Annotated in this window: 28 protein-coding genes (1 of these 28 running past the window's edge); 12 read left to right on the top strand and 16 right to left on the bottom strand. The window is 65.6% G+C overall.

The window, feature by feature from the left end:
* Positions 1–1,540: 1,540 nt before the first annotated feature.
* The 4 genes from QRM89_RS15115 to QRM89_RS15100 all read left to right on the top strand — a co-directional run bounded on the left by QRM89_RS15115 (position 1,541) and on the right by QRM89_RS15100 (position 4,183).
* Positions 1,541–2,059 carry a hypothetical protein gene (locus tag QRM89_RS15115; protein ID WP_274339380.1) on the top strand — a complete coding sequence of 173 codons (519 nt, stop codon included), beginning with the start codon at positions 1,541–1,543 and terminating at the stop codon, positions 2,057–2,059.
* Positions 2,060–2,132: 73 nt separating this feature from the next.
* Entirely contained in the window at positions 2,133–2,537 is a 405-nt protein-coding gene (locus QRM89_RS15110) for a hypothetical protein (RefSeq protein ID WP_285448371.1), read from the top strand.
* Positions 2,538–2,938: 401 nt separating this feature from the next.
* Positions 2,939–3,493 carry an SMI1/KNR4 family protein gene (locus tag QRM89_RS15105; protein WP_285448370.1) on the top strand — a complete coding sequence of 185 codons (555 nt, stop codon included), beginning with the start codon at positions 2,939–2,941 and terminating at the stop codon, positions 3,491–3,493.
* 69 nt (positions 3,494–3,562) lie between these two features.
* Positions 3,563–4,183, top strand: coding sequence for a hypothetical protein (locus QRM89_RS15100; RefSeq protein ID WP_285448369.1), 621 nt, complete (start codon positions 3,563–3,565; stop codon positions 4,181–4,183).
* Positions 4,184–4,426: 243 nt separating this feature from the next.
* Here QRM89_RS15100 and QRM89_RS15095 read toward each other — a convergent pair whose 3' ends face one another.
* From QRM89_RS15095 to ptsP, 4 genes are all read right to left on the bottom strand, one after another.
* Entirely contained in the window at positions 4,427–5,704 is a 1,278-nt protein-coding gene (locus QRM89_RS15095) for a carbohydrate porin (RefSeq protein WP_285448368.1), read from the bottom strand.
* A 171-nt stretch (positions 5,705–5,875) separates the two neighbouring features.
* Positions 5,876–7,615, bottom strand: coding sequence for a fructose-specific PTS transporter subunit EIIC (locus QRM89_RS15090; protein ID WP_285448367.1), 1,740 nt, complete (start codon positions 7,613–7,615; stop codon positions 5,876–5,878).
* Positions 7,616–7,767: 152 nt separating this feature from the next.
* The gene (gene pfkB, locus QRM89_RS15085; RefSeq protein ID WP_285448366.1) at positions 7,768–8,724 is read right to left on the bottom strand and encodes a 1-phosphofructokinase; all 957 of its coding nucleotides are present in this window, start codon (positions 8,722–8,724) and stop codon (positions 7,768–7,770) included.
* Positions 8,721–11,237: a phosphoenolpyruvate--protein phosphotransferase gene (gene ptsP, locus QRM89_RS15080; RefSeq protein WP_285448365.1), complete on the bottom strand. Its 2,517-nt coding sequence runs from the start codon at positions 11,235–11,237 to the stop codon at positions 8,721–8,723. Before ptsP ends, pfkB begins: the two co-directional genes overlap by 4 nt.
* Positions 11,238–11,399: 162 nt before the next feature.
* On the opposite strand from ptsP, the gene QRM89_RS15075 reads away from it, so the two are divergent.
* Entirely contained in the window at positions 11,400–12,395 is a 996-nt protein-coding gene (locus tag QRM89_RS15075; RefSeq protein ID WP_115005109.1) for a LacI family DNA-binding transcriptional regulator, read from the top strand.
* A 552-nt stretch (positions 12,396–12,947) separates the two neighbouring features.
* Here QRM89_RS15075 and QRM89_RS15070 read toward each other — a convergent pair.
* Genes QRM89_RS15070 through QRM89_RS15060 form a run of 3 tightly spaced genes read right to left on the bottom strand, consistent with a single transcriptional unit; the run spans position 12,948 to position 18,115 of the window.
* Positions 12,948–16,118: a multidrug efflux RND transporter permease subunit gene (locus QRM89_RS15070; protein WP_012438086.1), complete on the bottom strand. Its 3,171-nt coding sequence runs from the start codon at positions 16,116–16,118 to the stop codon at positions 12,948–12,950.
* A gap of 12 nt (positions 16,119–16,130) precedes the next feature.
* A complete protein-coding gene (locus tag QRM89_RS15065; protein ID WP_225042356.1) occupies positions 16,131–17,441 on the bottom strand; it encodes an efflux RND transporter periplasmic adaptor subunit in 1,311 nt (436 codons plus the stop codon).
* Between the two features lie 14 nt (positions 17,442–17,455).
* A complete protein-coding gene (locus tag QRM89_RS15060; RefSeq protein WP_285448364.1) occupies positions 17,456–18,115 on the bottom strand; it encodes a TetR/AcrR family transcriptional regulator in 660 nt (219 codons plus the stop codon).
* Between the two features lie 289 nt (positions 18,116–18,404).
* On the opposite strand from QRM89_RS15060, the gene QRM89_RS15055 reads away from it, so the two are divergent.
* Complete coding sequence (locus QRM89_RS15055; protein WP_285448363.1) at positions 18,405–23,414, top strand: NAD-glutamate dehydrogenase domain-containing protein; 5,010 nt, start codon at positions 18,405–18,407, stop codon at positions 23,412–23,414.
* Between the two features lie 309 nt (positions 23,415–23,723).
* Here QRM89_RS15055 and QRM89_RS15050 read toward each other — a convergent pair whose 3' ends face one another.
* Positions 23,724–24,725: a helix-turn-helix domain-containing protein gene (locus tag QRM89_RS15050; protein WP_285448362.1), complete on the bottom strand. Its 1,002-nt coding sequence runs from the start codon at positions 24,723–24,725 to the stop codon at positions 23,724–23,726.
* Between the two features lie 206 nt (positions 24,726–24,931).
* Here QRM89_RS15050 and QRM89_RS15045 point away from each other — a divergent pair, with 206 nt between their 5' ends.
* Complete coding sequence (locus tag QRM89_RS15045; protein ID WP_042597750.1) at positions 24,932–25,420, top strand: isochorismatase family protein; 489 nt, start codon at positions 24,932–24,934, stop codon at positions 25,418–25,420.
* 127 nt (positions 25,421–25,547) lie between these two features.
* Here QRM89_RS15045 and QRM89_RS15040 read toward each other — a convergent pair whose 3' ends face one another.
* The 6 genes from QRM89_RS15040 to QRM89_RS15015 all read right to left on the bottom strand — a co-directional run bounded on the left by QRM89_RS15040 (position 25,548) and on the right by QRM89_RS15015 (position 36,774).
* Positions 25,548–26,978: a DHA2 family efflux MFS transporter permease subunit gene (locus QRM89_RS15040; RefSeq protein ID WP_103702160.1), complete on the bottom strand. Its 1,431-nt coding sequence runs from the start codon at positions 26,976–26,978 to the stop codon at positions 25,548–25,550.
* Positions 26,979–27,307: 329 nt separating this feature from the next.
* Positions 27,308–28,291, bottom strand: coding sequence for an HD domain-containing phosphohydrolase (locus tag QRM89_RS15035; RefSeq protein ID WP_285448361.1), 984 nt, complete (start codon positions 28,289–28,291; stop codon positions 27,308–27,310).
* 33 nt (positions 28,292–28,324) lie between these two features.
* On the bottom strand, positions 28,325–32,419 hold the full coding sequence (locus QRM89_RS15030) for a response regulator (RefSeq protein WP_285448360.1): 4,095 nt from the start codon (positions 32,417–32,419) through the stop codon (positions 28,325–28,327).
* Between the two features lie 155 nt (positions 32,420–32,574).
* Positions 32,575–33,879: a DUF445 family protein gene (locus tag QRM89_RS15025; RefSeq protein ID WP_012438094.1), complete on the bottom strand. Its 1,305-nt coding sequence runs from the start codon at positions 33,877–33,879 to the stop codon at positions 32,575–32,577.
* A gap of 435 nt (positions 33,880–34,314) precedes the next feature.
* Complete coding sequence (locus QRM89_RS15020; RefSeq protein WP_274318582.1) at positions 34,315–35,169, bottom strand: plasmid replication/partition related protein; 855 nt, start codon at positions 35,167–35,169, stop codon at positions 34,315–34,317.
* A 252-nt stretch (positions 35,170–35,421) separates the two neighbouring features.
* Positions 35,422–36,774: an aspartate aminotransferase family protein gene (locus QRM89_RS15015; RefSeq protein ID WP_285448359.1), complete on the bottom strand. Its 1,353-nt coding sequence runs from the start codon at positions 36,772–36,774 to the stop codon at positions 35,422–35,424.
* Positions 36,775–37,132: 358 nt separating this feature from the next.
* Here QRM89_RS15015 and QRM89_RS15010 point away from each other — a divergent pair, with 358 nt between their 5' ends.
* The 5 genes from QRM89_RS15010 (at position 37,133) to QRM89_RS14990 (ending at position 43,959) form a co-directional block, all read left to right on the top strand.
* Entirely contained in the window at positions 37,133–38,812 is a 1,680-nt protein-coding gene (locus QRM89_RS15010; RefSeq protein ID WP_042597737.1) for an OFA family MFS transporter, read from the top strand.
* A 6-nt stretch (positions 38,813–38,818) separates the two neighbouring features.
* Positions 38,819–39,664 (top strand): formate dehydrogenase accessory sulfurtransferase FdhD, encoded by an 846-nt coding sequence (gene fdhD / locus QRM89_RS15005; RefSeq protein ID WP_225042360.1) that lies wholly within the window; start codon positions 38,819–38,821, stop codon positions 39,662–39,664.
* Complete coding sequence (locus QRM89_RS15000; RefSeq protein ID WP_285448358.1) at positions 39,661–42,009, top strand: FdhF/YdeP family oxidoreductase; 2,349 nt, start codon at positions 39,661–39,663, stop codon at positions 42,007–42,009. Before fdhD ends, QRM89_RS15000 begins: the two co-directional genes overlap by 4 nt.
* Positions 41,999–42,268, top strand: a complete 270-nt coding sequence (locus QRM89_RS14995) for a hypothetical protein (protein ID WP_228426116.1) — start codon at positions 41,999–42,001, stop codon at positions 42,266–42,268. The genes QRM89_RS15000 and QRM89_RS14995 overlap by 11 nt, the downstream gene beginning before the upstream one ends.
* A 410-nt stretch (positions 42,269–42,678) precedes the next feature.
* The gene (locus tag QRM89_RS14990; RefSeq protein ID WP_285448357.1) at positions 42,679–43,959 is read left to right on the top strand and encodes an MFS transporter; all 1,281 of its coding nucleotides are present in this window, start codon (positions 42,679–42,681) and stop codon (positions 43,957–43,959) included.
* Between the two features lie 416 nt (positions 43,960–44,375).
* Here the strand turns inward: QRM89_RS14990 and QRM89_RS14985 are convergent, their stop codons facing one another.
* Both QRM89_RS14985 and QRM89_RS14980 read right to left on the bottom strand, forming a co-directional pair.
* Positions 44,376–44,837 carry a bacteriohemerythrin gene (locus tag QRM89_RS14985; RefSeq protein ID WP_285448356.1) on the bottom strand — a complete coding sequence of 154 codons (462 nt, stop codon included), beginning with the start codon at positions 44,835–44,837 and terminating at the stop codon, positions 44,376–44,378.
* A gap of 85 nt (positions 44,838–44,922) precedes the next feature.
* On the bottom strand, positions 44,923–45,461 hold the 3' end of the coding sequence (locus QRM89_RS14980; RefSeq protein ID WP_012438097.1) for a diguanylate cyclase. Its footprint extends 760 nt past the window's final position; only the last 539 of its 1,299 coding nucleotides appear in the window; its start codon lies off the right edge, out of view; its stop codon occupies positions 44,923–44,925.

Here is a 45,461-nt window from a genome sequence, read left to right as displayed (position 1 = left end):
TGCAGTCAATCGGTGCCGATGTCCAGCTTGTCCTGCCATCGGCCTAACAATTCATTCAAGCCGACGCCGCTTAGCGACGCGGCTTAATTCAGGCGTTAGGCCACTCATGAGCCAGTACCGAATACTTTGGGACGGAGCGCTAATCGGATGCTCTGCGCTTGAGTCCGGCGACCCGCCAATGGGCGTAGCTTTCGGTAAGTTCTTGCCGCTTCCAGAGTACGGGGCAGTTCAAGCTCGATGCATCGCATCGCGAGGCATGTCACAAGAGCATCTTCCGCTATCAGCCACTCAGTCGGACGGACAGCTTCTACCTGCGCTTGGCATATCTATTCTTGACTGCTCGATTGAGCTCGGAGCATCCGAAATCGAGGTTGAATTAGTTGGGATAGGGTATCCGCTCTATGAGCAGTTGTTCCCAAACCAATTATCCGCATATGCCAAGCAGTTCGGATGAGCGGCCTAACAATTCATTCAAGCCGAACCCGCTTCGCGGGCCGGCTTAATTCAGGCGTTAGGCCATGGTGGAGCAAATGCGTTGGTGGTCGCCGCTTCGGTGAGTTCGCAGGTGTGCATGCGGTTGGCTCCGGACAGCAGTCATCATCGCTGCTGGTTGCGGTAAGTCCGGTGCTTCGCCTTGGTACGTCGTTCCCGCGCTGCGCTCGTTGCAGTTGGCTTCGGTGGCATCACGCGCCGCTGCATCGCTGAGCAAGCTCCATCCCGCAAGCTGTGGCACACTCGTTCCCGGCGGCAGTGCTGGGGAGCATGGTTGCACCATCCAACCTTTGGGGCCACTCACTGCCTAACAACTCATTCAAGCCGAACTTGCTTTGCAACTCGGCTTAATTCAAGCGTTAGGCCGCAGGGGAAAGCATGCGAGACATTGATGCAGTCATTGACCAGCTTCGTCACGCTTACCCAGATATTTCTTCGGAGCAGTTGGCCGTCCTGCACCCTGACGCTGACGACGATGGCCTGTGGTTCTTTCGTCACCCCACAAGTGACGTGGAGTTCCAGCTAGAGTCCAGTGCCGGCGCTTGTCCATTCCTTGCTGAGAGTTCCGCGCCTGAGCGGCTCACGGCGGATACTGTTGAGCAAGCTGTTGCATTGGTGGTCGCCGGCCTTGGCCTCACGGGTCAGCGGCCTAATAATTCATTCAAGCCGAACCCGCTTCGCGGTTCGGCTTAATTCAGGCGTTAGGCCGTGGTGGAGCAAAATGCGTTGGTGGTTGCAGCTTCGATGAGTTCGCAGGCGTGCCTGCGGTTGGCTCCGGACAGCAGTCATCACCTTTGTGGTTGCGGTAAGTTCGGTGCTTCGCCTTGGTACGTCGTTCCCGCTGCACTCGTTGCAGTTGGCTTCGGTGGCATCACGCGCCGCTGCATCGCTGGGCAAGCTCCATCCCGCAAGCTGTGGCACACTCGGTCCGGGCGGCAGTGCTGGGAGCATGGTTGCACCATCCAACCTTTGGGGCCACTCACTGCCTAACAATTCATTCAAGCCGAAGCCGCTTCGCGGCTCGGCTTAATTCAAGCGTTAGGCACTCATGAAAAGCTCAGCGGAGCCTGAAGTAGAAGAACTTAGCGTCTTCCTCTCCGAGTTCAACCGGGAGAGTGATCGCGGCGCGGCCCTTACTGCTGCTGCAGTTCTCGACGACCGTCTCGCCGCGATTTTGGCTGCCTTCTTTGCAGACAATACTTCGGCAAAAGAGCTCATCGCGGGCTTCAACGCCCCGCTCGGCAGCCTTGCGTCGCGGGCGGCAGCGGCGCACGCACTCGGCCTAATTCAAGACAACGAGCTTAAAGAGATCACTCTCATCCGCAAGATCAGAAACGAGTTCGGTCACTCTTGGCAGGGCGTCTCATTTTCCGGCGGTCGTGTCGCTGACCTTTGCAATCAACTGCCTTGGCTTGGTCCAAAGGAGTACGAGGCAACCGCCACTCCACGGGCACGTCTCAACGCCGCAATGGCGATTCTGCTGTCTGACCTCTTGTGGCGCGCCCGTCTTGTCGGCAAACAGCGTCGTGTTGCATCGGTCTGGCCAAACAAGTCGCGTGGCGGGTAGAGTGCCTAACAATTCATTCAAGCCGAACTCGCTTCGCGGGCCGGCTTAACTCGAGTGTTAGACCTCTTCGCACATGAGCTACGACATCTCTCTTTATGAGCCGAGTTTCCTTCGTTCGGCTGTCGTATCTGGCCTGGGAGATTGGACTGCAGCACCGCCGTTTAGCGTGGAGGTTCGGCACGCAATCATTGACGCTGCGGAAGCGGAAGGTTTCATCGCGTCACCACATCCACCAGGATTCATTGAGTTTCTACAAGCGCAGGGCGTGACGCCAAGCACCGACTATCGGCTCGCCACGTCACAGTACGACTTGCTTCTCCAAGTCTTTGATAGCTCCGCCACCTTGACGGTTCAGGCGAATGGAAATGCAAGTTCCTCTATAGCTTTCGGTTGCCGCTTTGGGCAACGCCTCGCTAAGCAGCTACGGCTGGGCTACTACGATCCGCAGGAAGGCGAGGTTTCGTATGGCGAGGTCTAACCAGTTGCTGCAGCGGACGGCTTCGCCGCCCGCTGAGCGCCAACGTTAGGGCGCTGTCTATGCATGCCACTATTCTGCGGGTAACAACTTGGGACCGGTCGCGAGCTTGGACAGATGATGTCGCGCACACTCGCAATATACTGGTTCGTATGCTCCGCGAGTCCTCGCCACTTGGCCACATTCAAGCGAAGCGCTTGGTCAAAGCGGTTCTCGCCGGCACAGATACAGACCTTCCACTCCAAGACGCAACGCTGGCTCAACCAATGCGCCATACTTGCAGTCAATCGGTGCCGATGTCCAGCTTGTCCTGCCATCGGCCTAACAATTCATTCAAGCCGAGGCCGCTTTGCGGCGCGGCTTAACTCAGGTGCTATGCGGCACAACATATTTCAGGAGTGGTGATGCAAGAGCAATGGAAACGAATTGAAAGTCGCCTTGCCGAGCTCGGATGCCTCCACGCGATTGCGTTGCGACCAGGCGCCGATCCCGCTGAGCTCCAGGCCTTAGAGCAACATCTCGGCTTGGCATTGCCAGAGCCGGTTAAAAGTTTCTTGTTGATACATAACGGCCAAGACGGTCCAGGCCTTTTCTTTGGTCAGCAGTTTTTATCAGTCGCAGGAATCCGCAGGCAGTGGGAGGCTTGGCGCTCCATTGACGAAGTCGAGATGAACGCAGATTGCGCCGAGTTGATGCGGTCAAAGCCGGAAGGCGTCGTCAAGCCAATGTATTGCAACCGAGCATGGATACCTCTAACCAATGATTGGGGCGGCAACCACCAAGGCTTAGATTTTGATCCGGATGTAGGAGGCCGCGCCGGCCAAATCATTGCATTTGGTCGCGACGAGGACACAAAGGTATTGCTAGCATCTGAATTTAATCAGTATGTAGAGACTTTGATGGTGTGGCTGCAATCGGCCCCGTGGAACGGCGAATGGTTGGACAGCACTGCTGTCTAACAATTCATTCAAGCCAAAGCCCTCCGTGGCTCGGCTTAACTCAAATGTTAGGGCTGAGACGGAACCCCCATGGTCTTGCAGGTCCCACAACGGCAAAAACTTTCTGCCATCATCTTCCAAGAGCCCCTCTCCACGGAGACAGAAGCCAAGCGGCGCAATCTTCTTTTTGCTGCGTGTTTCTCGATACTTCTCTCCGTGTACAACCTAAAAGTCACCAAGACGCCGTGGTTGGAATTTGAGGTTCCAGCTGGATCCCCGAACATCCTTAAGGGTGCGCTGGCGGTTGCCTTGTTCTACACGTTCATTATTTTCGCCTTACACGCTTTGGCGGATCTTCGGCGTTGGTTCACGGCAGGAGATCTCATGTACCTCCACGGCTATCACGATATATCGCTTAAGTGCCACAACATTCTGAATGGAATCTCGCAGTGGCTGGATAAGCCACTGCCGGAAGAGGCGGACAAAAAGGCAACCGTCCAAGCCATCTACTCGGGCGCAGGCGAAGTCCTTGACGAAATCAAGAACTCTGTCGCTGCGGCAAAGAACGGCCATCGCAAGCTAACTGCAATTCAGTGGCTACGGCTGGCGCTAATAGATCTTGGTGTACCGATTGCGCTCGGCATCTTCGCAATGCTCAAGGTGGGACATGCCGCGTTGCCATTCCTGGCAGTGGCCTGGAGCGAGCCCTAACAGACCATCCAAGCCGACGCCGCTTCACGGCGTGGTCAACTCAGTGTGGGCCGATAAAACCTCATTGCGTGCGGTCGCGCGCCTGCTCGGGTCATCGAACTCGTCGGCCACATCCGGCAAATGCCCAAGCCAACCGAGTCGACGCAACGCGTTGCACTGCAGTCAGATGCAACGCACCCGCCACTCACTTCAAGCAGTGGTACCCGCCAAGCATGCGCGCAACGCGCGCAGCTTCTCGACGGGTCACAGATTCCAGTCGATCCGCATGCCCGCAATCAATGCATTCTTCAGATCGTTGCTGCGCGTCGGTTCGTTGAACTGGTCCGGGTTGATCACGTAATGCAGGTTCGGCGCGATGCGTAGGCGCTTGGTGACCTGGATGCCGTAGCTCAGCTCCATCATGATCTGGTTGTCGGCTGGGGTGCCGGTGCCGCCGGCCGAGGTGCGCGCCAGACGCAGGTTTTCGATGGCCTCGTCGCTGTATTTCTGCTGGGTGATCACGAAGGCGATGTTGTCCTGCGGGCGGCTTGCGAAGGTGCCTTTCTGCACCAGGCCGAGCTGCACGAAGTGGTCTTCGATGGCCTGGCCGCCGGTGCTCTTGAGAATAGCGGCGAAGACGGTCAGGCCCTGGGTACCGGACGGGTCCGGGTTGGTGACCTGTTGTTCGAAGCGGCCAAACAAGCCGGAGCGGCCCTGCTTGTTTTCATAGCCCAGGCCACTGAGCACGGCCGGGTTGCCGTTGCGGTCGCGTAGCGGGTCGGTGTAGTCGGAGTTGTCCTGCCAGCCGCCGAGTTCGTACATCGCCGCCAGCGTGCCGTCGCCGCCCTTGTTCTTGTAGCCGATGGCGTAGGGCACCACCACGCCGGTGGTGTCGTCGGTGCTCCACTTCAGGCCGTGCTGGCCGTCCTGGGCCTGCACCGGGTTCACTTCGTACGCGCCCACATGCACGTAGACCTTGGGCGTGACCCAGGCGGTGGCGTGCGCGGCCCAGCTGGAGACCGGCCAGTAGGTGAAGTTGCTGGTGCGAAACACGAAGGTGGGGTTGCCGCAGGCCGAGTTGCCCTGGAAGTACTGGCACAGGTCCGAGCCGAGGAAATGGATGTTTGCCACGCTGCGGCCGGCTTCCAGTTCCAGGCGGTCGTCGAACAGTTTCTGCACCAGGGTGAGGTTGGCCAGGCGGGTGCCCTGGCCGCCGTAGATTTCCTGCACCGAGGTGCTGTTGCCGATGCTGCTGTTGGACAGGTTGGTGCCGTGGCGGTTGGTGACGTAGGCCTTGACGGTGGCGCCGTGCCAGCCGAACAGGCTGTTCAGATCGACGTCGGTGCCGACCATCAACTGGCCGGCGTAAGCGTCGCCGCCCTTGCGGCCGCCGTCGATCATCGAGGCGGCTTCGCCGGTGTAGCCGAGCTTGAGTTTGAAGGCGTCGGCGGCGTCCTGCGCGTGGGCGAGCGGGGCCAGCGCAAGGGCCAGTGACAGGCACAGCAGACGGGGATGGGCGCGGCGGGAGGGCAGGGCGGTCATGGCAGGACTCCGAACAAAGAGGGCGTGGCCGAGATGGCGGACGCGACAGCACGTGGGTGGGCAAGCCGTTGGCGGCGCACTTCGGTACGCGGCGCAGCGGTGATCGATCAGGGGTGACGCGCGTCCGGCACGTCGGGTGCGGCGGCACGGGGCCGCCGCAGGGTGCCGGCGTCAGGCGACGACGTCGGCCACCGGCTTCTTGAGCAGGCGCAGAGCCACGGCGGTGACCACCACGCCGGCAAGCAAGGCCAGCACGTACATCGCCAGGTGGGTCACGGCGTTGGGGATCAGCAACACGAAGATGCCGCCATGCGGCGCCTTCAGTTCGGCGCCGACCGACATCGAGATCGCACCGGCCACGGCCGAGCCGATCACCAGGGCGGGAATGGTGCGCAGCGGGTCACGTGCGGCGTACGGAATCGCCCCTTCGGTGACGAACGCCAGCCCGAGCACGCCGGCGGCCGTGGCCGAGCCGCGTTCTTCGAGGGTGAAGCGGTTGCGGAACACCCAGGTGGCCAGCGCAATGCCCAGCGGCGGGGTCATGCCGGCGACCATGGCCGCGGCCATCGGGGTATAGACCTGGCTGGCGATCAGGCCGGTGGAGAACGCGTACGCGGCCTTGTTGACCGGCCCGCCCATGTCGAAGGCCATCATGCCGCCGAGCAACAGACCCAGCAGCAGCGCGCTGCTGCCCTGCATGCCCCGCAGCCAGGCGGTGAGCCAGGCCAGCAGGTCGGCGACTGGCTGGCCGAACACGTACATCATCGCCAGGCCAACCAGCAGCGTGCCCAGCACCGGCAGGATCAGCACCGGCTTGAGCCCTTCCAGGTTGCGCGGCAGCTTGATGTAGCGGTTGAGCGCGGCCACGCCGTAGCCGGCGATGAAGCCGGCGATGATGCCGCCGAGGAAGCCCGCATTGAGGTTGGCGGCGACCAGCCCGCCAATCATGCCGGGCGCAATGCCGGGGCGGTCGGCGATGGAGTAGGCGATGTAGCCGGCCAGTGCAGGCACCATCAGGGTGAAGCCGGCCTTGGCGCCAATCTGGAACAGCGACCAGGCCAGCGTGCCCTGGTGCGCGTCGTCGCCGGCATAGATGCCACCCAGCGCGAACGCCAGTGCGATCAACAGACCGCCGGCAGTGACGAACGGCAGCATGAACGACACGCCGGTCATCAGATGCTTGTAGGCGCCGGTGCGGCCGTTGGCGTTGCCCTCGGGTTTTGCCGCGCCAGCCGCCGGTGCGCTGCCGCCATGCACGCCGGCCTCGGCCAGCGCCTTGGTGATCAGGGCCGGGCCATCGTTGATCGCCGGCTTGGTGCCGCTCTTGAACAGTCGCTTGCCACCGAAACGGGCCAGGTCCACTTCGCGGTCGGCAGCGATGATGACCACGTCGGCGTCGCGGATCTCCTCATCGGTCAGCGCATCCTGCGCGCCCACCGAGCCCTGGGTTTCCACCCGCATCTGGTAGCCGAGTTTCTTGGCGGCCTGCTGCAGGCCTTCGGCGGCCATGAAGGTGTGCGCGATGCCGGTGGGGCAGGAGGTGATCGCCACGATGCGTTTGCTGGCGCTGGAAGACGCACCGCCCGCGTTGGGCGTGGCGCCAGCGCTTGCTGGTGTGGCGAGCTGGTTGACCGCGGCGGCCGGGTCGTCCAGCACCGCGCCCAGGCTCAGGCGCAGCAGCGGCGCGTCACCGAAGCGGGCGGTGTCGGCGTCAGCATCGCCGATCACCAGCACCTGGGCCGCGCCACGGGTCAGCTCGGCGGGCAGGGCACCCAGCACGCCCTGGTCGCTGCGGATTTCGATCGTCACGCTGCGGCCGGCGGCGGTGGCCGCACGTCGCAGCGCTTCGGCGGCCAGGACGGCCTCGGTACTGCGTTCGCCGGCGGCGATGACCACGATGGAAGAGGACATGGCAAAACTCCTGCTGTATTGCGGTCGCCGGCGCAGCCGGCGGGGGGATTCGAAGGGCTAGGCGCGCGGCTGCCAGATAGCAGCGCAGCAAGACGGTGCGGCCGGCGATGGCGCGCACAGCGCAGCGCGCTGTGGCCGGTGTACGGCTGCGCTCACGGCACCGCCTCGATGACGACGGCGGCGGCGGCGCGGCGCACGCCTTCGGGCGTAATCCGGCGTGCATCGCCGCTTTCCAGCCGGCACATCGAAAACGCCGTGGCCAGCCGCGCGCACTGTTCCAGCGCGGTGGCGTCGGCCAGCAACGCGGCCGCCAGGCCGGCCACCATGGCATCGCCGGCGCCCACGCTGCTGCCTTGCGCCAGCCGTGGCGGGCGTGCGATGAGCTGTTGGTCGCGCTGTACGAATAGCGCGCCCTCGGTGCCCATGGAAATCACCACCAGCTGGATGCCGCGGGCGATCAGCGCATGCGCGGCGGCGGTGAGTGCGGCGTGGTCGCCGAGCGGGTGGCCGGTCCAGGCTTCCAGTTCGTGGCGGTTCGGCTTCACCGCATACGGCATTGCCGCGGGAGCGGCAGCGAGTGCGGCCACCAGCGGCGCACCGCTGGTGTCGAGCAGGACGCGTGCGCCCGCCGCGCTGGCCTGCGCCTGCAACTGCGCCCAGCTGTCCTCGGGCAGGCCGGCCGGCAGGCTGCCGGAGAGCACCACCGGCAAGCCGGCGCGCAGCAGCGGGGCCAGATGGTCGGCCACGCCTTGCAGATGCGCCTGGCCCAGTTGCAGGCCGGGCAGATTGATGTCGGTGGTCTCATTGACCTGCGCTTCGACCAACTTGAGGTTGGTACGGGTGTCGCCGGCCACGCGTTGGCAGTGATCGGTAATGCCGCGCTCGCGAAACAGCGCTTCGAACACCCCTGCGTTACCGACGCCAAGCACGCCGAGCGCGGCGACCTGGCTGCCCCAGTCGGCCAGACAGGCGGCCACGTTGATGCCCTTGCCGCCGGCATCGTTGCGCACGCTGCTGGCGCGGTGCACCGCGCCTGGCTGCAGGCTGTCGAGCTGGATGGTCTGATCGATCGCCGGATTCAGCGTGACCGTGATGGCGTGCAGGCTCATGCCTGGCCCTCGCGTTTGACTTCAAGCGCGCGCACCTGCTCTGCGGTCTCACAGTCCAGCGCCTGCTCGGCCAGCTGCTGCAAGGTGCTCAACGCCGTGCCGCGCAGGCGCGCCTTGACCGCCGGAATGTCGTTGGGCGTCATCGACAATTCCTGCACGCCCAGCCCGGCCAGCAGGCTGGCGCCGAACGGGTCGCCGGCCAGGCCGCCGCACACCCCGACCCAGCGGTCGTGCTTGCGCGCGCCGTCAATCGTGCTGCGGATCATGCGCAGCACCGCCGGATGCAGGCTGTCGGCTTCGGCGGCCAGTTCCGGGTTCTGGCGGTCGATTGCCAGCACGTACTGCGTCAAATCGTTGGTGCCGATCGAGAAGAAATCCGCGTGCCGCGCCAGCACATCGGCCTGTGCGGCGGCGGCGGGCACTTCGATCATGATGCCGATCGGCAGCTCCGGCGCGTCGAGTTCGGCGCGGATGCGTGCGCAGATTTCGCGCAAGGCAATCAGCTCCGGCACCGAGGTGATCATCGGGAACATGATCGACAGCCGTGCCCCGTCTTTGGCGGCGCGGTACAGCGCACGCAGTTGCGGTTCGAGCAGGTCGGGGCGGCGCAGCAGCAGGCGCGCGCCGCGCACGCCCAGGAACGGGTTTTCTTCGTGCGGCAGCTCCAGATGCGCCACTTGTTTGTCGCCGCCGATGTCCAGCGCCCGCACGATCAGCGGGCGGCCGTCCAGGGCCTGTGCCATGGCCAGGTAGGTCTGGTACTGCTCGTCCTCGGTGGGCGTGCTGCCGCGCTCCAGGAACAGGAATTCGGTGCGCATCAGGCCCACGCCTTCGGCGCCCTGGGTCAAGGCCATGGCGACCTGCTCAGGCAGGTTGACGTTGGCGCCGATGTCGATGTGGTGGCCGTCGGTGGTTTCGGCGGGCAGGGCGCGCTGGGCGGCTTCGCGCTCGCGGATGGCCTGCTGCTCGGCGATATGCGTACGCGCCGCGTCCAGATCCTGTTCGGACGGGTTGATGTACAGCCGCCCGCTGCTGCCGTCGATGATGGCGGTCACGCCGTTTTCGATATCCAGCAACTGGCCGCCGGCGGCCACCAGCGCCGGCAGGCCCAGGGTGCGCGAGAGGATGGCGGTGTGTGAGGTCGGCCCGCCCTGGGCGGTGGCCAGGCCAAGCACGCGATCGGTGTCCAGGTTGGCGGTGTCCGACGGCGACAGGTCGCCGGCCAGCAGGATGCAGGGTTGCTCGGGCAGGTCGGTGAGGCCGGCGCCGGCCGCTGCCGGGTCGAGTTGGGCCAGCACGCGGCGGCCCACGTCGCGCAGGTCGGCGGCACGGCCGGCCAGCACTGGGTTGCCCAGTGCGGCCAGGCCGGAGGCGATCTGTTCCACCGCCTGGTGCCACGACCACGCCACGCCGTGGCCTTCGACCATCAGCTGGCAGGTGCGGGTGATCAGGTCGGTGTCGTTGAGCAGCTCGGCCTGGGCCTTGAAGATCGCCGCGTCCGAGGCACCCAGGCGGCGCTGGGTGTCGTCCTGGATGGCGGCCAGCTGCTGGCGGGTGCGGGTGAGGGCGTCATGCAGCAGCGCGCCGCCATCGCCCAGGCCGATCGGCTGGTCGGCCACCTCGGTCTGCGCCGCACGCAGGCGGTGCACGATGCCGATCGCCACGCCCGGGCTGGCACCGATGCCGACGATGGCCGGCTGTGCCTGCGGCGGGGTCCAGCCGATGACCGGTGCGGCGCGGCGTTGCGCGGCACGTTCGGCATCGGCCTTTTCCTGCGCGGTCAGGCTGTCCATCACCGCGCGCAGGCGCTTGAGCAGGGCGGGGGCATCGCTGCCTTCGGCCGAGACGGTGATGCTGTCGCCGGCGCGCAGGCCCAGTTGCAGCAGGCCGACCAGGCTCTTGGCATCGGCGGCCTGGTCGCCGGCGCGGACCTGGGCGCGGGCCGAAAAGCCGCGCGCGGTCTCGGCCCAACGGGTCGCCGGGCGAGCATGCAGGCCGCTGGGGTAGGCGATGGTCCATTCGAACCGTTCGGCCAGGTCGGTGGCCGGGGCGGCGCTGGTGTCGGGTGCGCGGTCGCCGGTCAGCGCGGCTACGATCACGGCCGGGTCGTCGGTGGTGAACAGCGCTTCCAGCTGGGCCGGATCCTGGATCAGGCGGGTCAGCCGGCGCAGCAGGGTGATGTGGGTGTCGGACTGGGCGGCAATTCCCACCACCAGGCGGGTGGTCTGGCCGGGGTTCCATTCCACGCCCTCGGGCAGCTGCAGCACCGCGATGCCGTCGCGGCGCACCAGGTGCCGGTCTTCGCCCACGCCGTGCGGAATCGCCAGGCCGTGGCCTAGGAAAGTATTCGCCAGGCCTTCGCGCCGCCGCATGCTGGCGTCGTAGCCCGGCGCCACGCATCCGGCTGCCACCAGCAGCTGGGCGGCCTGGGCAATGGCGTCGTCCTTGTCGCGGGCAGTGGCGCGCAGGCGCACCAGGTCGGGGGTGACGGGGGCAATCGACGGAGAGGACAAGGCGGGCTCCGGGGGTGGGGGACGGCTGGGAAGTATAGTGGGAACGTTCCCACGGTCCAGGTCAATGTGCGGTGCACAAAAACCCTGTAGCGCTTTCGGGTTAGCATCGGAATCGCAGGGCGCCTGGGTCCAGGTGCGCAATATGGAGCGGGAACGGTCCCAGTGAGTATCAGCATCAATGACGTGGCCCGCGTGGCCGGGGTGTCCAAGTCCACGGTGTCGCGCGCCTTGGGCACCGGCCCGGTGAGCGAGGAGGTGCGCGCCAAGGTGGAAGCTGCGGTGCGCCAGACCGGCTATCGCCCCAACCTGATGGCTCGGCGATTGCGATCCCAGCACTCCGGCATCCTCGGGGTGATCGTGGCCGACATCCGCAACCCGTACTTCACCGCGCTGATCCGTGCTGTGGAAGAGGTCGCTTACAAGGCCGGTATGCGCGTGACCCTGTGCAATACCGATGAAGATCCCGAGCGCGAGGCGCTGTATCTGGAGCTGATGCAGGAAGAACGCATCACCGGGCTGATCTTCGCGCCCACCCGGGTCACGGTGGGGCGCATGCACGAGCTGGTACTGGATTACCCCACCGTGCTGGTGGACCGCGCCGGTCCCGGCAGCCGCTACGACAGCGTGGTGCTGGACAACGCCGCGGCCATGGCCGAACTGGTGGCGCATCTGCAAGCGCAGGGCTACCGCCGCATCGGCGGGTTGTTCGGCAGCACCAGCACCACCGCGGCCGAGCGCCGCGACGGCTACCTGGCCGCCATGCATGCCCAGGGTCTGGCACCGGACTACCGCGAAGTGGCGCCCACCGCCGAGGCCGCGATTGCCGAACTGGAGCAGTGGTTGGCCGCCGCCGACCGCCCCGAGGCCATCGTCACCAGTAACAGCCTGCTGCTGATGGGCGCATTGAAGGCCGCCCGTACCGCCGGCCTGCGGCTGCCGCAGGACCTGGCGCTGGCGGGATTTGATAACGAGCGCTGGACCGATCTGGTCGAACCCGGCATCACCGTGGTCGAACAGCCGGTGGAGGACATGGGCCGCGCGGCGATGTCGCTGCTGCTCGAACGCCTGGCCAGCCCGCAGCTGCCGATCCGCCGCATGGTGATGACCGGCCGCTGCGTGGTGCGCGGCTCCACCGGCGCCCGCAGGCCGGGTATCTAACTGTCCCCAAGTAGCGCCAGCGCCGGCCAAAAATCCTGGCTCGTCGCGCGTGCGGTGCCCTCACCGCTCGCGGGACACGCCGTGAACCCGTCCCTGGGGGCTCGGTGGCGGCATCCATGCCGCCACACGGTCCCGCAAGCGGCGAGGGCACCGCACCAGGCAGTTGGCTGGTGACGTTATTTGAAGAACGAAGACACTGCAGCAGACGGTTAACGGTGCTCTGTTGAAAAACTCCGCACACCGACATTCCGACTGGTCCTTGCCCGCCTACCATCGCGGGACCTGACGCGGCATGGATGCCGCGTCAGAGCTTACAGGGAGGTACTGCAGCGTCTCCCGCGATGGTAGGCGGGCAAGGGCCCTGCACCGACGCCGCAGACCAGCTGCTCTACAACTGATCTCTCCGCACTGTCGAATCACTTCGATACGCTGAGGCGGTAGAGCTCCATCGCGCCCAAGGGCGCTCCTATGGGGCATCGCGTTTCGTCGCTGCAGCACACAAAAAAAGCCCCGGCATTGCCGGGGCTTTTTGGTTTACAGCGAACGCCTGACTCAACGATCCGGGCGATGCGTGCCGCTGTCGTTCTGCACGGCCAGGTATTCCTTGGACGGCTCGTCGAGCTTGTCGCCGAGCATGCGGCGCACCACCACGAAGAACAGCGGGATGAAGATCACGCCGAGCACGGTGGCGAACACCATGCCGCCGATCACGCCGGTACCGATGGAGTGACGCGAGTTGGCGCCGGCGCCGGTGGAGATCGCCAGCGGCAACACACCCAGGATGAACGCGAACGAGGTCATCAGGATCGGGCGGAAACGCAGATGCGCCGCTTCCAGCGTTGCCTCGCGCAGCGTCTTGCCGGCCGCGCGCTGCTCGACTGCGAACTCCACGATCAGGATCGCGTTCTTCGCCGCCAGGCCGATCACCGTGATCATGCCGATCTTGAAGTACAGATCGTTCGGCAGGCCACGCAGCATCGAGAAGGTGATCGCACCCAGCACGCCGATCGGCACCACCAACAGCACGGCCACCGGAATCGACCAGCTTTCGTACAGTGCCGCCAGGCAGAGGAACACCACCACCACCGACAACGCGAGCAGCAGCGTTGCGGCGTTACCGGCAATGATTTCCTGGTACGACATGCCGCTCCAGTCGAAGCCGAAGCCCGGCGGCAGATCGTTGTTGACGATCTCCTCCATCGCCTGCATCGCCTGGCCGGAGCTGCCGCCCGGGGCCGGGTTACCGACGATGTTCACCGCCGAATAGCCGTTGTAGCGGTTCAACGCCGGCGAGGCGTAGGTCCACTCGGCCTTGACCACATTGCTCAGCGGGATCATCCCCGGCTGACCATCTGCACCGGTCGCCGTGCTGCTGGGGGTGAAGAAGTTACGCAGCGACTCGGGGCCGGTGCGGAACTGGTCGTCGGCACGGATGTTGACGCGCTTGATGCGGCCTTCGGAGAAGTAGTCGTTGACGTACACCGGGGCCAGCATCAGCTGGATCGAGCTGTAGATGTCGCTGACTTCCAGACCCATCGACTGCGCCTGCACGCGGTCCACATGCAACTGCAGCTGCGGCGAGTTTTCCAGGCCGTTCGGGCGCACGCCCACCACGGTGTCCTGCTTCTGCGCCGCCTTGCCGAGCACGATGTTGCGGGCCTGGGTCAGCGCCTCCTGGCCCGCACCGGAACGGTCCTGCAGCCACATGTCGAAGCCGCCGAACTGGCCAAGACCCTGCACGGTAGGCAGGTTGACCACGAAGATCTGCGCGCCCTTGATGCCATAGAAGGCACCGTTGAGTTGCTGGATCAACTGCTCGGCGGTGACGTCACGCTCTTCCCACGGCTTGAGCCGGATGAAGCCCATGCCGACGTTTTCGCCCGAGCCCAGGAAGCTGAAGCCGGCAATCTGCAGCATGCCTTCCACGGCCGGCTGCTTTTCCAGCACCGCACGCATCTGCGCGAAGGCCTCGTTGGTGCGGATCTTGGTGGCACCCGGCGGCAGCTGCACGATGGCCACGGCAAAGCCCTGGTCTTCTTCCGGCAGGAAGCTGCCCGGCATGCGCGTAAACAGGAAGCCGCACAGCACCACCAGCACCACGAACACCACCATCCAGGCCGGCGAACGCTTGAGCGTGTTGCCGACGACACCGACATAGCGATGCGCCAGCTTGTCGTAGTACTTGTCGAAGGTGCGGTAGATCCAGTTCTTCTTGTCCGAATGGGTGGACTTCAGGAACGCCGCGCACAGGGCCGGGGTGAAGCTCAGCGCCAGGAACGCGGAGAACGCCATCGCCATCGCGATGGTCAGTGCGAACTGCTTGTAGATCGCGCCCGAGGCGCCCGGCTGCATGGCCGAGGGAATGAACACCGCCGCCAGTACCACGGTGATGGCCACCACCGCGCCGGTGATCTGGGTCATCGCCTTCTGGGTGGCCGCCTTCGGCTCCAGGTGCTCCTCGCTCATGATGCGTTCGACGTTCTCGATCACCACGATCGCGTCGTCCACCACGATGCCGATCGCCAGCACCATCGCAAACAGCGTCAGCTGGTTGATGGTGAAACCGATCACGTACATGCCGAAGAACGTGCCCAGCAGCGCCACCGGGATCACCAGGGTCGGGATGACCGTGGCGCGGAAGTTCTGCAGGAACAGCAGCATCACCAGGAACACCAGCACGATGGCTTCCACCAGCGTGTGCACCACTTCTTCGATGGAGATACGCACGAAGGTGGTGGACTCGTACGGCGCAAACCAGGTCACGCCCTGCGGGAAGGTGGGCTGCAGCTCGTCGAGCTTGGCACCGACCGCCTCGGAGACGTTCAGCGCATTGGCGCCCGGCAGCAACTGGATACCAAAGGCACCGGTCGGCTTGCCGTTGTACTGGGTGTCGAAGCCGTAGTTGCTCGGGCCCACCGTGACGCGTGCAACGTCTTTAAGCCGCACCGTGGCACCGTTGTTATCGGTACGCAGGATGATGTTTTCGAACTCCTGCGGCGAGCTGAAACGGCCTTCGGCCGAGACGGTCGCGGTGAAGCTGATGCCCTGCGGGGTGGGGTCGGCACCGACCGAACCGGCCGCGAACTGCACGTTCTGGTTACGCACCGCGGTCAGCACCTGGGTGGCCGACAGGTTGTAGCCCTGCAGCTTCTCCGGGTTCAACCAGATGTTCATGGCGTACTCGGCGCCGAACTGGTTGGTGCTGCCCACGCCGGGCACACGCGAGATCTGCTCGAGCACGCGCGAACCGACGATGTCGTTGAGCGCATCGCGGTCGATCGACGGGTTGTCCGAGCGCAGCGCGGCCACCATCAGGAAGCCGGCGTTGGCCTTGGCCACCACCACACCCTGTTGGGTCACTTCCGAAGGCAAGCGCGGCGTGGCCAGCGACACCTTGTTCTGCACCTGCACCTGCGCGATATCCGCGTCGGTGCCGGTTTCGAAGGTCAGCGTGATGGTCACGCGGCCGTTGGAGGCCGACGAGGAGTTGAAGTACAGCAGGTGGTCGATACCGGTGAGCTGCTGTTCGATGACCTGCGTCACCGCCTTTTCGGCGGTATCGGCGCTGGCACCGGGGAAGTTGGCGGTGACGGTGACCTGCGGCGGGGCGATCGTGGGGTACGATTCGATACCCAGATTCAGGATCGAGATCACGCCCGCGAGCGAGATCAGGATCGCCACCACCCAGGCAAAGACCGGGTGTTCGATAAAAAACTTAGGCATGGCGGGGTTCCGTCACTGCTGCTTGGACTGGGAATCGGACGGCTGGGCCGCGTCATCGGACTTGGGCTGTTCGCCAGCCGCCGGAGCGGCAGCGTCGGCCTTGCCGGCACCGGCCGGTGCGCCCTGGCCGTTGCCGGACTGACCCGCGGCCGGGGCTGCACCCGGCGCACCGGGCTGGCCGCCCTGCGCGGGCTTGTTCGGATCCCACGGCACGCCCTTGGCGGGCTGGCCTTCCTTCGCCTTCTGCACGCCGTCGACGATGACCTGGTCGCCCTGCGCGACGCCGGCGGTGACGATCCATTGGCCCTTCTGCTGGCCGTCGACGGTGAGGTTCTTGCGGACCACCTTGCCGTCCTTGCCCAGCACCAGCGCGTAGGCGCCGGTGGCATCGCGCTGCAGCGCCTGCTGCGGCACCAGATAGGCATTGTTGCGCTGGCCCAGGCTGGCCTTGAAGGTCACGAACGCGCCCGGCAGCAGCGCCATTTCCGGGTTCGGCAGGGTGGCGCGCAGCGACACCGCACCGGTGCTCGGGTCCACCGTCACCGCGGACACGTCCAGCGTGCCGGGGTGCGGGTACTGCGTGCCGTTGCCCAGTTCCACGTTGATGGTGGACTTGCCGTCGCCGCTGAGCTGGACGTTGCCGCTGCTCTGCGCCTGACGCAGTGCCGCCAGTTCTTCGCTGCTCATGGCGAAGTTCACGTACAGCGGGTCGATCTGGTCGACCGTGGTCAGCAAGGTGGCTTCACCCGACCCGACCAGCGCGCCTTCGGTGACGCGCTGAATGCCGGCGCGGCCGGTGATCGGCGAGGTCACGCTGGCGAAGCTGAGCTGGATGCGGGCGGACTCGACCACTCCGCGCGCCTGCTGCACGCTGGCGCCGGACGAACGCTCGGTGGCTTCGGCGGTGTCGATGTCGGCGCGCGAGACGTACTGCTGCGGCGCCAGGCTGCGCGCGCGCTGCGCGGCGATCTTAGCGTTGGCATAGGTTGCCTCGGCGGCAGCCAGCTGGCCCTGTGCCTGCAGCAGCGTTGCGCGCAGCGGCATCGGGTCGATCTCGAACAGCGGCTGGCCTTCCTTGACGTCGGTGCCTTCGGTGTACAGGCGCTTGAGCAGCACCCCGTCCACACGGGCACGCACGTCGGCCGAGCGGAACGCCGAGAGGCGACCCACCAGGTCACGTTCCAGCGGCAGCGTCTGCGGTTTCATTTCCAGCACCGACACTTCCGGCGGCGGCGGAGCCTGCTGTTGTTCGGGCTTGCTGCAGGCAGCGAGCGCCACGGTGATGGCACAGGCCAGGCCGAAGGTGCGGAGCGGGGCAATCATGAGGAGGAACTCCGTTAGGGTCTTGAAGTGAGAAAGGAACGCGCGGGCGTCCGGGGCGGCGTGACCACCGCGGCGAACGCACGCATAAACGTGTCGATAGCGAACTGTGCCCACTGCTGCCTGGCGGGCAGGCCGGCGCGGTGTGGCACCTGAAAGCGCTGACGGTCAAAATCCAGGCCAACAATCATGCTGAGCAGCAGCTCGGCCATGAAGTGCGGATCGTCATGCCGCAGCTGACCGGCGTCGATCGCTTGTGCAAACCGCGACGCAAGTCGTTCCTGCATGCCAACCACGCCTTCATGGAAGATCTGCTGCGACTGGCCGGGGAACCGGTGCGATTCCGCCTCCACCAGACGGCACGTCTGTAGCACATCCGGGCGATTGAGCCGGTCAAGATGGGCCAGTGCGAAGGCCAGCAGGTCTTCATGCAGATCGCCGGTGGCGGTCCCGAGCGGCACCGTGGCCAGCTGCACGTGTTCCTGCAGCACGTCGCGCAGCAGGTTTTCCTTGCAGCCGTAGTGGCTGTAGAGGGTCTGCTTGGAACAGCCCGCGCGCTCGGCCACCGCCGTCATGCTTACCCGCATGCCGCGCTCGGCCAGCAGCGCGTGCACGGCAGCGTGGATACGGCGGTCGCAGTCGGAACGCCGGGCAGCACGGGGGGAACGAGGGGTCATGGCGGTAGACTATACCGTCCAGTTTAGTTTTTAAACAGCCTTGACGGCGCCCGTCTGGTCTGCGCAACTTTTCTGCGACCCAGGTCCGCAAGCCTTGCGCCGTCTGGCGCGCGGGCAATCGAGGCCCTCAAGAGGCGGTTGGGCGACGCTTCACTCCTGTAATGCGCCGCCGCCGGCGTTGCTCCAGTTTGCAAAAGCCGTGGCCTGCCTGCGTTTGCGCTATGCAGCAAGGCGTCGTCATCGTGCATCGGTACAATTCAGGTTTTCCACCGAGCATCCCAGCTCTCTCATGAAAGCCAAGAAAGCCGCTTCGAACTCGTCCACGACGTCAGCCAAGCCGGTCGCCGAACGTGCCGTCCCCGTGGTCGCCACTGCTCCGCAGGAGATCACCCTCGAGCCGGTGTTTGCCGCATTGCGCAAGCGCTACCCGGCCGCGCGTCAGTCGGAAGTGCAGCTGTTCGCCGCCGATTTCTACCGCCGCATGGAAGAAGACGAGTTTCCCAACCACCCGCCGGAGCAGTGGGCGGCGCTGGCGGCAGACATGCTGGAGTTTGCGCGTACGCGCAAGGCCGGCACGGTCAATGTGCGGGTGTTCAACCCGACCCTGAAGAGCCACGGCTACGAGTCGCCGCACACGCTGCTGCAGATCGTCAACGACGACATGCCGTTCCTGGTGGACTCGGTGAGCATGACGTTGTCGGAACTGGGGATCGGCGTGCACGTGCTTGGCCACCCGGTGCTGCGCATTGCGCGCGACAAGGGCGGCAAGCTCATCGCGGTGGGCGAGGGCAAGAGCGAATCGCTGATGGTGCTGGAGATCGACCGCCAGCCGGCCGACGAAATGCCCAAGGTGGAGGCGGCCATCCGCAAGGTGCTGGCCGAAGTGCGCGCGATCGTGCATGACTGGGCGGCAATGCGCGAAAAGATGGTGATGCTTGCCGACGACCTGGCCACGCGCCGTTTGCCGATGGACGACATCAGCCGCCACGAAGCGCAGGAATTCCTGCGCTGGGCGGCCTCGGACCACTTCACCTTCTTCGGCTACCGCGAATACCGCGTGGAGAAGCAGGACGGCCAGGAGGTGCTGGCGCCGGTGGAAGAAAGCGGCCTGGGCCTGATGCGCGGGCATGACATTTCGCCGGCACGGCCGGTGACCTCGCTGGCCGCGCATGGCCTGAACACCTCGGCCAAGCTCAAGGACGCGCTGATCCTGACCAAGACCAATGCACGTTCGCGTGTGCATCGGGTGGGCTACATGGATTACATCGGCATCCTGGAATTCGATGCCAAGGGCCGCATCGTCGGCGAGCAGCGCTTCCTGGGCCTGTTCACTTCCAGCGCGTACAACCGCCGCCCGTGGGAAATCCCGCTGGTGCGCCAGCGCTACGAATACGTGATGAGCAAGTCCGGGCTGACCCCGAGCAGCCATAGCGGCAAGGCGCTGCGCCACATCCTGGAAACGCTGCCGCGCGAGGAGTTGTTCCAGTCCAATCAGGACGAGCTGTATCGCACTGCGATCGGCATCCTGGGGCTGCAGGAGCGCGTGCGCAGCCGCATGTTCCTGCGTCGCGACAAGTACAGCCGTTTCATTTCTGCGCTGGTGTACATCCCGCGCGAGCGCTTCAACACCGATGTGCGTCTGCGCATCGAAGCGCTGCTGAAAGATGCGCTGCATGGCGAGTACATCGATTCCAGCGTGGTGCTGGGCGAATCGCCGTTGGCGCAGTTGCACTTGATTGTGCGTGCCAAGAGTGGCGAGGCGCTGGAGTTCGACACCACCGCGCTGGAAGCCCGCCTGGCGCATGTGCTGCGCAACTGGCATGACGCCCTGCGCGAGGCCTTGGTCGCCCGTCATGGCGAAGCGCATGGCCTGCGTATGGCCGCCAATTTCGGCCGCGCGCTGCCGGCCGGTTACATCGAGGATTCGTCGATCGAATCGGCGGTCGCCGACGTCGAACACCTGGCCGCGCTGGATGGCCCTAACGATCTGCATCTGAGCCTGCAGGAAGTGCGCCGCGATAGCGCGGTGCGCCTGGATACTGGCGACGGCCTGCGCCTGAAGCTGTACCGCCAGCTCGACGACATCCCGTTGTCCGACGCGATGCCGATGATGGAAAACATGGGCCTGCGGGTGATCTCCGAGCGCCCGTACCGCTTGCAGGTCAGCGACACGCCGGTCTACATCCAGGACTTCGAGGTTGAATCCACTGCCGGCCACATCGACGCCAACAGCGCCGATGCGGCGTTTGGCGAGGCGTTCGAGCGCATCTGGAATGGCGATGCGGAAAACGACGGCTTCAACCGGCTGATTCTGGCTGCCGGCCTGCATTGGCGCCAGGTAGCTCTGCTGCGCGGCTACTGCAAATACCTGCTGCAGACGGCCACGCCGTTTTCGCAGGCGTATGTCGAGGCCACCTTCACCCGTTACCCGCTGCTGGCCCGCCTGCTGGTGGAATTGTTCGAAGCACGCTTCGACCCGTCCACCGGCGGCGAAACCAAGGCGCAGATCCTTGCCGGACAGGAGCGCCTGCGCGAGCAGTTGTCGGTGCTGGCTGCCGGCGACGAGGTCACGCTGAAGGCACTGGAACCGGTGCTGCAGGCGCGCGGCAGCGACCGCGCCGCGCAGCAGGAAGCCACCCGCGCCACCTTGCTCAAGCTGATGGACCGCGTCTCCAGCCTGGACGAAGACCGCATCCTGCGCAGCTTCATCGACGTGATCGATGCAACGCTGCGCACCAACTATTACCAGACCAGCAAGGATGGCAAGCACGGCCATTGCATCAGCTTCAAGCTGGACTCGTCGCTGGTGCCGGACCTGCCCAAGCCGCGCCCGTACCGCGAGATCTTCGTGTACGGCCCGCGCGTGGAAGGCGTGCACCTGCGCTTTGGCGCGGTGGCGCGTGGCGGCCTGCGTTGGTCGGACCGCCGCGAGGATTTCCGTACCGAGGTGCTGGGCCTGGTCAAGGCGCAGATGGTCAAGAACACCGTCATCGTGCCGGTCGGCGCCAAGGGCGGTTTCTACGTCAAGCGCTCGCCGGTGGGCGGCGATCGCGATGCGGTCCAGGCCGAAGGCATCGCCTGCTACAAGCTGTTTATCCAGAGCCTGCTGGACATTACCGACAACATTGTCGGCGGCAAGATCGTGCCGCCGCCGCAGGTGGTGCGTCATGACCAGGACGACCCGTACCTGGTGGTGGCGGCCGACAAGGGCACGGCCACCTTCTCCGACATCGCCAATGGCCTCGCGCTGGACCACGGCTTCTGGATGGGTGATGCATTCGCCTCCGGTGGCTCGGTCGGTTACGACCACAAGGGCATGGGCATCACCGCGCGCGGTGCGTGGGAGTCGGTCAAGCGCCACTTCCGTGCACTGGGACGCGATTGCCAGAGCCAGGATTTCAGCGTGGTCGGCATCGGCGACATGTCTGGCGACGTGTTCGGCAACGGCATGCTGTTGTCGCGCCACATCCGCCTGCTGGCGGCGTTCGATCACCGGCATATTTTCCTGGACCCGAACCCGGATGCGGCGGCGTCCTTCGCCGAACGTGAGCGGCTGTTCGCGTTGCCGCGTTCCAGCTGGGCCGATTACGACGCCAAGCTGATCAGCGCCGGTGGCGGCATCTACCCGCGCACGCTCAAGTCGATCGAACTCAGCGCACCGGTGCGCGAGGCGCTGGGGCTGGACGCCAGCGTCAAGCAGCTGTCGCCGAATGAGCTGATGAACGCCATCCTCAAGGCGCCGGTGGACCTGTTCTGGAACGGCGGCATCGGCACCTACGTCAAGGCGGCCAGCGAGTCGCACGGCGACGTCGGCGACCGCGCCAACAACGGCCTGCGCGTCAATGGTGGCGAGCTGCGCTGCAAGGTGGTTGGCGAGGGCGGTAATTTGGGCTTGACCCAGCTTGGCCGCATCGAGGCTGCGCAGACCGGCGTGTTGCTCAACACCGACTTCATCGACAACTCGGCCGGCGTGGACACCTCCGATCACGAGGTGAACATCAAGATCCTGCTCAACGATGTGGTGCAGGCCAAGAAGCTCACCTACGACGCGCGCAACAAGCTGCTCGCGTCGATGACCAACGAAGTGGCCGACCTGGTGCTGTGGGACAACTACCGCCAGAACCAGGCCATCAGCCTGATGGAGCGGATGAGCGTCAAGCGCCTGGGTTCCAAGCAGCATTTCATTCGCACGCTGGAGCTGCAGGGCCTGCTGGATCGGCAGATCGAATACCTGCCCTCCGATGCCGAGCTGTCTGCACGCAAGGCACGCGGGCAGGGCATGACCCGGCCGGAGTTGTCGGTGCTGCTGTCGTACTCCAAGCTGGTGGCGTTCCAGCAGTTGCTGGAATCGGACATCCCCGAAGACCCGTACCTGTCCAAGGAGCTGCAGCGGTATTTCCCGCAGCCGCTGCAGAAGAAGTACGCCGATGCGATGGAGCGCCACCGCCTCAAGCGCGAGATCATCGCCACCGCGGTGACCAACACCACCATCAATCGCATGGGCGCCACCTTCCTGATGCGCATGCAGGAAGACACCGGCCGCAGCATTGCCGAGGTGGCCAAGGCCTACACCATCAGCCGCGAAACGCTGGATGCGCGCGCGCTGTGGACGCAGATCGACGCGCTGGACGGCAAGGTGCCCGAATCGGTACAGATCGACGCGCTGGAAGTGATCTGGCGCCTGCAGCGCTCGTTCGTGCGCTGGCTACTGTCGCGCCCGGGCCAGATGCCTGGGATTACTGCGGCGGTGGAGCGCTACCACGGCCCGTTCAATGACATCCGCGTGGCGTCCGGCGTGCTGCCGGATGCGCAGCGCCCGGTGTACGAAGCCAGCGTGCAGGAATGGCAGGAGAAAGGGCTCACGCCCGAGCTGGCGCAACAGCTGTGCGAGTTGCGTTACCTGGAACCGGCCTTCGACATCATCGAACTGGCGCGCACGCGCAAGCTCAAGCCGGTGGAAGTCTCCAAGGTGCATTTCCGTCTTGGCGAAGCGCTGCGTCTGCCGTGGCTGTTCGAGCAGATCGACGCGCTGGAGGTCAACGGCCGTTGGCACGCGGTGGCACGTGGCGTGCTGCGCGACGAACTGGCCGCGCACCAGCGCACGCTGGCCGGTCAGGTGTTGTCGATGCCCGGCGCCAGTGCCGAGGACAAGGTGGCCAACTGGCTGGCACGCGATGACTCCAGCCTGCGTTTCACCCTGGCGATGCTGAGCGATGTGGCCGAGCAGAAAACGCTCGACTACCCGACCGTGTCGGTGGCCGTGCAACGTCTGGGCCAGCTGGCTGCGCACGGCGTGTAATTGTAGGTGTGGCATGACGGCGGAGTTGCGACTTCGCCGTCATGCGTCTGGTGGGCGGCAGCGTTGCGCGTGGTGGCCGGGTGCTTTCGGCCTTTCAGGTGTGCCGGTGTGCTGCATTGATTTAGCTTGACTACGCCTGGCAGGAACAACGGCGGTGGTGACGTGTTACTGCACCCAGGACGCAACGTCTGCGTGCTCCGCGTCGCCTGACGCTCTGATTTGAAAAGCGCTCGCATGCAGTTGCGGGCGCTTTTTTTTGCGCGGCATCCGTGTCACGCAACGCATGACGATGCGCAGAAAACGCATTGTTCAAACCCGCAACGATTCCTGCTTTAGCAGGGTGAATCGCTTGCGCCAGTCGCGCGGGCTGGTCTGGAACGCCTGGTTGAAGCGCTGCCGGAACGACACTGCGGTTTTGTAACCGGATCGTTCGGCCACCTGCTCGATCGACAGCGCGGTGGATTCGAGCAGATCCTTGGCACGCCGCAAGCGTTCGGCGCCCAGCCATTCGCCCACGGTCATGCCGGTGGCCTGGTGGAAGCGGCGGGTGAACGAGCGCCGGCTCATCGCCACACGCTCGGCCAGTGCATCCAGCGAATGATCCTGCTGCAGATCCGCGCGCATGAAGTCCAGCAGTCGGCTCAGGGCCGCATCCTGTGGCGAGGCGGGCACGGGCTGATCGATGTACTGCGCCTGGCCACCATCGCGATGCGGCGACAGCACCATCATGCGTGCGATCGCATTGGCCTGGCGCGCGCCACACAGCTTGCGGACCAGATACATGCAGCAATCCAGCGCCGCACCGGTTCCGGCCGAGGTCACGATGCGCTGCTCATCGACGTAAAGCGCATTCATGTCCAGCCGAACGCGCGGAAAGCGGTGGTGGAAATCGGCCTCGGCATGCCAATGCGTCGAAGCCAGTTTTCCATCCAGCAGGCCCGCATAAGCCAGCGCATAGGCACCGTAGCAAAGGCCCACCACGTGCGCGCCGCGCTGATTCGCCGCGACCAGCGCGTCGCGCAGTGCGGCGCTGGGAGCACGGTCCAGATCGGCCCAGCCGGGAACGATGAGCACCTCCGCCTCATCCAGCAGGCTCAGGTCGCCATCCGGCGTGACGCGCACCTGGCCTCCGGCCAGCGCGACGCGCATGTCTTCGGCGGCGATGCGCAGCGTAAACAGCGGGCAATCGTCCGGCTGCAGGTCGAAGATCATCATCGGCACCGACAGATGAAAGGGACTGATGCCCGCTGGCGCCACCACCACGACCGAGAGCGGCGCAGGGTTAGGGGGGACTGAACGTTGCGTGCGCATGGCCCGATCTCATCGATGTTGGTCTCGCAGGCCAGTATCGGTGCCGGGATGTCGCCGTCAAGCTGTGGCGGTGGATTTCGGAAGCGACATCAACCGCTGCTTGCTGCTTTAGTGCCGCTGCGCGTCACTGAGATCCCGTTGCGCCGCTGCACACCGGCGTGTGGCTGGCCACACCCGGTAACCCCCTGACATTCGAGGAGCAACACATGAGCACTGCATTGATCGTGGTGGATATCCAGAACGATTACTTCCCCGGTGGCCGTTTCCCGCTCGAGAACAGCGAGCAGGCATTGGCCAGCGCCCTGGAGCACATTGCGCAGGCCAAGCAGGCCGGCCACGTGGTGATCGGCATCCGGCACACCGCACCGGGCGATGGCCCGTTCCTTGCCGATGGCAGCGTGGGCGCCGAGTTTCATCCGGCGATTGCCGCGGCGCTCGAAGGCTGCACGGTGATCGAGAAGCATCAGGCCGATAGCTTCCTGGGCACCTCGCTCGGACAGACGCTTGCCGGTGCGAATGTCGCAGCGATTCAGCTAGCCGGCATGATGACGCAGCATTGCATCACCCATACCGCGCTGTCGCCGGACGCCGCTGGCTTTGAAGTGGCGATCATCGCTGCGGCCTGCGCTGCGCCAACGGCGGTGATCAGCGACGTTGCGCTGTCCGGCCTGGCGGGGCGTTGCACGGTGCTGTGATCTGGGGTGCTGGTTGCTGCGGCCTGCAGGCGCGCAACCACCGCAGCGTCGCGCGCCTGATCAGCCATCACGCGATGACAGGCGCGCGCTCAGCCAAGTGCAGTGCGTTCGCCACGGCGACGCAGGCTCAGGCGCGGTGCCCGCTCATTTCCTGCCCGGCATGCTTGTCGAAGCGCACGTGCCACCACGTGGCGCTGAGCGAGATCAGGCTGACCACGCAGAACGCCAGCGAAAAATCGCGTTGCTGCGGCTGCAGATGATCGCCCGCCAGCATCGCCAACTTGAGGATCATCGCGCCGGCGCACACACCGACCGACAGCATCAATTGCTGCAGCGTGGTGTACAGGCTGCTGGCGCGGCTCATGCGCGCGGCCGGCACGTTTTCGTAGGCGATGGTGTTGTAGGCGGCAAACTGGAACGACATGAACGCCCCGCAGCACAGCAGCAACCCGAACATCAGCGCCGGCGGCCAGTCTGGCCGGAACAGCGCGCACACCATGTAGCCCAGGCTGGCCAGCACGCCGTTGCCGATCAGGCTGTTGCGGTATCCGAAGCGGCGCAGCAATTGCGGGGTGATGCTGCGCATCAGCAGCGCGCCCAGCGCGGTGGCCAGGATCAGGCGGCCGCTGTGCGCGGCGCTGAAACCGAAGCTGATCTGGAACAGCAGCGGCAGCAGGAACGGATGCGCGCCCTGGGTAATGCGCATCAGCGCGCCACCGATCACCGACAGCCGGAACGAGTCGATCCGCAGCAGGCTCAGATCCAGCAACGGCGCCGGATGCTGGCGCGCATGCCACAGATAGCCCAGCGCCGCGGCACCACCGATGGCCAGCAGCCAGCTGGCGCGCGGGATGCCATCTTCCTGGCTGACCATTTCCAGCCCGAACAGCAGGCAGCCCAGGGCGGTGCCGCACAGCACGAAGCCGCGCAGATCGAAGCGCGCGGGCGCCGATTCGCTGGGAATATCGGGAATGAAGCGCCGCACCAGCAAAAAGCCGGCGATGCCGATTGGCACATTGATGTAGAAGATCCAGCGCCAGTCCAGGTAGGACACGAAGAACCCGCCCAGCGGCGGCCCCAGCATCGGGCCGATGAAGGCCGGCACCAGCGTCCAGGCCATCGCCGACACCAGATGGCGGCGCTCCACGGTGCGCAGCAGGATCAACCGCCCGAGCGGGGCCATCATCGCGCCGCCGGCGCCCTGCAGCACCCGCGCGGCCACCATCGTCGGCAGGCTGTCGGCCAGCGAGCACAGGATGGAGCCGCCGATGAACACCCAGATGGAGGCACTGAACACGCGACGCAGCCCAAAGCGGTCGGCGATCGCGCCGCTGGCCGGGATCAGCACCGCCAGCGCCAGCAGGTAGCTGGTCATGGCGATGCTCATCGCCGGCGCGGCCACGCCGAAGTCGCGCGCCAGGGTCGGCAGTGCCGTCGCCAGCACGGTCGCATCCATCTGCTCCATGAAAATGGCGCAGGCCAGGATCAGCGAGATGATGCGGTAATCGGGATAACGCGGCGCCGGCGCTGCGCCGGCCTCGGACACGCTGGAGGACATCGGAGTCTCGGTTGCGGGGCCGCTGCAACAGCACGGTGCGACAGCTGGAGCGGCCCGCGTCGCACGGTGTTGTGCGGCGCAACATGGGCATTGTCCGCCTGCCGGCCAGATGGTTCAAGCACGCAGCGGGCAACACTGCGTGCGCAACGTGGCGGTTTGCAAGCGCCTGCTCGACTAGGCGAGACCGTTGGCCAGCGATCGCCCGAGCTCTCGCCATCTCGCATGACAGACACACCGCCTGGCAAATCCGAGCGCGCGCTACAGCACCAAAATCAAAAACGCCCCCAGTGCCCCTCCATTCCCGATTCCCAACTCCCGATTCCCAGCTCTCAACGCTCCCGATCCCAGGCGTCCTTGATCTGCAGCATCTGCGGCAGGGCATCGCGAAACGCGCGCACCAGGCGCGGCTCCAGTTGCTTCCCGGCCATGCTGTCGAGCTTGCGCATGGCATCTTCCACCGCCCACGGCGCTTTGTAGGCGCGGCGCCCGCACAGTGCATCGAACACATCGGCCACCGCCACGATGCGGGCGGCTTCGGGGATGGCATCGCCCGCCACGCCCAGCGGATAACCGCTGCCGTCCCAGCATTCGTGGTGGTGCAGGGCGATATCGGCAGCCAGCTGGAACAGCGGCCCGCGGCCGTGCCGCAGCAGGTCGTGGCCCACCTGGGGATGCTGGCGCACCACCTCGCGCTCGTGCTCGTCCAGGGTATCGGGCTTGTGCAGGATGCTGCCGGGCACGACGATCTTGCCGGCGTCATGCAGCGGCGCGGCATCTTCCAGCAGCTGTGCCTGCGCGGGTGGCCAGCCGACTTTCTCCGCTAGCAGGCGCGCATAGGCAGCCATGCGCCAGATATGCGCGCCGGTGTCCGCGTCCTGGCCCTGGCCGGCGGTGCCCAGCAGATGGATGGCGTCGCGGTATTGCTGCGCCAGGCGCGCATTTTCGGCCAGGGTCAGATGCGTGGCGATGCGCGCCTTGAGCAAGGCGGCGGAGTAGGGCCGGCTCACGTAATCGGCGGCGCCTGCCTCCAGGCCGGTGCGCTCGTCGTGCTCGGTACTGCGCGAGGTCACAAACAGGATCGGGATGGCGGTGCTGTCCGGGTCCTGCTTGAGTGTGCGCGCTACCGCGTAGCCATCCATGTCCGGCAGTTCCACGTCCAGCAGGATCAGCGCCGGCGCATGCCGGGCCACCGCATCCAGTGCTTCACCGCCGGATTTGGCAAATACCAGTGGATAGTCGTCGCGCAGCAATTGGCGCAGGGTGGCCAGATTGCTGGATTCATCGTCGACACAGAGCAGGGGACGGGCTGGCATGCGGAATCCTTGCGAACCGGTACGGGGACACGGTCAGCGTGGGTGGTTGGCTTGCCAATCGCGCAGGGTGGCTTCGGCGCGGCGGAAATCGAAGTCGTCCACGGCGCGCTGCAGGTCTTCCTGCAACGGCGGTGGCAGACGCGGGGCACAGATCAGCAGCGCGTGGTCGATCTTGTCGGCATCGTCGCTGCGCAGCGCGTTTTCCAGGATCAGCGCGCTGTCGTCGTCCAAAGCGGCACCGGTTTGCCCGGCGTCTTGCGCGCTGGGGCTGGTCTGCAGGAAGGCGTGGATGGCCGCGGTGGTCTGCGCCATGGTGTCCTTGAGCGCGAGCAGCGCGGCGGTCAGGTCGTGGCCCTGTTCCACACGCGATTCCAGATCGCCCGACGCGCCGGCCAGGGCGGGCAGGGCCAGCGAGCCGGCGGCGCCACGCAACTTGTGCGCCAGTGCGCCAATCGCCGGCAGCTCGTTGTTGCGCAGATGCGCGGCGGCGGTCTCGGCCGGGTCGGGGTTGTCGCGCAGCAACTTGAGCAGGTAGCGCTCGTACGGCTCGCGCTCGCGCCACAGGCTTTGCGCGCGTGCGGCATCCAGCAGCAGCGGATCGGTGTGCGCCCACTCCGGGCCCTCGGCCGGCGCGCGTTCGTGTGGCAGCGACGATACCCGCCGGCTGCCGGGCTGCAGGAAGTGCCGGATCGCGGTGACCAGTTCCTCCACGTTGAAGGGCTTGGCGATGAAACCGTTCATGCCTGCTTCCAGGGCTTTTTCCTGCTGCGGGCGGAAGGCACCGGCAGTCAGCGCGATCACCGGCAGGCTGGCCAGCGACGGAATCTGGCGCAGGCGGCGGGTGGCCTCGTAGCCATCCACCACCGGCATCTGCACATCCATCAGCACCAGGTGGAACAGGTCCGGCGCGCGCTTGAGCGTGTTCACCGCCTGCTCGCCGTCGTGGGCCACGGTGACCATGGCGCCTTCGCCTTCTAGGATGCGCTGAGCTACTTCGCAGTTGATCTCGCTGTCGTCCACCAGCAGCAGCTGCGCGCCTTCCAGCCGCCGCGCGACGAAGGTTGGCGTTCTCGGCCGCGCGTTGGGGCGCTCGTCGACCAACTGTTCCACCAGCCGATGCAGCGCGGCGCTGGTCACCGGCTTGGTCATCACTGCGTCCAGGTCCTGCTGCTCGGGGTGTTGCTCCAGCAGCCGGCGTTCGTAGGCGGTGACCATCACGATCACCGGATGCCGGCCGGGTGTGGCGCGGGCACGCACCTGGCGCGCGATCGCCACGCCGTCGATGTCGGGCATGCGCCAGTCCAGCAGGAAGATGTCGTACGGTTCGGTGGCGTCTTCGATCGCCTGCATCGCGGCCTGGCCGCTGGCCACCGCATCCACCCGCCAGCCCAGCTCGGTAGCGATGCGCACCAGATTGTTCAAGGCGGCATCGTGGTCGTCGGCAATCAGCACGCGCGGCATGGACTCGGGCGGCAATAGCGCCGCTTCCTGCTGGGCCTTGGGCGGGTCGGTTCTTTCCAACGTGATCACGAAATAGAACTCGCTGCCACGCCCGGGCACGCTTTCCACTTCCAGCGCGCCGCCCATCAGTTCGATCAAGCGCCGGCTGATGGTGAGGCCCAGCCCGCTTCCGCCGTAGCGGCGGCTGGTGGAGGTATCTGCCTGCAGGAACGGCGAGAAGATCAGGCTCTGCTTTTCCTTGGAAATGCCGATGCCGGTGTCGCGTACCGAGAACAGCAGCTTGATCTTGTTGGGGTCGCCACTGGGGAAGCGGCGCACCGACAACACCACTTCGCCTTGTTCGGTGAACTTGATCGCATTGCCGACCAGGTTGACCAGCACCTGGTTGATGCGCAGCGCATCGCCAAGCAGCCAGCGGCATTCGCGCGGCAACGGCTCGACGATCATCTCCACCGGCTTGGCGCTGAGCGAGGAGCGCATCAGGTCGGCGATGTTGTCGAACAATTGATTGAGATCGAACGGAGCGCGCTCCAGATCGATGCGCCCGGCCTCGATCTTGGAGAAGTCCAGGATGTCGTTGATGATTTCCAGCAGCGACCGTGCGGAGCGGTCGATCTTGGTCACCATGTCCTGCGCGGCGCCCGGCAACTCGCTGCGCTGGAGCAGGTACAGCATGCCCAGGATGGCGTTCATCGGCGTGCGGATTTCATGGCTCATATTGGCCAGAAAATCCGACTTGGACTGGTTGGCGCTTCTGGCCGCGTCCATTGCCAGACGCAGCTGCTTTTCGTGCAGTTTCTGCTCGGTGAGATCCACCGCCACGCCCAGATACCCGATCACCTGGTCGTTGTCGTCGCGCAACGTGCTCAAGGTGAGCAATACAGGCAGGCGACGGCCGTCCTGGCTGACATAGGTCCATTCGCTGGTGTCGCTGCGGCCGAGGCTGGTGAGCGCAGCGACCGCTTCCAGCGTGCCGGCGACCGGCGTGCCGGTCTGTTCGGCCAGCCGCAATGCGCGCTCCTGCAGTTCGTCCGCTTCAATGAACTGGCTGGCCTTGCGCCGGCCGATCACATCGTCGGCGCTGTAGCCAAGCAGTTTTTCTGCGGCTGGATTGAACAGGGTGACAAAGCCGCTGGAATCGGTGGCGATGATGGCGTAACCGGCGTGCGCCAGGATCGCGCGTTGCAGCACCGAGAACTGCACCAGCTCGCTGGTGCGTTCGGCCACCTGATGCTCGAGCGAGGCGTTGAGATCGACAATACGCTGATGCGAGCGCACACGCTCGGAAATGTCGCGGAAGAAATGCGAGTGGCCGCTGACCGCATTGTCGTGCTCGATGATCGGGGCCTTGCTCGCCAGCACGAACACCTGATGCCCGTCGCGGTGGCGCATGGTCTGCGCGGCGGAGAGGGCTGCGACCGGCGTTGCCTCGTCCTGGTCGATCTGCGGCATGGCATAAGGTTGCGGCGAAAGCAGCCTGGTCAGATTCTGGCCGATTGCCACATCGGCCTGATAACCGAACATGGCCTCGGCTGCCGGGTTCCAGTGCGTGATTTCACCGTCTGGTGTTTCGGCCACGATCGCTTCGCTGGAATGGCTGACCAGGGCGGCCAGTTCCATCTGCTTGCGCAGCACTTCTTCGCGACGCAGGCCGTTACTGAAATACAGCCCGAGCAGCGCGGCCAGCAGAATGGCGGTGCCTAGGACCAGGCTGCCCATCAGCCACGGCGAGTTCTGGTTGAGTGAGCCGATGAAGTGCAGCGTGGGCCGCGCGGTAAGCACCCAGGTGCGGCCATAGATTGGCAGCAGCTGGGTGTGTGCAGCGCGGCGCATGCTTTCTGGCGCGGCAATGCCGCTCCGGTAGAAGGTGTGCTGGGTGTCCTCGCGATCACTCAGGCTAATCGCAACATCATCGCGGTCGCCCAGGGTGCTCTCCAGCATCTGTTTGACGCTGAGTGGCGCGTAGGCCCAGCCGGTGGTCGCGTCCATGCGCTGCTGCGGTGTCTGCAGTGGCATGCCTTCGCGGTAGACCGGCAACAACACCAAAAAGCCGCCTTCGCTGGGAATCTGGTAGCCCGACAGCGAGACCGGCGAGGTCATGGTCGGCTGGCCGCTGCGCGCGGCTGCGATCGCTGCGGTCCGCCGGCGTGGCTCGGACGCAACATCCAACCCAAGCGGGCGGTTACCGGATGACTCCGGTTCGAAATACAGCACCAGGTAGCGCTCGCCATCCCATGGCGCCAGCAGCCGGCGATGGATGTCGGGCGCACCGTCGGCGCGTGCGGCGTCCAGGAAGTCAGCTTCATTGGCGGCGGCAACGCGATGGATGTAGCCGTAGCCGAGCACGCCTGGAAATTCGCGCGGGTAATCGCGCGAGCGGCTGTAACGGGTGAAGCGGTCTCGACTGATCACATCGCTGCCGGCACCGATCACCGCACCGCGCGCGCCGCGCAGGCCATGCTCGAAGGTGTACATGCGCTCGCTGATGTTGCGCGCCAGTACCCGCACCACCAGATCGAAGCGCCGCTCACGCTCCAGCTCGTTATGCCGATGCACCGCGAAGCCGACCAGGAATGCGGCGATCAGGCCTGCGCTCAGCAGCAGGACGGCGCCGATGGAGGCACGGCGTCCGTATTTCCTGCGCAAATCCCAGCGGCCGTGCGGCATGTTTCTTCCTTTGCCTTGCCTGTTGCCTTGCGTCCTACCGCGGTCGACGCGATGCCGGCCTTGCGGTGTGACGCAACGTATCGCAGCAAACCACACACGGCCACCACACTGCCAGTGCATTCACATGCGTGATGATCACCGCTGCGGTTGCAGCATCAGAACGACAGCCAGATCGACAAGGCGTGCAGCGCAAGTCCGATCAATCCACCCACCAACGTTCCGTTGAAGCGAATGTATTGCAGATCGCGGCCGACCCCCAATTCCAATTGTTCGACGAGGTGACGTTCGTCCCAACTTTTCATCGTCGATGCGATGTGCTCGGTGACCGATGCACGCAGACGCGTGGTGAGTTTGTCGGCTGCATCGAGCATGTGCACGTTGAGTGCTTCGCGCAGCGATGGGTCTTGTGACAGCGACTGGCCAAGCGACTGCATCGAACGCTCCATGTGCGCGGCCATCGACGAATCTTCCTTCGCCAGATCATTGCGCAGGGCTTCGCGTATCTCGCTCCACAGGCCTTGCACGTATTCCTGCAGGGCAGGGTGCTCGATCGCGCGTTGCTTGAGTTCTTCCACGCGCGCGGCCATTTCCGGTTCCTCGCGCAGGCGGGCGATGTAGGTTTGCAGCCACGCCTCATAGTCGAGCCTGATTGGATGCTCGGGCGTGGTGAGGATGTCCTGCAGTTCGTCGATCGCGGCGCGCGCCATGCGGTCGGCCAGGCTGTCGCCGATCTCTTCGATTGGCTTGACCCAGTTCACCGTGCCCACCAGCTTGGGCCACTCGCGGCGTGCGTAGCGCACGATCAGCGCTGATGTGCGGGTCTTCACCTTCTCTTCGTCCAGCCACTGGCCCAGCCGCAGCAGCACTTCATCGAGCAACTTCTGGTGGCGTCCATCGGTGGTGAGCAAGGCCATCACATCGCCCGCGGTGGCGGCGGCATTCCATTTGCGCAGGCGGTCGACCACGAAGCGCTGGATCGCGCGGCGGACGGCTTCTTCATCCAGCAGATTCAAGGCCTGCAGCAGCCAGCCGCGCGCCATCTGCGCCAGCATGCGCGCCTGTTCCGGCTTGGACAGCCATTCGCCCAGGCGACTGGCCGGGTCGAAGACACGGAGCTTTTCCATCAGCGCGTCCGGGGCCAGGAACTGGTCGCGCACGAAGCCGGCCAGCCCATCGGCCAGCCGCTCCTTGCCGCGCGGCAGGATCGCGGTATGCGGAATCGGCAGCCCCATCGGGCGGCGGAACAGGGCCACCACCGCGAACCAGTCGGCGAGCGCGCCGACGGTGGCCGCTTCGCAGAATGCCGACACCCAGGCCCAGATGCCGTGTTCGCCCATCAGGTGGCTGACGACGAAGCCGGCGAACATGGCCAACAACAGGGCCACTGCCAGCAGTTTCATGCGCTGCAGCTGTGCGCGGCGGGGATCGATCGGACGGGTGTCGCTGACGCGTGGTTCCATCCGCGAAGTGTACCCAGTCGGGATGCGAGGGCATGTCCACGCTGTGTGGTGGCGGTAGGGCGCACCCGGGCACGAGGGCATTCCCGGCAAGGCCCGTCGCGCCGGGGTGCGCTCCTACGGTGTGTCGCGCGTTTCAGCGGCCTGAGCGACCTTGGTCTCTCAAAGCCCCCGTACCGACGTAGGAGCGCCCTTGGGCGCGAGAGGCGTTACCGGGAATGCCCTCGCGCCCAAGGGCGCTCGTAAGGGATTGCGGAGCCTTGCGCGCTCGCGCAGCTGAGCTGTAGGTGCTCACCAGCGCGTGCAACACAGGCACTACCTCCCAGAGCACGCGTGACTTACGTAGGAGCGCCCTTGGGCGCGATGGGGCGTTACCGGGCAAGGCCTCTCGCGCCCGAGGGCGCTCCTATGGAAGACCGGAGGCCTGCCGCCACGGCCTCAGCCGCGCAGCCGCTCCAGCTGCGCCTGCAGCGCGGCGACCTTGGTCTGCAGGGCGGCGTTCTCGTTTTCCAGTTCTGTGACCCGCCGTTGCAGCGCCTTGACGTCGCGGCGTTCGGCTTCGCCGCCTTCGGCCTCGTCCGGCTTGGGCTTGCGCTTGGCGTCGCGCACCCGCTTGGCGGCCTGCTTCAGCTCGGCCTTGCCGGCCTGGGCGGCGGCGCGCTGCTCGTCTTCGGACAAGGTGGCCACTGCGGCGGCGGCACTGATCGAAATCTCACCGGCCCTGACCGCCTGCACCACTTCCGGCGCGGCCTGCTTGTGGATGCGCTCGATCATGGTCACCTGGTTGCTGCTCAGGCGTGCTTCGCGTGCCAGCTCGGCGCGGCTGACCGGGGTGGAGGTCTCCTCCCAGGGCGGGCTGTCCAGGTCTTCGGCCGGGCGTGCTGCGGCGTCGGGGGTATCGACGTTGAGCTCGGCATCGTTTGCTTCCGGGGGGCCGCCAGCGGCATCGGCATCACGCTGGCTGCGCTGGCGGGCCGCCAGGATCTCGCGCTTGCGCAGCGCCAGTACGCCGCGCTGGAAGTCCGACACGCTGCGCCGGCCCAGGTGCTGCTCGATCATCCATAGATGCACGTCCTGCATCGACTGGAAGCGCGGGTTCTGCACGGTCTGGAACGGCAAACCGTGTTTCTGGCAGATGCCGTAGCGGTTGTGCCCATCCACCAGCACCTCGCCCCAGAGCACCAGCGCATCGCGGCAGCCTTCGGCCAGCAGGCTGCGCTCCAGCGCCTCGTGCTCGTCGGGCGTCAGCGGGTCGATGTAGGCCTTGAGTTCTTCTTTGACAACGATGTTCATGCGGCAACTGCGGGAGGAGCGGGGCCGGCATTGTAGTGAGCCTGCCCCGGCTTTGCGCGCTTGACGTGGCGCCCGTTGGCATGACACGCGGGCGCCTGTTGCCGGGTCTTTATTAGTCGAGTAAGGGGCGTAGCGGCACGGGACGTCGCCGTGTGGCGGGCAGGGCGGCCGGCCATGGCGCGGCCGGGTGACACACTGGCCAGCCAGCGCGTCGGCACGCCAATGCGAGCGGCCGCTCGCACTGCAAGGCCTTTAGTCCACCTTGCGCAGGATCGCGGCCAGCGTCTCCACCATCTGCCCGATCTGCTCGGGGGTGACGATCAACGGCGGCGACAGCGCAATGACATCGCCGGTGACACGCACCAGCAGGCCGCCCTCGTGGAAGCAGCGTTCGAACACCTCGTAACCGCGCGCCCCGGGCGCACCCTCGCGCGGCGCCAGCTCGATCGCACCGATCAAGCCGATGTTGCGGATGTCGATGACGTGCGGCAGCCCGCGCAGGCTGTGCAACGCGTCCTCCCACTGCGGCCCCAGCGTGATCGCCCGCGTGAACAGCTGTTCTTCGGCGTAGGTGTCCAGCGTGGCCAGGGCTGCGGCACAGGCCAGCGGATGTCCGGAATAGGTGTAGCCATGAAACAGCTCGATCGCCGCCTGCGGCCCCTGCATGAAGGCATCGTGGATCGCATCGGCCACCAGTACCGCGCCCATCGGCACCGTGCCGCTGGTCAGGCCCTTGGCGGCGGTGATCAGGTCCGGGGTCACGCCGAAGCGCTGCGCGGCGAACGCCTCGCCCACGCGCCCGAAGCCGGTGATCACCTCGTCGAACACCAGCACGATGCCGTGGCGGTCGCAGATGGCGCGCAGCCGTTGCAGGTAGCCCTCCGGCGGCAGGATCACCCCGGCCGAGCCGGACACCGGTTCGACGAACACTGCGGCGATGGTGGAGGCGTCGTGCAGGGTGATCAGCCGTTCCAGGTCGTCGGCCAGCTCCACCCCGAAGGCGGGCAGGCCCCGCGAATACGCATTGCGCTGCAGATCCAGCGTGTGCCGTAGATGATCGGTGCCGGCCAGCAGCGGGCCGAACCATTTACGGTTATTGGGCAGCCCGCCGATCGACATCCCGCCGAAGCCAACCCCGTGGTAGGCCTTCTCGCGGCCGATGAAGCGGGTGCGCTGGCCCTCGCCGCGCAGGCGGTGATAGGCCAGCACGATCTTCATCGCGCTATCCACGGCCTCCGAGCCGGAGTTGGTGAAGAACACATGGCCCAGGCCCGGCGGGGCCAACGCGGCCAGCCGTTCGGCCAGTGCGAACGGCAGCGGTGAGCCCATCTGGAAGGTGGGCGCAAAATCCAGCGTGCCGGCCTGCGCGCGGATCGCCGCCACGATGCGCTCGCGCGCATGGCCGGCGTTGCAGCACCACAGCCCCGCGGTGCCATCCAGGATCTGCCGGCCCTCCACGTCGCGGTAATACATGCCTGCAGCCGAGGCCAGCAGGCGCGGGCGCGCCTTGAACTGCCGGTTGGCCGTGAACGGCATCCAGAACGCCTCCATCGCCGCCGGTGTCTGCATCGCGTGGGCGGCATCGCTCGAAGGGTGGTCGTGCATCGCAGGCTCCGGGGCGGGGATGGGCCGACTCTACGGCAGCAGCTGCGTCATCTGGAACCGCAGCGGCGCGTACCTGGCGCACCCGGGCCGCGTGGCGGCGCTACGCCTAATCCATAGGGACTAGTCAATTAGTCGCAGCGTCGGCCGCTATCCTCAAGGAACGCTTGCGTGCGGCCGCGCGCGGCAGGTTTTTGAGACGCTTTGGCGCGCTGTAAAGCGTTGCAAACCGGTGGTGATCGTCGATGATGCGCGAGACGACCACCAGACGGACCCGAGCGTCGCCGCTGCACCCATCGGATCGCGCAGATCGATCGCAGCCATCAATGGACTTCACATCAGTCAGTTAGGGGAAATACGCATGACGCAAGGGTCCACCGTGGCGAACGCCAACGGCGCAGATGCCGGTTTGTTGTCCAAGGAGCGCATTGTGGCGCGGCCTGGTTTTAATCGTTGGTTGGTGCCGCCGGCTGCCTTGGCGATTCATTTGTGCATCGGCATGGCCTACGGGTTCAGCGTGTTCTGGTTGCCGTTGTCCAAGGCGCTGGGCATCACCGAATCGATCGCTTGCCCGGCCGACATGGGCCTGTTCGCGCGCATGGTGGCCACCACCTGCGACTGGAAGATCAGCGAACTGCAGTGGATGTACACGTTGTTCTTCGTGCTGCTGGGCTGTTCGGCCGCGATCTGGGGCGGCTGGCTCGAACGCGCCGGCCCGCGCAAGGCCGGCGTTGTTTCGGCACTGTGCTGGTGCGGCGGCCTGGTGATTTCCGCGGCCGGGATCCACTTCCATCAGATCTGGATGCTGTGGCTGGGCTCGGGCGTGATCGGCGGCATTGGTCTGGGCCTGGGCTACATCTCGCCGGTGTCCACCCTGATCAAATGGTTCCCCGACCGCCGCGGCATGGCGACCGGCATGGCGATCATGGGCTTCGGTGGCGGCGCGATGATCGGCAGCCCGCTGGCCGATGCGCTGATGCGCCACTTCGCCACCCCCACCTCGGTGGGCGTGATGGAAACCTTCCTGGTGATGGCGGCGCTGTATTTCGTCTTCATGATGGCTGGCGCCTTCGGCTACCGCGTGCCGCCCAGCGGCTGGACGCCGGCCGGCTGGACCGCGCCGGTGGCTTCCAACAACGCCATGATCACTGCCAACCACGTGCACGTGAAAAAGGTCTGGGGCATTCCGCAGTTCTGGCTGCTGTGGGGCGTGCTGTGCCTCAACGTGTCGGCGGGTATCGGCGTGATCGGCATGTCCTCGCCGATGCTGCAGGAAGTGTTCGGCGGCCGTCTGATCGGTGTGGATGCCGGCTTCGGCAGCCTGGATGCCGCGCAGCTGGCCAGCATCGCCGCGATTGCGGCCGGCTTCACCGGCCTGTTGAGCCTGTTCAACATCGGTGGCCGCTTCTTCTGGGCCAGCATGTCCGACAAGCTCGGCCGCAAGAACACCTACACGCTGTTCTTCCTGCTGGGCATCTGCCTGTATGCGGCCGCGCCGTCGGCCGGTGGCGTGGGCGGGATCGCGCTGTTCGTGGGCATCTTCTGCATCATCCTGTCGATGTATGGCGGCGGCTTTGCCACCATTCCCGCGTACCTGGCCGACCTGTTCGGGACCCAGATGGTCGGCGCCATCCATGGCCGCCTGCTCACCGCCTGGGCTACTGCCGGCATCCTCGGCCCGGTGGTGGTCGGCTACATGCGCGAGTACCAGCTGGCGCACGGCAGCCCGCCGTCACAGGTCTACAACACCACCATGTACATCCTCGCCGGCATGCTCGTGCTTGGTCTGATCTGCAACCTGCTGGTGCGCCCGGTAGCCGCGCGTCACTTCATGACGCCCGACGAACTGGCGCGCGAAAAGCAGCTGGCCCACGAAAAGGTGGACCGCAGTGGGCAGGCCGTGCTGGCGCCAGAGGACATGGCGCGCATCGGCCACGGCGGCAATCCTGCGCTGGTGGCGTTTGCCTGGTTGGCAGTGGGCATCCCGATGGCATTCGGCATCTGGGTCACGCTGCAAAAAGCCTTCGTGCTGTTTCATTGAGATGAGATGACCGGCCAGCCTTCCACTTCGGTGCGCCCCGGCAGTGTGGTGCGCACGGTCCGCCGCCATCGCGGTGGCCGCAGCGCCACCGTGCAGGACATGGTGGCGGCCGAAATGCCGGTCGCCTTCAATTACAACGGCGTGCCGTTCGCAGTGATGATGGCCACCCCCGAAGACCTGGAAGATTTCGCGCTGGGGTTTTCGTTGAGCGAGGGCATCGTGGACCACCCGCAGGACCTGCGGGTGGTGGCGGTGGACACCTTTCTGGAAGGCGCTTCGCTGCAGATTGAGATCCCGCCCGAGCGCGCGGCCGCGTTGGACCAGCGGCGGCGCAATCTGGATGGGCGCAGCGGCTGCGGGGTGTGCGGTAACGAGTCGATCGAAGCGGTGTTGCGTGTGCCGCCGGTCCTGCAGTCGGCACTGCGCATCGATGTCGACGCGTTGGCGCGCGCGCTGGATGCACTGCACGCGCGGCAGCCGATTGCCGCACAGACCGGCGCGGTGCATGCAGCCGGTTGGGCCGATGCGCAGGGCATGGTGCAGTTGGTCCGCGAAGACGTGGGCCGGCATAACGCGTTGGACAAGTTGATCGGTGCGTTGGCGCGTGCACGCGTCGATGCAACGCAAGGGTTTGCGGTGGTGACCAGCCGCGCAAGTTACGAGATGGCCATGAAAGCTGCGCAGGCCCGAATCCCGCTGTTGGCGGCGATTTCGGCACCCACTGCGCTGGCGATCAGTCTGGCCGACAGTGCGGGTTTGACCCTGATCGGGTTTGCCCGCGATCACGATTGTGTTGTTTACAGCCATCCTCAACGCCTGGACCTGGGCGTTGCCGTGGGAGAGCCCGCATGAGCAAGAAAACCATCAAGCAGTACGACAATCCCGCGGGCGGCTGGGGCGCATTGCGCTCGGTGGCCAAACACCTGATGGAACAGGACATCGCGGTGCAGGGCGCCAAGACGCTGCTGCACGCCAACCAGCCCGACGGCTTCGATTGCCCGGGTTGCGCGTGGCCGGATCGCGATCACACCTCCACCTTTGAATTCTGCGAGAACGGCGCCAAGGCCGTGGCCGCCGAATCCACCGCGCGCCGCGCCGGGCTGGAGTTGTTCGCCTCGCATAGCGTGAGCCTGCTGTCGCAATACAGCGACTACTGGCTGGAAGGGCAGGGCCGCCTGACGCATCCGATGCGCTACGACGCAGCGACCGACCATTACGTGCCGGTGAGCTGGGACGACGCATTCGCGCACATCGCCGGGCATCTCAATGGCCTGGCCACGCCGGACGAGGCGATCTTCTACACCTCCGGGCGCACCAGCAATGAGGCGGCGTTCTTGTATCAGCTGTTTGTGCGTGAGTTCGGCACCAACAACTTTCCCGATTGCTCGAACATGTGCCATGAGCCATCCGGCACCGCGCTGCGCTCGCAGATCGGTGTGGGCAAGGGTACGGTGTCGCTGCACGATTTCGAGCTGGCCGATGCAATCCTGATCTTCGGCCAGAACCCGGGCACCAACCATCCGCGCATGCTCGGCGAGTTGCGCCAGGCCTCCAAGCGTGGCGCAGCGATTGCCGCGTTCAATCCGCTGCGCGAACGCGGTCTGGAGAAATTTGCCGACCCGCAGGACAAGCTGGAGATGTTGCATAACGGCTCCACGCGGATCGCCTCGGATTATTTCCAGCTCAAGATCGGTGGCGACCTGGCCGCGGTGAAGGGCATGATCAAGCACGTGCTGGAGCGCGATGCGCAGGCACAGCGCGATGGCACGCCGCGCTTGCTGGATCTGGAGTTCATCGACGCGCACACCGCCAACTTCGACGCGTTCGCTGCCGAAGTGCATGCGGAAGCCTGGGACACCATCGTCGAAGAGTCCGGCCTGGACGAGGCCGCGCTGCGCAAGGCTGGCGAGATCTACCTCAAGGCCGAGCGCGTGATCGCCTGCTGGGGCATGGGCATTACCCAGCACAAGCATTCGGTGGCCACCATCCACATGATCACCAACCTGCTGTTGCTGCGCGGCCACCTGGGCCGCCCCGGCGCAGGCGTCTGCCCGGTGCGCGGCCACAGCAACGTGCAGGGCGACCGCACGATGATGATCTACGAAAAGCCGCCGGCCACGTTCCTGGACAAGTTGCAGTCGGTGTTCGGCTTCGACCCGCCGCGTGCGGACGGTTTCGATACGGTTGGTGCGATCGAGGCGATGCTGGACGGGCGCGGCAAGGTGTTCTTCGCGATGGGCGGCAACTTCGCGGCGGCCACGCCCGATACCGACGCCACGCACCGCGCGCTGCGCAATTGCGAACTGACCGTGCACGTGACCACCAAGCTCAATCGCAGCCATCTGGTGCATGGCAAGGATGCGTTGATCCTGCCGTGCCTGGGAAGGACCGAGATCGACATCCAGGACGCCGGCTCGCAAGGCGTCACCGTGGAAGATTCGATGAGCATGGTGCACCTGTCGGCGGGCATCAACCCGCCAGCGTCGCAGGAGCTACTGTCCGAACCAGCGATCGTGGCGCGCATGGCCGAGGCCACGTTGGGCGCGCGCAGCGCGATCCGCTGGCGCTGGCTGGTGGGCGACTATGACCGCATTCGCGATCTGATCGCGCAGGTGTTCCCGGACTTCGCTGATTTCAACCAGCGCGTGCGCACGCCCGGCGGATTCCGTCTGTCCAACACCGCGCGCGATCGCAACTGGGTCACGCCCGAGCAGCGTGCGGTGTTCAAATCGCACGCGGTACCTACCGACAACCCGATCCATCGCGCGCGGCGTTCGCGTGGCGATCAGATGGTATTTACGCTGGCCACCACGCGTTCGCACGATCAGTACAACACCACCATCTACGGGCTGGACGATCGCTACCGCGGCGTGTTTGGCGAGCGCCGCGTGCTGTTCATCAACGGCGCCGATATCGCGGCGTTGAACATGAAGGCTGGCGACTGGGTGGACCTGGAAAGCCTGTGCGAGGACGGCGTGCACCGCGAGGCGCGCCGCTTCCTGCTGGTGGACTACAACATCCCGCGCGGCTGCCTGGCTGCGTATTACCCGGAGACCAACGCGTTGGTGCCGCTGTCGAGTTTTGCCGACGAAGCGCGCACGCCCACGTCCAAATCGATCCCGGTGGTGGTGTTGCCGCATCGCGCAGAGACCGCCGATGCCGCGCCGCGTGATATCGGAGCGGTGCTTGTCCGCTGATCCGCACCTCACTGCTCAGCTGCTGCACGCGCTGGCCGATGCGCCCGGGGGTGTATCGCTTGCGCGTCTATGCAAGCAGCTTGGCGTGCGCATGAGCGTGTTGCTGCGCACGCTGGCCTGGCTGGGCAGCGCCAATCTGGATGGCCAGCCGGGCCCGGGCTGGATCCGGGTAGAGGAGCGCAGCGAGCGCCAGTTTGCAGTGCTGACGCCAGCGGGCGTGGACGCGCATGCGCAGCGCGGGTCGTTGGCGGACGGGTAACGCTAAGGTGCTTGCTCTCCGCTGCGGGAGGCAGGCTGTGCGGCTGCGCGTATCTCGAAACGTGGTCAATGTGGCGTTGCAGGCGCGGTGAGGTTTCCCTGCCGCGCGCCGGGCTGGGCGATTCAGACGCACAATGTGCTGATCAGCATCGCGCTTCGGTAGTGATGCACCTCTTCCGTGTTGAGTGCAGCTGCCTCCTGCACGCGCAGCGCGTGTCTACAGACGTCTCCGTCTCGCCTTCAACACAAGACAGCGTCGTTCTACCCGGAGGGTCCCAGGCCAACCGTGACACGTAGCGCACTGTGCGCGGTTCGGTAACGCATGCAACTTTTGCGGGCTGGCGGAGGCTGCGCAACGCCTCGGTGTGATCTGCGAGAATCGGCCGTCTTCCCAACGGATGCCGATCCTCGATGACTGCCGCCACGCCGCTCGCCACGCCCATCAATTCGCCTGCGCGCGTGCTGTTCGCCAGCCTGATCGGCACCACCATCGAGTTCTTCGATTTCTACATTTACGCCACCGCCGCGGTGCTGGTGTTCCCCACGTTGTTCTTCCCGGCCGGCGATGGCGGCGCGGCCATGCTGCAGTCGCTGGCGACGTTCGCGGTGGCCTTCATCGCGCGGCCGGTGGGCTCGGCGGTGTTCGGGCACTTTGGTGATCGTGTTGGGCGCAAGGCCACGCTGGTGGCAGCACTGCTGACGATGGGCATTTCCACCGTGGCGATCGGGCTGCTGCCCAGCTACGCGCAGATCGGCGTGTTCGCGCCGTTGTTGCTGGCGCTGTGCCGGTTCGGCCAGGGGTTGGGCCTGGGCGGCGAGTGGGGTGGCGCGGTGCTGCTTGCGACCGAAAACGCGCCACCCGGCAAGCGCGTGTGGTACGGCATGTTCCCGCAATTGGGCGCGCCGCTGGGCTTTTTGCTCTCCACCGGCACCTTTCTGGGCATGGGCGCACTGCTGGACGATGCGCAGTTCATGCGCTGGGGCTGGCGCGTCCCTTTCCTGGCCAGCGCCGCGTTGGTGCTCACCGGTCTGTGGGTGCGCCTGAGCATCACCGAAACCCCGGACTTCCAGAAAGCCCTGGATCGCAACACCCGTGTGCGGCTGCCGCTGGGCACGGTGATTGCGCAGCACTGGCCGGCACTGATCATTGGCACCTTGGGCGCGTTTGCAACGTTCGTGTTGTTCTACCTGATGACGGTGTTTGCGCTGGGCTACGGCACCAAGACGTTGGGCTACGACAAGGAGCAGTTCCTGCTGCTGCAGATGGCCGGCATCGTGTTTTTCGCGCTTGGGATTCCGATCTCAGCCAAGTTAGGCGACCGCCACGGCGCGCCGCTGGCGATGATGCTGGCCAGCGTGGCGATCGTGGCCTTCGGCCTGGCGTTCGCGCCGTTGTTCCAGGCCAATCACCCATTGCAGGTGCTGGCGTTTTTGTCGCTGGGGTTTTTTTTCATGGGCCTGACTTACGGCCCGTGCGGCACATTGCTGGCCGAGTTGTACCCCACCGAAGTGCGTTACACCGGCGCGTCGTTGTCGTTCAATTTGGCCAGCATCCTGGGCGCGGCACCGGCACCGTATGTGGCCACCCAACTGGCCGCACGCTACGGCGTGCAGGCGGTGGGTTATTACCTCGGCGGTGCGGCGGTGTTGAGCCTGTTTGCGTTGATGCTGGCGCGTCGATCGCGACGCTGAGGTAGGCGCGCGTCTGAGCATCTGAGCGCTTGAGTGTGACTGCAACGCCGGTGAAGTCTGGTCGCGCGCAAGCGCGCTCCTACCAGGCTGCTTGTTCTGATTGAAATGACGTGCCCAGAGAGTGCGCGCAGTTGATGCACCGTGGCGCTGAAGAAAATGGGCCACATATCCGTAGGAGCGCGCTTGCGCGCGATGGGCGTTACCGACAACGGTTGGTCGCGCGCGAGCGCGCTCCTACCAGGGCCGCTGGTTCGGATTGAAATGACGTGCCGAGAGAGTGCGCGCAATTGACGCACCGTGGCGCTGAAGAAGATGGGCCACATATCCGTAGGAGCGCGCTTGCGCGCGACCGGCGTTACCGACGACGCTTGGTCGCGCGCAAGCGCGCTCCTACGCGGGCTCAGCCACGCGATACATCAGCGAAACAAGCGCTTGAGCGTCCGTCCCAGCCAGCTGCCGTGTTGATGGGTGCGGCTGAATTGATCCAGGTGCGCGATCACCTGTGGGGCGTAGGCCTGGTCGTCGCCGCGGATGTGGTTGAACAACCAGCGCGAGAGCATGTTGCGGAGTTCGTCGCTGATATCTTCGCCCGCCTGGAAACGCAGGCGATAGTCGCCAACGCGCTTGGCGAACACCGCGTGCACGCGCTGGTGGGCGTGGCTGAAGGGGTAGCCGGCTTCTTCCATCAGCTCCTCTTCGAAGGCGAAATGCGACAACGTGTAGTCGATCAATTCGTCGATCACGTCCGACACCGCCGACCGCTGCAGGCTGGTCTGCGCTACCTGCAGGTGATTGATCATCTCCACGATGCGGCGGTGTTGGTGATCGATCACCTCGATCCCGGTGTTGAGGTCGTCCTGCCAGATCAGCAGTGCCATCGATATGCCTTGCCCAATGCGATGGGCGCACGATAGCCACCACGCGCGCGTGGCGCGTTGATCTGGATCAAGCCAGCGCTGCGGCTCAGCTGGCCAGGCGCACCTGGTTGCGGCCGCCGGCCTTGGCCAGGTAGAGGTATTTGTCTGCTTCGCCCAGCAGGTGATGCAGCGACTGGTCGCGCTGGGTGGCGATGCACACGCCGATGCTCACGGTCATGCTCAGCGTCTCGTCGCCGATACGCACGCGCAGGGCGCTGATGCGCTCGCGCAAGGTTTCGAAATAACTCGTGGCATTGGCGGCATCCAGCCCCGGAACCAGCAGGCAGAATTCTTCGCCGCCGAAGCGGGCCACCAGATCCTGCGGGCGGGCGTGCCCGGACACCGAGGCTGCCACCGCACGCAGCGCCTGGTCGCCGGCTTCATGGCCCCAGGTGTCGTTGATGTGCTTGAAGTGATCGATATCCAGCATCGCCGCAGTGACGGTCTGGTCTTCCGAGAGCAACTTGGGGATCACCCGCTGGCTCTGCTCCAGGAAGTAGCGCCGGTTGGGCAGGCCGGTGAGGAAGTCACGGGTGGCCAGGTCCTGCAGCGTGCCAATCAGCTCCAGCTGGTCCACGTTCTGCG

It is taken from the genome of Xanthomonas sp. LMC-A-07, from assembly GCF_030208825.1.
GTDB classification, from domain to species: domain Bacteria; phylum Pseudomonadota; class Gammaproteobacteria; order Xanthomonadales; family Xanthomonadaceae; genus Xanthomonas; species Xanthomonas campestris.
This window is presented reverse-complemented; position numbering and strand designations above follow the sequence as displayed.

Coding starts and splice junctions, on each gene's coding strand:
- fdhD (WP_225042360.1), top strand. CDS start 38,819: ATGACCGGCCAGCCTTCCACTTCGGTGCGCCCCGGCAGTGTGGTGCGC.
- QRM89_RS14985 (WP_285448356.1), bottom strand. CDS start 44,837: ATGGCACTGCTGATCTGGCAGGACGACCTCAACACCGGGATCGAGGTG.
- QRM89_RS15050 (WP_285448362.1), bottom strand. CDS start 24,725: ATGCGCACGCAACGTTCAGTCCCCCCTAACCCTGCGCCGCTCTCGGTC.
- QRM89_RS15055 (WP_285448363.1), top strand. CDS start 18,405: ATGAAAGCCAAGAAAGCCGCTTCGAACTCGTCCACGACGTCAGCCAAG.
- pfkB (WP_285448366.1), bottom strand. CDS start 8,724: ATGAGCCTGCACGCCATCACGGTCACGCTGAATCCGGCGATCGATCAG.
- QRM89_RS15105 (WP_285448370.1), top strand. CDS start 2,939: ATGCAAGAGCAATGGAAACGAATTGAAAGTCGCCTTGCCGAGCTCGGA.
- QRM89_RS15020 (WP_274318582.1), bottom strand. CDS start 35,169: ATGAACATCGTTGTCAAAGAAGAACTCAAGGCCTACATCGACCCGCTG.
- QRM89_RS15090 (WP_285448367.1), bottom strand. CDS start 7,615: ATGTCCTCTTCCATCGTGGTCATCGCCGCCGGCGAACGCAGTACCGAG.
- QRM89_RS15040 (WP_103702160.1), bottom strand. CDS start 26,978: ATGTCCTCCAGCGTGTCCGAGGCCGGCGCAGCGCCGGCGCCGCGTTAT.
- QRM89_RS15100 (WP_285448369.1), top strand. CDS start 3,563: ATGGTCTTGCAGGTCCCACAACGGCAAAAACTTTCTGCCATCATCTTC.
- QRM89_RS15035 (WP_285448361.1), bottom strand. CDS start 28,291: ATGCCAGCCCGTCCCCTGCTCTGTGTCGACGATGAATCCAGCAATCTG.
- QRM89_RS15060 (WP_285448364.1), bottom strand. CDS start 18,115: ATGACCCCTCGTTCCCCCCGTGCTGCCCGGCGTTCCGACTGCGACCGC.
- QRM89_RS15110 (WP_285448371.1), top strand. CDS start 2,133: ATGAGCTACGACATCTCTCTTTATGAGCCGAGTTTCCTTCGTTCGGCT.
- QRM89_RS15025 (WP_012438094.1), bottom strand. CDS start 33,879: ATGGAACCACGCGTCAGCGACACCCGTCCGATCGATCCCCGCCGCGCA.
- QRM89_RS15115 (WP_274339380.1), top strand. CDS start 1,541: ATGAAAAGCTCAGCGGAGCCTGAAGTAGAAGAACTTAGCGTCTTCCTC.
- QRM89_RS15015 (WP_285448359.1), bottom strand. CDS start 36,774: ATGCACGACCACCCTTCGAGCGATGCCGCCCACGCGATGCAGACACCG.
- QRM89_RS15000 (WP_285448358.1), top strand. CDS start 39,661: ATGAGCAAGAAAACCATCAAGCAGTACGACAATCCCGCGGGCGGCTGG.
- QRM89_RS15070 (WP_012438086.1), bottom strand. CDS start 16,118: ATGCCTAAGTTTTTTATCGAACACCCGGTCTTTGCCTGGGTGGTGGCG.
- QRM89_RS15030 (WP_285448360.1), bottom strand. CDS start 32,419: ATGCCGCACGGCCGCTGGGATTTGCGCAGGAAATACGGACGCCGTGCC.
- QRM89_RS15095 (WP_285448368.1), bottom strand. CDS start 5,704: ATGACCGCCCTGCCCTCCCGCCGCGCCCATCCCCGTCTGCTGTGCCTG.
- QRM89_RS14990 (WP_285448357.1), top strand. CDS start 42,679: ATGACTGCCGCCACGCCGCTCGCCACGCCCATCAATTCGCCTGCGCGC.
- QRM89_RS15065 (WP_225042356.1), bottom strand. CDS start 17,441: ATGATTGCCCCGCTCCGCACCTTCGGCCTGGCCTGTGCCATCACCGTG.
- QRM89_RS15010 (WP_042597737.1), top strand. CDS start 37,133: ATGACGCAAGGGTCCACCGTGGCGAACGCCAACGGCGCAGATGCCGGT.
- QRM89_RS15045 (WP_042597750.1), top strand. CDS start 24,932: ATGAGCACTGCATTGATCGTGGTGGATATCCAGAACGATTACTTCCCC.